Consider the following 57,671-nt stretch of genomic DNA (forward strand, 5'->3'; position numbering starts at 1 on the left):
TAATCTCAGTTGCACTCGACTTAATAAATCCTCAACATTTAAGAAACTGGTTTGCCAGTTGCTGCTACTGTACCTCATAACAGCCGTAAATGCTGTATGCACGCCTTTGGAGAATATTGGATACAGTACACTGGCAAGGTAGGCTACGGTGCAATGATGGACATGGGTGGTGATACATTTCCCGAATTCTTAGAAAATTTGGATGAGCTTCATACTCGTCTTAGTATCAATTTTCCAAAATATGATCCGCCTTCGTTTGAGTGTACTGAAACAGAAGAAAATTCTTTAGAATTACACTACCGTTCTAGTCGTCATGGGCTAACTGCAATGGTTGTCGGTTTGCTCAAAGGTTTGGGGACAAGGTTCAACACAGAAGTTAATATTGTCCAAACTCAAAATCGGGAAGAGGGAGCGGAGCATGATGCTTTTTTGATTGAGTATAAACTTAACTGACTATGTTATGATTTCTCCTCAGTTCAGTCTTCCACCACAGTTGTTCGCAAAAGCCTTTCCATTTCATATTGTGTTCAATCGTGAAAGGAAGATTGTACAAGTGGGAGAGGTTTTGCAACGTATTCATCCAGACCCTTTAATAGGCAGTTTAATTGAGCAAAACTTTCAGATTATACGTCCAAAGATTCAGGTTGATTTTATAGCGATCGCCAAACGGCTTAGCTCTTTATTTATGTTTGAATCTTTGCATAATAAGATGATTCTTAAAGGGCAAATGATGTATGTTCCTGAGCGGGAAATTATGGTTTTTCTCTGCTCTGTTTGGGGAAATAATACAGATACTCTAGCTAACTCTAATTTGAAGCTGAAAGACTTTGCAATTCATGACCAGACTGTTGACTTATTTTTTTTGCTACAAGCTAAAGACATAGCTTTGGAGGATATTCAGAAATTAACAGATGAACTTACCCAGCGACAAGCACAGCTAGAAAACGCGCTACAAATTCAAGAATATTTGGCTAAGACTGCCGAAACACAAGCACAAAAGCTAAAAAATACTCTCAAGGAGTTGCAACAGACACAATCGCAACTAATTCAAACTGAAAAAATGTCTAGTCTGGGTCAATTAGTTGCTGGTGTTGCCCACGAAATTAATAACCCAGTAAACTTTATTTATGGCAACCTCAAATATATTAATGAATACACTCAGTATTTACTAAGTTTAATCCAGATATACCAGCAGTTTTATCCTCAACCTCACCCGCAAATTGAAGCTTTACTTAAAAAAAACGACCTAGACTTTATCATAGAAGACCTACCAAAAACCTTATCTTCTTTAGAAGTCGGCGCTAAACGTATTCGTGAGATTGTCCTCAATTTACGGAACTTCTCGCGGCTTGACCAAGCTGGGATGAAACCTGCTGATATTCATGAAGGTATCGATAATACACTATTGATTTTGCAACATCGTCTAGAAGATAAATCTGGTTTTCAGCCAATTAAAATTATCAAAGAATATGGCGATTTACCTCTTGTAGAATGTTATGCAGGACAAATAAATCAGGTGTTTATGAATATTTTAAGTAATGCGATTGATGCTATGCACTACCAGGAAAAAGTCTATGCAAAACAAGGAATTGCAAAGCAATATAGTAGCATTACCATCCAAACTCACTTAGAAAATCAACAGCACGTAATTATCATTATTAAAGATAATGGTTCAGGGATGACAGAAAACGTTAAGCAAAAAATATTTGACCCTTTTTTCACAACTAAACCTGTAGGACAAGGCACTGGTTTAGGATTATCAATCAGCTATCAAATCGTTGTAGATAAGCATCACGGGAAAATAGAGTGTATTTCGGAAGTTGGAAAAGGAACAGAATTCTGGATTGAAATTCCAGTTAGGCAAAAAGCTGCTTAGTCAACTCCAGCTTTGAACAAGAAGTTATAGGATAGAGATCCAGTATCAATTCTTGATTTCCTATGTCTGCTACGCCTCTTGTATCTCAGGTTGACTCACACAACCCAGAAAAATCAGAACTAATTCCTCTACTAGGTGCTTCGGTTGTGGAGTTAAGCGCTTGGGTACAGCAGCAGGGACAACCTGCTTACAGAGGAAAGCAACTGCATGAATGGATCTATCAGAAGGGGGCGCGATCGCTATCTGATATTTCTGTCTTCCCCAAACAATGGCGTGCAGAAGTTGCAGAAATCCCTATTGGGCGCTCAACCATACACCACCGTGCTGTTGCACCCGATGGCACAATAAAATATCTTCTAGAACTCGCAGATAGTCAAATTATTGAAACTGTTGGTATTCCCACCTTTGGAGAAGGGGGAAAAGGCCCAAAATCCCGGCTGACAGTTTGCGTCTCTACTCAAGTGGGTTGTCCAATGGCGTGTGATTTCTGCGCTACTGGTAAAGGAGGCTACAAGCGCAATTTGGCAGTACATGAAATTGTAGATCAGGTGTTGACTGTACAAGAAGATTTTCAGCAACGGGTTAGCAACGTGGTGTTTATGGGACTGGGTGAACCGTTGTTGAATACTGAGAATGTACTAGCAGCCCTGAAATCTCTAAATCAAGATGTCGGTATAGGAGCGCGATCGCTTACTGTCTCAACAGTTGGTATTCGCGATCGCATTCGTCAGTTTGCTCAACACCATTTGCAAGTCACTCTTGCTGTTAGTCTCCACGCACCTAACCAAGCGCTGCGAGAAAAACTCATCCCCAGCGCCCGCGCCTATCCTTTAGAAGATTTGCTGACTGAGTGCCGCGAATATGTGGAAATTACTGGACGCCGGGTTACTTTTGAATATATTCTTCTCGCTGGTGTCAACGATTTGCCAGAACATGCATTACAACTGGCAAAATGTTTGAGAGGATTCCAAAGTCATGTGAATTTGATTCCCTACAATCCTATTGAAGAAGTAGATTACAAACGTCCTAACCGCGATCACATTCAAGCTTTTGTCAACATTCTTAAGCAACAACAAATTGCTGTTAGCGTTCGCTACTCTCGTGGTTTAGAAGCTGATGCTGCTTGTGGACAACTGAGAGCCAGTAAGAATTAACTGTGTAAGCGAAAGTTATAGAAAACAGTGACTAGGATTTGAGCGATCGCTCAAACTAATCTATAACAATTAAGGAGAAAACTGCATTATGAATGGCTCATTTATATCTAAGTCAGGGCTACTATTGATCATTCTTACAACAGTTTTGCCAATTAATTCTCCTGCCTATGGACAAATAATTGAGACGAATCCTCAAAGGCAAACCTCATTTCAAGAAAGAGTCAGACAACAACAAGAAGAACGAGATCAGCAAATGCAAGAGCAAGTTCAGAAAACATGGCTACAGTTATATATTCAAGAACCACAACAACAGCAAGAGCAACTAAGATTACAACAACAAGAATTTGGCCAACAACGCCAACAAATGAGGCAACAGCAACAATTTAGACAGCAACAGCAACAAATGAGACAACAGCAGCAAGAATTTAGCCGACAGCAACAATTGAGATTACAACAGCAGGAAGTGAGACGGCAACAAGAATTTAGACGACAGCAAGAATTTAGCCGACAGCAACAATTGAGACTACAGCAACAATTTAGACGACAGCAAGAAAATCTGTGAAGTATTCAGAGTTCCTGATGAGGAGCGATCTCTGTAAAACTTTATCTGGCTTGTTGAAGGACTTACACGGCTCTACGGTATCTTTTCAATATCAAATTTCGTTATGAATGTTGTCGATGATACAGTAGACCTGAATAATTTTATTGCTTTTTCTCCCCTCTGCCCAATTAGGTATGAGGGGATTTTATATTGCGATCGCTGTATCTCTTCTAAAGAGTAACTTGAGTTAAATACTTGCCAATATATCGTCTATCTGTAGATAGATATTACTATTTGAAAAAGCAGCGTCAATTATCTATATAATTCAAATTTATATATATATTCAGGAATATTTTAGGGATGCGTCGACATGATGATTTATACCCTCAAATATGATTGAGTGTTGATCCTACGCCTTTTTGAGATTTTTTATTTGAATTCGCCAACAGTTTCTACAATACAGATTCACCCCAATTCCTGGAAAAAGTCTTGCTCTATGAGGCAAATAATTGTATTGTTAAAGGTGGTTTTCTCAAAAGCGCTAACCAAACAAAATTTTATGGTTTTAGCCTTGCATCATATTATGTTGCTAAAAATGCTTAATTGAGAATAATCCAAACGTTAATAAAGTGGGGTTAATGCTTATTTTTTTTAGTTATAATAAACCAGAAGTATTGGGTAAGCTTATACTTTTGCTTTATCAATAACCCCAATCAAGTTTTATCTATAGTCAATGATTGCTTAACAGAATCTTGAGGCAACAAGATAGCTTTTGGCTGAAGACCTAAAGCTAACTTATTGTCATAAATCAAACTGTTTGTATATAAGGTAAGTAAACTTCAACTACTAACATCTGTATTAAAATATTACATATTTATTTAAGTGAGGAGGGTGATGAATATTTATATTTACTTACCGCAATTTCCAGCATTTGGAGACAAAATCACCGATGGAATGACAAAGGCTATACACGGTTTGTCTTCAGGGCTTGCATCTCATGGGGTTCAAGTTACAATATTGTGCGAAGGTAAAGAAGACAATTTTTTTAAGTCAAATACTGGTTACGCAATTAAGTGTTTTGCTCAAAAAAATAAGTCGCACAAATTTGAAGTTCCATCCGGTTTAAAGCAGTATATCTCTCAAGAAACAAAAGATTCTATTGTAATTATTAATGGAATATTTTATTTTAAAAGTTATCTATTATCACGTTTGTGTAAAAAAAATGCTATTCCATATATAATTGCACCCCACGATCCTTATCATCCATCTATTTTTAGTAAAAATGCTCATCTTAAATGGTCTTATTGGTATCTCATAGAAAAACGTCTATTGCAACAAGCAAATGCTATCCAAGTTTTAGATATTCGCCATGCTAAATGGTTGGAACGTTTAAATATTCATACCCCAGCTATAGAGGCCCCCAATGGCTTCTCACCCGATGATGTACACTCTGAATCTTTGCTAAGTTGGACAGAGATAGGAATTCCTAAACTTTTATTTTTGGGACGGATAGATTCCCATAATAAAGGTTTGGATATTTTAATTGATGGATTTAAGGAAGTACTAGAAACGATAGATGCTAGACTTTTTATTCAAGGCCCTGATTGGGGAGATAAAAATAAATTACAAAAGAGGGCTGCTCAACTTTCTATATTAGAAAAAGTTTCTTTTATTGAGCCTAACTATAATCAATCTTCTTCATCAATAATTGCTGAATACGATATTTTCTGTCTAGCCTCACGTTTTGAAGGATTTAGCTTAGCTGCTCTAGAAGCAATGCTAGCAGGTCGAGTATTGTTAGTTTCAGAAGTTGCTGGCATTGCACACTATGTTCAAGCAAGTGGTTGTGGGGTTGTGGTCAAGCCAGATGTATTATCAATCAAAGAAGGATTAGTAAAATTATTGAAATCTCGTGCAGATTGGAAAGAAATGGGATTGCGTGGACGGCGTTATGCACTTGAGCATCTGCAATGGAATCAAATAGCACGCAATGCTTTAGAAGATTATAAAACGCTTATTAAATAAAATTTAAATGTTACTAAAGTTAGAAAAAATAAAATTCACCTAATGAACAACTTTTTAATTGCCCTCTTAGTAGCTTTACTCCCATCTAAACTAAAAATATTAGTTTTAAAACTAATGGGTCATGAAATTGGTAAAAATGTTTATATTGGTTTGTCAATCTTAAACATTAAAAAAATTACTCTAAAAGATAATGTAAAAATCCAAAGCTTTAACTATTTTAAAAACCTCTCCCATCTAACTATGATGGAAAAATCTGCTATTTCTGGATGGGGGAATTGGTTTACTGCATCCAAACTAAACTATCAAGATAATGAAGACTTTGGATGTCTGACAATTGGTGAATGTAGCAGTATAACAGGTAGACATTATTTTGATGTTCCAGGACAAATAATTATAGGTAAAGCTACTTTAATAGGTGGTTATAATTCAACATTTTATACACATACCATCACCGCAGATATTGATGTTACTAATATTAATAAGTCAATTATTATTGGTGATAGGTGTTATATCGGTAGTCATTGTATGTTCTTACCAGGTACAGCCATAGGCTCATTTACATTTGTTGGCGCTGGTTCTGTTGTTACAAAGAACTTTATGGATAAGAATTATATTTTATTAGCAGGAAATCCAGCTATGGTTAAAAAAGTCTATCCTAAAGAATCCAAATTTTTTCTAGATTACTTTAGTAAATATGGATTTAAGCTAGCTGATTATGCTTATGAAGATACAAAAAAAGCTGAGATTGAAACTAGAATATAAAACCATCTGGAGTTTAATCGCCAGTTTACCTTAAGTCTACGATTTCAGCAGTAGATAATAATTCAAAATGTAAATAATCAAAAAATAGCTAACACAGGTGTGCTTGCAATCCTTAATGGACTGTAGAAAGCTATAGTTTTCAAGTTGTGCAATGTACTAGATGAGAATGCAAAATGAATGAGCCAGTAATACATTCTACGCCTACTGTATCAGTAATGATGCTTGCTTATAATGTGAAAAAATATATTAATGATGCTATTGAGAGCGTACTAAATCAGACTTTTTCTGATTGGGAACTCATCATTATAGATGACGGTAGTACTGATGGAACTACCGAATTAATCGCTCAGTATGCAGCAAAAGATTCACGAATTAAAGTCTATTATCAAGAACATGGAGGTCGGGGTAAAGCACGTAATAAGTGCTTAGAATATTCTCGCGGTAAGTATATTGCTGTATGCGATAGTGATGATATTTCTTATCCTGAACGTTTTGAGAAGCAAGTTAATTTTTTAGATAACAATTTAGATATTGGCGCTGTCGGTTCTCAATCATGCTCTTTTTGTGAAGAAGCAATTTTTGATCCAGCTAAAATTATCTTTTGGCCTACCAATCCAAATAAAGTGTACCAAGGCTTTAAACAAGGCAAAATGAAAATAGCAAATTGTGCTGCAATGATCAGGACATCTCTATTTAAAGAATACGGTGGTTATTGTGAGGAATTACATCGAGCGCAAGACTATGAATTTTTCAGCAGAATAACTCAAAAAGGTATTGGTCTGACAAATTTACCAGAGGTGCTAGTTTTTTACAGACAATCCAACTTTATTCAGAATTTTCAGTACTTTAAAGAAAATGCAATATATACCGATTATGCTAATTATCGGTTATCTGGAGGTACTAAAAGTTTTAATGAATTTAACCGTAGAGTAATTAGTAAACTACGTCAAAACTATCTGATATTGAATTATTGGCGATTTTTGATAATTATGAAGGTTAAAAAGCTTAAGCTTTACCGTAACCTTTACGCAAATATGAGTTGAAACTAGCTCGATACTCAATATTAAGCTTGGTGAATTTCTCCTAGTAGTACTTCTTGGGATGCACCAGTGGCAGTAGGTAAGTTACCAGGAATGTCTAAATTTCGCCAGTAAGCTAAAACAGCGAAGGCGATCGCTTCTTTAAAATCTGCATTCAAACCAACTTCATCTGTAGTCAAAACTGGTATTGATGGCAACAATAACTGTAATCTTTGTTTTAAATAAAGATTGCGACTACCACCACCACATAATAATACTCGCTGTGGCATTTGTGGTAAAAAAGTTTGGTAACTGTGAGCAATTGAAGCAGCTGTAAGTTCCGTAAGAGTTGCCAGCATGTCGGCGGGACTGAGTTGATATGCTTCGGCATCTTGTAAACATTGATGCAGGTAAGCTACGCCGAATAACTCGCGCCCAGTAGATTTGGGCGGCGGGAGATGAAAGTAATCTTGGCTAAGCCATTGCTCTACCAATGGATAGCAAGGAGTGCCACTAGCTGCCCAATCGCCGTTTTCATCGTAAGTTTTAACACCAGCGCTTAAATGCTCCACAGCCAAATCTAAAAGACTATTTCCTGGGCCGGTATCCCAAGCGCGAATTTTTTCCAGCCAGTCGCCATTTTGTCGAGGAGGAATATACGCAACATTCCCAATACCGCCAATGTTTTGAATACAACGCCCCTCCTCAAGATGGCTGAGCAAAAAGGCATCTATTCTCGGTACAAGAGGCGCACCGTGACCACCAATGGCGATATCAGCAGCACGAAAATTACTTACAGTAGTAATTCTCGTCAAATGAGCAATCAATTCACCACGCCCTAATTGCAAGCTGTAACCCAAAGGAGTGCTGAGTAAAGAGTGAGAAGTTAAAATTTCTCCCCCTCTTCCCCCCGGTGGGCGATGATAAACAGTTTGACCGTGAGAACCGATTAGAGTAGCTGGCTGATGATCAATTTGGATATTTTGGGCGGCTTGAGCAAAGGTAAAGGCGATCGCATCATCTATTTCTGCTAATTCTGCCATTGAAATGGCTTCCCCAGCACAAACTGCTAAGATTTTGGCTCTAAGTTCGGCGGGGTAAGGATATGTAGTTCCAGCTACCAACTCAATTTTTAAATCAAAATCTGTACCGGAAATATCTACTAAAGCAGCATCTATGCCATCTACAGATGTGCCACTAATTAAACCGATAACGCGAGTTGGAACAGCAGCTTGTAGAGTCGGTTGCATGGATATACATTCTGATATTGATTGTCAGAGATAGTTTAATTTATGCCGCTAGCAATGTCAAAAAACAAGCAATAATTTTCCCTAATATCGGCTAATTATATAGCGGTTCTCGTTTGCATTAAGTACATTTTTAAACCTCACCCCTAGCCCCTCTCCTTAGCAAGGAGAGGGGAGTGTTTGCGTTAGCAAATACGGGGTGAGGTTCAGACTGTATTGCACTGACGCGAGAACTGCTATAGATGAGAGTTCATCGCTTTGATGAGGATATTTTTTCGCTGGCGATGATATGCAAATCTATATTTTTGAGCAAACGTACCAATTTTTGAGTTAAAGACCCTTTGAGTAACATTTGCCAGCGAGAACGCTGACTTTCTCCAATCACAATCTGGGTGATCCGATATTTCTCTGCAACTTCGGCGATCGCATTAGCTACATTATTGCTGGCAACACGAATAAAAGTACCTTCAAATTCTTGACACAGCTTCTCACAAGTGTGAATGTGTAGGCTTTCTTCTTTGGTGAGAAAGCGCTCTGGATCAGCAACGAATAAAGTATAAAGTGGAGCATTCATGTAGTTAGCTAGCCTTGCACCCCGGCGTAATAGTTGCACTGAGTTGGGATAGGTAGATACGCACACCAAAACTCGCTCGTGAATATTACAAAATTGTCCGTTGGGGGTGGTGGCGATCGCATCTTCTTCTACGTTGTCTGCAACTTCCCGTAAAGCCAACTCTCGTAAAGCAATCAGGTTCCGGCGTTGGAAAAAGTTATCCAGGGATTGTTGGATTTTTTGCGGTGCGTAAATCTTGCCTTCTAGTAACCGTTCTTGCAGCGTTTCAGGTGTAACATCAATTACTACTACTTCATCCGCTTCATCCAATATGCGGTCTGGAACTCGCTCACGTACTACTACACCAGTAATTCTTGCTACTAAATCATTGAGACTTTCTAGATGCTGAATATTCATTGTGGAGTAGACATCAATGCCTGCTGCCAAAATTACTTCTACATCTTGGTAGCGTTTTTCTCGTAGAGAACCAGGGACATTGGTATGAGCGAGTTCATCGATTAAGGCTAATTGGGGCGATCGCTCTATAATTGCATCTGTATCCATATCCATCAGCGTCAACTCACCGCGAGGAAATTGCTTGCGGGGTAAAATCTCTAGTCCTTCTGCCTTTTCTGCTGTCTCTTTGCGTCCGTGGGTTTCCAAAAGCCCAATCACGACATCAACTCCTTCCTGTTTGAGTGCGTGTCCTTCTTCTAGCATCCGAAAGGTTTTGCCTACTCCAGGAGCCATACCGATAAATATTTTGTGTTTGCCTCGCCGTGATCGCGCCGGATAAAGAGAATAACTTGTTGAAGATGCAGTGCTAGCAGAACTAGTATTAATATGATTTGACATCTGACTTTTGCTAATTATATGCAATGAAAGTATTGCTAACTATATTAAATTGCCCTGAATAAGGTTATAGGTGGGCTGTAATTTTGTGTACTATAATTTCCTGATAAAATGCCGAGAGAAGCTGAATTTTTTTAATAGATAAATTGGAAACCTTGTCAGTGGCTCTTTTCGTTAAACTTGCTGAGGTCTTATGAGTTTGATTCTGCCCAAACGCACCCTATCCCGTCGTCATTTACTGCAAATATCTGGACTTTCTGGGTTAGGCTTGTTTCTAGGTGGATGTGGGACAAATTTGTTCTCAGATAATGTGAGACAAATATCTGAGCCACTAAACCAAAGTCTGGAAGCGCTCCTACAAACTCAAAAGCCCATACCTGAATTTTCTCTCAGTGCTATTGAGCCAGATAAGTTACTGGTTAATACGTTTGACTTCACCCCACAAATTGACCCAGCGCAGTTTTACCTAACGATTGATGGTGAGGTAAATAATTCGATGCGATTGAGTATGGCAGACATTCAAAAACTTCCCTTGACTTCGATGGTAATTCGCCATGTCTGTGTTGAAGGTTGGGCTGCGATCGTTCAATGGGGAGGTGTGCGATTACGAGACTTAGTGGCACTAGTACAGCCTAAATCAAGCGTCCGCTATGTCTACTTCAAATCTGCCGATGGCTACTACGAAAGCTGGGATATTGCCTCTGCCGTGCATCCTCAAACTCTCATGGCTTATCAGAAAAATGGGCAACCATTATCAGTTGATAATGGTGCGCCCATACGCCTAGCATCCCCCATTAAACTGGGCTACAAGCAAAGTAAGTGGGTAACTCAGATTACACTAACCAGCAATTTACTGCCTACTAAAGGTTACTGGGAGGATCAGGGGTATGAATGGTTTGCAGGACTGTAGAGACGTTGCAATGCAACGTCTATTTCTATTCACATTTTATTGATTCTGTTTACTATTAATTTCTTGCAGGTCAAGCGCATAATTCAAGCGGAGAACATTGACTCCCGGCTCGCCAAAAATCCATAAAAATCTACCATCAGTATACTTATTAATTAAACGTAGGATCTCGTTTTCTTCTACTTCCCGCGCACGAGCAACTCGCGGCAACTGCTCTTGTGCTGCTCTTAATGAAATATGAGGGTCTAAGCCAGATCCAGAAGTATAAATTAAATCAGCGATCGGTTGAATATTTTCTTCTCGTAATTGATTAGCCTGCTTTACAACTCGATCCAGTAGTTCTGGATTACTAGCAGCGAGGTTACTAGCGCCAGAGATACCAGTTGGCCTGGCTCTTTTTCCTTGGCTATATCTAACAGTACTGGGACGAGGATGGAAATATCGTTCGGATGTGAACACCTGACCAATCAAAACTGAACCAATTGGTTCATTTTTTAAATTCGGCATGATACTGCCGTTTGCTTGAAATGGAAAGAAAACTTGACCCACTACAAGGATTACGAGAGGATAGATGATTGCAGTCAGCAACCAAAGTACCAAAGTTATGCAAATTGCTCTAATAGTTTCCCTAATAATAGACATAAAAAGTTTCCACTTGTTCTTAGAATTTTATATTTAATTTTTAATTATTTTAGAAGCGTTCTGGTTGAAAAACGACGACAAACAAGTAAATTATGAGTGCCAGCGCCACAAACCCCAAGATGCCAATTGCCCAGGCGGAACGTTGTTCTAGGGTGTTATTAGCAGCATAAACAACTGGGGGAACTACCACATTCAAACACAGCAAGATAAAAACAGCGAGTGGCAAATGTTGTTTACGTCTTTGCGACCTAACCAAGGAAATCGTCTGCATCACATTTATTAGTAAAAACTCGCCTAATAAATTAACTTGTCTCATAACTCTCTTTGTTCTTTGCATTCTTGCTATCTTGGCAGTTAATTTATGAGAAAAATCTGAGCAGCGAAAGCCACTACTCAGAAGTTCGGCTAATTTTGAATTGCTTAAGCCAACCCCATAACTGTGATTAGCATATCTATTAACTTTATGGCAATGAACGGTGCAATCACTCCACCTAAACCATAAATCAAGATATTGCGTTGTAAGAGTTGATTAGCTGTTAGGGGTCTAAACTGCACACCTTTCAAAGCCAAGGGAATCAAAGCTGGAATAATCAAAGCATTATAAATCAGTGCCGATAGTACGGCAGACTTAACACGGGTCAAATTCATAATATTTAGGCTTTGCAGGTTAGCAGCGGCAAACACCACTGGAATAATTGCAAAGTATTTAGCAATATCATTGGCGATGGAAAATGTAGTCAATGCTCCGCGAGTAATCAGCAATTGTTTGCCAATGCTAACAATATCGATCAGCTTTGTGGGATCAGAGTCCAAATCCACCATATTGGCGGCTTCTTTTGCTGCTTGAGTTCCCGTATTCATAGCTACGCCGACATTAGCTTGGGCTAACGCTGGAGCATCGTTAGTCCCGTCCCCTGTCATGGCAACTAGTTTACCTGCTGTTTGTTCTCTTTGAATGACGCTGATTTTGTCTTCTGGTGTCGCTTCGGCAATGAAGTCATCTACCCCAGCTTCCTTGGCAATGACAGAAGCAGTAATCCGGTTGTCTCCAGTCAGCATGATGGTACGCACTCCCATCCGTCGCAGTTGCTCGAAGCGATCGCGGATACCAGGTTTCACAATATCTTTAAGATAAATCACTCCGTAGATTTCGTTATTTAGGCATACTGCTAGGGGTGTACCTCCCAGTTGGGAAACTCGTTCGTAAGTGGCATCCAGTTCCGGGGTGTCGCGTCCATTGTGGGAACGTACAAACCCTTTAATGGCTCCTACTGCTCCTTTGCGTGCTTCATGTCCACCTGGTAAGTTAGTGCCACTCATGCGTGTTTTGGCAGAAAAATTAACTCCTTCTGCTTGGTTGGGGTCGAAATCAAACTTAGCACCTAACTTTTCTGCCAATCGAACAATAGATTTCCCTTCTGGTGTATCGTCAAACACACTAGCTGCCCAAGCTACATTCGCAATTTCTTCCATTGAGTGACCGTTGATCGGGATAAATTCCTCAGCCAAACGGTTGCCAAGAGTAATCGTACCTGTCTTATCGAGAACTAGAGTGTTGACATCGCCACAGGCTTCGACTGCTCGTCCAGAAGTGGCAATAACGTTAAATTGGGCAACTCTATCCATACCAGCAATCCCAATAGAACTTAGTAATCCGCCAATAGTTGTAGGAATCAGCGCAACCAACAAGGCAATTAAAATTGGTACACTGACTGGACTGTTGACGTAATAAGCAAATGCGGGCAAGGTTACTATAACAAACAGAAACACTAAACTGAGAACTGCCAATAACACTGTTAGAGCGATTTCATTGGGTGTTTTGCTGCGTTCTGCTCCCTCCACCAAGGCAATCATCCGGTCGATAAACCCTTTGCCTGGGTCAGCTGTGATGCGGATAATTAATTCATCAGAGATAATCCGCGTCCCGCCAGTCACCGAACTAGCCACATCTGAGCCTGATTCTTTGAGAACTGGTGCAGATTCCCCGGTAACTGCCGATTCATCCACTGAGGCGACGCCCATAATTACCTCGCCATCAGCGGGAATGATATCACCAGCAACGATGTAAATGGTATCGCCTTGTTTGAGGCTGGTAGATGCGACTTCACTAATTAAGCCATCGGGGGCGAGTTTTTTAGCGATGCTTTCTAACTGCGTTGAGCGCAAAGTATCGGCTTGGGCTTTACCTCGCCCTTCAGCCACGGCTTCCGCAAAATTGGCAAACCAAACGGTGAAGAATAAAATCCCCGTTAACAAGCCGTTGAAAAGTTGCGGGTTCTTCTGCGAATCTGGGCCAAAGAGGTTGGGGTCAATGGTTACTGCTAGGGTGATAATTGTCCCAACCCAAACCAAAAACATCACTGGATTTTTGATTGCATACTTGGGATTAAGCTTGATAAAAGCATCCCTAATTGCTCTGAGATAAAGCCCTTTAGTATTTATCTTCGCCTTTTTGCGTGCTTGGCGGCGATCGCCAGGCCGGGAACTTGGGCGTCTAGCTTTAGAGGTAGTTGCCACCGTATTTATATAGTGAGGAGTGGAGGAGGGGGCAGGGGAGGCAGGGGAGGCAGGGGAGGCAGGGGGAGAAAATTCTACCTTCCCTTGTCTGTTTCATTACCTCTGTTTTTAATTGCCGGATGCTAACTTAAAACCCTCGGCTATGGGGCCTAAAGCCAGAACTGGAAAGAAAGTCAGCACTCCCAAAATCAGAGTTACTCCAGCCGTGACACCAGTAAATACCAGAGAATCGGTTTTCAGAGTACCTGGGGTTTCTGGTACTGCTTGTTTACGAGACATACTGTCAGCTAACAGCAGGATGGCAATAATCGGAATGTAGCGCCCTCCTAACAAGCCAACTAGAGTACTCAAGTTCCACCATAGAGTGTTATCCTTCAATCCCTCTAAGCCAGAGCCATTATTTGCCGCCGCTGAAGCATACTCATAAACTACTTGAGAAATGCCATGATAACCAGCGTTGCTAATTCCAGATAGGAAAATCGGATAAGCTAAGGCGATCGCACTGGGAATTAAAACTACAATTGGGTGAATCAGCAACACTACACTTGCAAGAACAATTTCCCGCTTTTCTATTTTCCGCCCTAAAAACTCTGGGGTGCGCCCCACCATTAGCCCAGTTAAAAACACGGTAAGAATTAAATAAATGAATAGGTAAGCCGTCCCAGTCCCTTGACCACCCCAGATAACCTGGATAAACAGGTTGAATAGAGTTGAAAATAGTCCTTGGGGCATCAAAGAATCGTGCATCCCGTTGACAGCACCACACATGGTGGCGGTTGTCATAACCGCCCACAATGCTGTTTGTGCCCAGCCAAAGCGGACTTCTTTGCCCTCCAAATTGGGCTGTTCTAATCCGAAGGTGGCATTAACGAGGGGATTACCTTGTAGTTCTCCTACAGCTGTCACCCCAATCAAAATTACAAAAATCACAAACACCATCCAGAAAAGCAACCAAGCTTGTTTGATGTTATTGGCAAACAAACCGTAGGTGTAAATCAAGGCAGCTGGAATCGAAATCATGGCAATGGTTTCTATTAAGTTAGAAGCGCCATTCGGATTTTCAAAGGGGTGAGCAGAGTTAACACCAAAAAAGCCACCGCCATTCTCGCCAAACATTTTGATCATCTCAAATGATGCCACTGGGCCTCTAGCAAGATACTGTGTCCCCCCATCTAAGGTTTTCACAACCAGAGTTCCAGCTAATGTTTGCGGTACACCTACTATAAGCAAGGCGATCGCCCCGATAATTGAAATTGGCAGCAATATCCGCGTGATTGCACGGGTAATATCTACGTAAAAGTTTCCTAGTCCTTTACCTGTCAACCCGCGAATAAAGGCAATTCCTACCGCTAACCCGGTAGCTGCTGAGGTGAACATCAAAAAACCTAAAGCCGCTACCTGGCTAAAATAGCTTAAGGTTGTCTCCCCAGAGTAGTGTTGCTGGTCGGTATTCGTCAGAAATGAAATGGTGGTGTGTAACAAAATGTACCAGATGGGCGCACCGAAACCATTGGGATTCCAGGGTAAGATTCTTTGAAAATATATCAGTAAATAAACTGATATACTCATAATTAGGTTAGTGTATAATACTGCGCGGATATACTGCCAACCCGTCATATCATCTTTCCTGCGTACACCCGCTACGACGTAGAGGCTGCGCTCTATCGGGTTCATCAACAGATCAAGCAGTGTTCTTTCTCCTAAGAAGACACGCGCCATGTATCTTCCTAATACTGGAGTGATTGCTATAACGATACATAACGTTAAGCCAATTTGTAAGAAACCTTGTCCCATGTATTTCGTTCTCAATTAAACTTAAGTGTTAACAAGCCAATTCTTAGAAATAACAGAATATCAAGATATTTTTTAAAATTTTTGTGAAGAATATTTAAATTTTAATCTTATTCATTTATTTGCCCAGTTATTATTATTTGTTTATACAATACATTCTTGATGTTTGCTACTTTCAAAGATAGAAATTTTAGAAAAAATTCTAATGCGCCTGATAATTATTTTTGTATAAAGTTACACTATTTTTTATACTTGCCTATAGCCGAAACTCAGGTTGGTAAAGAATTCTATTTATTTAATATTTTGTTTAAAAAGAATTTTGCGAGTTCAGATTTTTTGAGAAAATATTTAAATATTTTTATACTAAATTATCAGAAAAGTTAATGATACATGAGATATAGTTTAACGAGAAAAATATATATTGAAATAACTATATTTTAAGTCTTAAACAATATATATAAAGACATAAATGTGATGTGTACAGATAAATCAGAATTATGTCTGAATTAGATAGTTGTATGGATTGCCTGATTCTAATTTTTTAGAAAAAATGATGATATTAAGTCGATTATTGACTATTAAAGAGGCTCTAAATGAGCGTGGGAAAATATATTGGCTGATAGCGATCGCTTTTACTATAGTGATAGTGCTGGAATATTTGACACCGCCTGGGTATGTATTTGATCTTGCTAGATATAGGTTTACCAGGAATTGGCGGGATTGAGACTTGTAGCCAAATCAAACAGCAGCACCCAACTTTACTGATTCTAGTTTTAACGTCTCGTTCTGAAAAACCTCTGATTTCACGGTTAATTGCCGCTGGGGCACAAGGTTACTGCCTCAAAGGCATTCCATCTGAATCTTTGATATTGGCAGTGCGATCTGTAGCGGGTGGGATCAAACGGCAACAACAGAAATTAGAGCAGCTTTTGAAGGCAATTCCCCGGTAATGTTGTCCGCAAAAACTGATGAATCTCTAGAAAATCCTTTAACGAAGCGAGAGCAAGAAATTTTAGCACTGGTGGCAGTTGGCAAGAGCAATCAAGAAATTGCAGAGATTCTCTACATTGCTCCTGGTACAGTGCGAGTTCATGTCCATGCTATTTTGCAGAAGTTAGAGGTACGCGATCGCACCAAGCCGCAGTTTTAGCTATCCAAAAAGGATTGGTCGCACCAGAATTGTTAATCAATTAGTAGGTAGAGACACAAAATTTCGCGTTTTAAGTATAAATACAGTTATCTGCCAGAGTCGTCTTGTATAAAGTATTATAAGCTCAAAAGCTGTAGCTAAAATATAGCTTTAGTTTTTATAGAGTGTATTTGGTCATATAACGATTAAAAATATTGTAGTTTTCTCCCAATCAAGAAGGAGTTTTTTGCCAATTGATTTAGATATGGAAGCGAATTTTGAGTCATTCGCTTCCTCTTTATTGCTATGTGATAAACGCTATTAAGCTTAATGCTTAGAATCAACAAGTATTTTATTCAATCGATTTTATTAAAGGACAAGAATTATGATGCAAAAATCAGAAAATAATCACCCTGGAAATAATAATTCTGCCGTAAACGTACTAAAAGCAAACACAAATATTGTTTTTATAGACACAGCAGTTATCGATTACCAAAGTTTGATAGCTGGTATCATACCGAGCAGTGAAGTTGTTATCCTTGACAATACTCAAGATGCGATAACACAAATTACTGAGTTTTTAGCGGCACGTAAATCCAAGTCAGTTCAATCAGTTCACATTGTCTCCCACGGCAGTGAGGGAAGTTTGCAACTAGGCTCAACCAACGTCAACCTCACTAATCTGGATACTTACACAAATCAGTTACAAAAGTGGCGAAGTGCTTTAACTGATGATGCTGACATCCTACTTTATGGCTGTGATGTGGCAAGTGGTGAAGGCACAAAATTTGTACAGCAAATTAGCCAAATCACTGAGGCTGATGTTGCCGCTTCCACTGACAAAACAGGAAGTGCAGCTTTAGAGGGCGACTGGAATTTGGAGTTTAGCAGCGGTGAAATTGAAGCTTCCCTAGCATTTGAATCTCAAGTAATAGATGCTTACAACTATATTCTGCCTGCACCAGGAGGAGTTAGTTTTACTGGCAGCTACTCTCAAAACTTTGACTCATTAGCTAATTCAGGAACGCCTGTATGGGCTGATGATTCAACTATTGCGGGTTGGTATTCAACAAGAACAACTTACAACACTAATAATGGAAATTCAAACACAGGTGCATTGTACAGTTTTGGTTCAAATTCTTCGACTGAGCGGGCGCTTGGTTCAGTAGCTTCTGGTACTACAGGAACTATTTACTACGGGTTACGCTTTACAAACAACACAGGTTCACCGCTTACTACATTAAGAGTAAGCTACATAGGTGAACAGTGGCGTAATGGTGGTAACGCAACGCAGCAAAAGCTGAGCTTCAGCTATCAAACTGGGACAAGTTTGACAAGCTTGACTACAGGAGCATGGACACCTGCGACATCGCTAGATTTCACCGGGCCAATTGCAACTACAACCGCAGATGCCCAGAATGGAAATGCAGCAGAAAATCAAGTTGTAATATCATTCATAATTAATCTTGCCACGCCAATAAATGATGGTGAAGAGATTATATTACGCTGGGAAGACCCCAATGACACAGGTAACGATCATGGTTTAGCGATTGATAATGTTACAGTCATATCAAACAACATCTTTTTAGTAACCAACACAAATAATAGCGGTGCTGGCTCGTTAAGGGAAGCCATTATCAATGCCAATAACGCTTTAGGGGTTGATACAATCCTCTTTGATACAACTGGGATCTTTGGTGATGCTACCCCTGACATGATTACCCTCACTTCTGGGCAATTGAATGTTACTGAAGAAGTCATCATTCAAGGAACTGGGACGAATAAACTCACTATTAGTGGTAACAATGCTTCCCGTGTCTTTAATGCCAGCGCATCCCTCACAATTAATGATTTGAAGATTACAAGAGGTAATGCAGGTAGTAACTACGGCGGTGGCATCTATAGCAACAGCAGTGTCGCTCTCAGCAATACCATCATTTCCGGTAACTCGGCCAGTTTTGGCGGCGGCATTCTCACTTTTAGCAGTGTCAGCGTCAGCAATAGCACTTTTTCTGGCAACACCGCAACTCAGTCCGGTGGCGGTATTTACAGCGTCAGCAGTTCCACAGTAAGCAATAGCACCTTTTCTGGCAACTCAGCCACAAACAACGGCGGGGGCATATTGAGCCAAATCAATGCCACAATAGGCAATAGCACCTTTTCCGGCAACTCTGCGAATTATGGCGGTGGCATCTTCAGCGACAGCGGTGCAACAATAGTAAGCAATAGCACCTTTTCCGGCAACTCTGCAAACACTAGCGCTGGTGGTATCTATAGCAACAGCACTGTCACTGCCAGTAATAGCATCATTTCCGGTAACTCGGCTACATACGGAGGTGGTATTCTTGCTGTCAGCAGTACCACAGTGAACAATAGTACTGTTTCCACTAACTCGGCTACGTTCGGCGGCGGTATCTATGGTATTGCCAGTGTCAACACAAGCAATAGCACCATTTCCGGTAACACCACAACTCAGGATGGTGGCGGCATTTACAGCCCTAGCGGCATTATTTTAAACAGTACGATCACTAATAATACTGCTGACAGCGATAACAACACTACAGGTAACGGTGGCGGCATTTTCAACTCTGGTAGCGGCACTTTCAGCATCAGCAATAGCATCATTGCTGGCAACTTTGATAAAGGTAATGAAGCCTCTGATGTGTTTGGTCAAAACTTTACTGGTAATGCTTACAACCTGATTGGCAATACCAATGGTATATCGTCTAGCACTCTAGGCACAGGCACAGATATTATCAACTCCAACCCAGGACTCAAACCACTGGGAAATTACGGTGGTTCCACCCAAACTCACGCCCTAAATTTTAACAGCCCTGCCTTTAATGCTGGTGACCCCAATTACAATGGCAGCTTAACTATTGACCAGCGTGGCACAGGTTACAGTCGTATTCAAGATAGCAGAATTGATATTGGGGCATTTGAAAATGATTCGATTTATTACGTAATTTCTACTAACACCCCAACTTTATCTGAAGGTAATAGCGGCAGTCAAAGTGTTACATTTACCGTCAGCCGTAGCGGCAAGACTGGTGTGGCAAGTACCATAGATTATGCTTTTAGCGGCACGGCAATTTTTGAAAGTGACTACAACAGAATTCTAGTTAAAAGTGGAGAAGTTAACCAAATTGGTGAGTTTATAGATGGTAAATTATCCGGGACTTTAAAGTTTGCAGTTGGAGAAAAAACAAAGAAAATTATAGTTGATGTTTTAGGTGATAACGCATTTGAACCTGATGAAAATATTACTGTCACCTTGAGTAACCCCAACCTCACAGCTGCGCCGGAAAATTCTACAATTATTACCAGTTCAGCTACGGTAGACATCATCAACGATGATAACCAACCCACCATCAGCATTTCGGATGTCTTCGTCACAGAAGACAACACAGGTAAAATAACTAACGCTAACTTTGCCGTTACTCTATCTAATCCTAGTTCTCAGCAAGTTATTGTTAATTACAACACGAGTGACGACAGTGCAAAAGTCTCTGACCTTGATTACAATTCTGGATTGGGGTTAGTCATTTTCGAGCCTGGTGAAACCAGTAAAGCTATTAGTTTGGGTGTTAGAGGCGATAACAAAGTTGAATCGAACGAAACATTTTCTGTCAATCTTTATGGTGCAACAAATGCCGCAATTACTGATAGTTTGGGAGTTGTAACTATCATCAATGATGATACCAGTCAAATTCCTACTATCAATATTTCAGATGTCTTACTTTCTGAAGGCAACGCAGGTCTACTAACTAATTTCTCTTTTGACGTGACTCTCTCCAATGCAAGTTCTCAGCAGATTACTGTGAATTACAGTAAGAATAATGGCACTACCGATTCTAATGACTTTTATTCTTATTCTCCTGGGATAGGAATAGTCATTTTTGAGCCTGGCGAAACTACCAAATCTATTAGCTTTGGAGTTAAAGGTGATAACACAGTTGAATCTAATGAGAAATTTTTTGTTGATCTCTTTGGTTCGACAAACGCTGCGATCGCAAAAAGCGAAGGAGTCGCCACCATCATAAATGATGACAATCAAGTCGGCTTTTTCTTTGGCTTTTAATCAATACTGAATGTATCCTAAATACCAGGAAATACTTTGCGCCTTAGTATTTTTGTGGGTAGTTTCCTACATAATATTTAATGGGTCTACATCTATTGTCAAGCTAACTGACGCAGGACAAAGCGATCGCACTTCTTCCCAATCTGGCAACTGTGGCAATTCATCAGGGGAAAATTTAATCAATATCTGCCAACGATAACGATTTGCTACCCGCAAAATACTAGCTGGTGCTGGCCCCAATATCTCGAATCCTTCTTCTGCACTCAAGGCTGTAGCGATTATTTGGGCTGCATTTTGTACTTGAATGGGATCGAGACTACTCAAGCGCAATAAAATTAACCTCCCGTAAGGGGGATAATTGAGTGCTTGGCGTTGTTCTAATTCAGTTTGAGAGAAAGACTGATAATCGTGCGATCGCACCGCTTCAATTACTTGATGCTCTGGAGTATAAGTTTGTACAATCACCCTCCCCGGATCTTCGCCTCTACCAGCACGTCCAGCTACCTGAGTCAGGGTTTGAAATGCCCGTTCACTGGCGCGATAGTCTGATAAATGCAACAATCCATCAGCGGCGACAACGCCCACAAGTGTTACCTGGGGCAGATCTAGACCCTTGGTGAGCATTTGCGTACCTACTAATAAATCTGCTTCGCCGTTGGCAAATTGGGTAAGTAGGGTACGGTGTGCGCCTTTGTTGCGGGTGGTATCGCTATCAAAACGAATTAAGCGCAACTGGGGAAACTGTCGCGCTAATTCCTGGGCTACTCGTTGAGTACCACTACCAAAGAATTTCAGGTAAGGGGAACTACAGTCGGGGCAAAATTTGGGGTGCGATCGCGTATAGTTACAGTAATGACACCGCAACAATTGCGGCGCTCCCTCTTCAGTGTGGTGATACGACAGCGACACATCACAGTGCGGACATTCCAGCACATACCCGCAACTGCGGCAAGATACAAAGGTACTGTGTCCCCGGCGATGAATAAATAAAATTCCTTGTTGCTGTCTCTCTTGTAGCTGCTCTAAAGCTTCTTGCAACGCTCTACTAAATATAGAACGATTTCCCTGCTGCAACTCTAGCCGCATATCTACTATTTCTACTGGCGGTAGAGGACGGGAGTATATTCTCTCAGGTAATGACAGGTAATAGGACGTATGAGTAGAATTTTGCTTCCCCTGCTCCTCCTGCCTCCTCACACTTACCCAACTTTCCAACGAAGGGGTGGCGGAACCCAATACCAAGGGACAATTTTCTAACTCTGCTCGCCACTGGGCGATGGTGCGGGCGTGGTAGGTGGGGATGGGGGAATCTTGCTTAAAGCTGCTGTCGTGTTCTTCATCTAAAATAATTAAACCCAAGTTGGGCAAAGGGGCGAAAACGGCACTGCGAGTCCCAATCACAACTTGGGGTTCTCCTGTGAGCATTTGTCGCCAAGTGTCGTAACGTTCTCCGTCTGAGAGGGCGCTGTGATAAACGCTAACTTTATTGCCAAATCGGGCGCGGAAACGATCAGTTAGTTGGGGTGTGAGTCCAATTTCTGGGACTAAGACGAGGGCGGATTTGCCTTGATTGAGTAAAGGTGCGATCGCTTGTAAATAAACTTCTGTTTTCCCTGAACCTGTGACTCCATGCAACAAAACTTGAGCAAATCCATCTATTGATTGTATTATTTCTAATGCATTAGCTTGGGCAGCAGTTAAGGATTTAGCGCGATCGCCTGCTAATGCTGGCCCTTGTTCTGTTCGCAATACTTCTCGTTCTTCAATGACGATGTAACCCTTTTGTACCAACGTCTTGAGGATAGAGGAACTAGCACTGCAAATTTGCAATAATTCACTTTGCCACAACTCACCACCACGTCGCCGCAACACTTCTACAATCTCTCTTTGGCGAGTAGTTAAGTCACTGTCCGTTGCGTCTATCAATATAATTGCTTTTTGCAGCTTTGGTCGAGTTAGTCGTGGGGGTTCTAAGTAGCTTTGTACTAAACCAAATCGGACTAACTCCCGAATTCCCCGGTAGGCAGATTTGACTTTCTGTTGTATGTAAGCAAAACTGTAGTCTCCTGCTGGTTGCGCTTGCAGAAGTTCCAAAATTTGTCGCGCAGTTGGAGTCAGGAAGGAGGAGACGAGTGGAGGAGTAAGAGTATTTTGGAATTTTGAATTGTTTATTTCTTTGTCTACCCCTCCTCTAACAAGGCGGATGCGACGCTGCGATCGCCCCAGTAACCCTGGTGGCAAAGCAACCCGGATCACTTGAATCAGGGGTGTATAGTAATATGCGGCGACTCGATTGAGTAATTCCCAATAAGCACTTGGGAAAAACCCGACGCTGACTATATCTTCTACTTCTCGGATTTTTTCGGGGGGTAAATCGATATTTGGTTGTGCTAGGAAACGAATGGCGATCGCTCCTACTTGTTGTGCCCCAAATGGCACACTTAAAATATCACCTAGTTTGATTTCTAACTGGGCTGGCGATCGGTAAGTAAATAGTCCCGTGCTTCCTGGACAGTCTACTAGTACTTCAATCCACCTGTTTAAATTTGTCTGTGACTGATAGGATTCCCCAGGCTCAGCTACCACCAAAGGAGATAAGTTTACCTCATTAATATACATAGTTTCTGACTTTATAGACAGATATTTCCCTTACCTAGCTGGTCAAAATTAACCTGGCTCACTTAACTTTAAGTCTTCGCTTTCATAGACATAAACTGTATTTCGTAATACTTTTATCACCCATAATACTTGATAAGTTTCTTCTTATGTAATCTACTAGACAAATTCATCTCAACTATACGTGCAATAAATATTTTGTACCTACTAACAAATAAAATCACCTCGGCTATTTCCGCAACGGTTCTCTATCTACTAAATAGGGTATAGCCCTTTTCCGCCTATCGATAGATATTCAACCCTTGCTGTATATGAGATGCTCTTATACAAACAAGATGATCCGGAAATTAAGCTGCTACATTTGTAATTTGTTTCATTTGGGTAACTCTAATCAGAGATGCATAACCCCAGTATCAAGTTTTCAATTTATTCAATCAACCTCATCACCTCATCACCTAAGCAATAAAAAAATTAGAAAAATTTAAGACATTGGAATTAGTACCTAGAGTTTTTATATTTGTTAAGGTTGATAAAGTTTCGAGGAAGTTTGACATATTTGGTAATTAAGAAAAAAATGAGGAATACAGATCATGTATGTTGTTGGAAGCCTGAAAATAAAATTTTGTTGGTACAAAATTCAGTATTAGTTATGGGTTCGGTTTATTCGTAACCCCTAACAGGTAAGTAAATACTGATTTTTAGTCCTAAGGAAAAATTAGCAAAAGCTTGTATTTTGCTAGATGAAAGGGTGCATTTGTCCATTAAGGAATCTACCAAGTCTCGAGCGAGCATCTGTCACTAAATTATGCACCAAAAAAAGCAACAATCCTCAAGGAAACTATGAATATTGCTGAATTGGGAAAAATGGAAATTCTGGAGAATGCTACTGATAATGAAGAACCATCACTCGATAGTTTAGATCTAGTGGCAGATGAAGATCCTCCAATTGTAGAAAATGTCGAATCAGAAGAACGCGATGGGGATGAGATGGCAGCGGCTCGCCCTTCGGGATACAATAAAACCGAGCATGATGATGCTGTAGGCGCGTTTTTTAAAGAAATGGCGCGTTATCCGCTTCTAAAACCTGATGAAGAGGTAGAATTAGCACGGCGAGTTAGGTTTTTAGAAGAAGTTAGGGAAATACAAGCTTCGTTGCATTTAGAACTAGGACAACAACCTAGCAAAGAGCAAGTAGCTTCCCAGCTAGATATGACAGAAAAACAACTAGAAAGTCGCTTGTATCAAGGTCGAGTTGCGAAACGCAAAATGATTCGCTCTAACCTGAGATTGGTAGTTTCCATTGCCAAGCGATATCTCAATCGAGGAGTGCCTTTTCTGGATTTAATTCAGGAAGGAGCAATGGGTTTAAATCGCGCTACAGAGAAGTTTGACCCAGATAAAGGCTACAAGTTTTCTACGTACGCCTATTGGTGGATTAGACAGGCAATTACACGTGCTATAGCTAACGATGCGCGGACTATTCGTTTGCCTATCCATATTGTTGAAAAACTGAACAAGCTCAAAAAAGCGCAACGGGAACTCAAGCAAAAACTCTGTCGCAATCCTTCTGAAGCTGAGATGGCCGAAGCTTTGGAAATTAGTGTGCAACAACTACGCCAACTACAACAACTACGGCGTCAAGCACTTTCACTCAACCACCGCGTCGGTAAAGAAGAAGACACGGAATTGATGGATTTGCTAGAAGACGAAGACAACCTGTCTCCAGAAGCAAAAATGAATGAAAACATGATGCGTCAGGAGATTTGGGAAGTATTGGGTGACGTGCTAACTCCACGGGAGAAAGATGTGATTTCTCTACGCTACGGTCTGACAACCAGCGAACCCTGTACTCTAGAAGAAGTTGGAAATATGTTCAATCTTTCCCGTGAGCGAGTGCGACAAATTCAAAGCAAAGCCATGCGGAAATTACGGCGTCCCCACATAGCCAAACGTTTAAAAGGTTGGTTGATTTAAATTGTCACTTTATATGTTAAATCCTTTGGCTTGAGATAGAGAGAGATTTAACGCCTGACCTAATTAGCTCTACAAATAAATTTAGGGGCTTATATCTGTATATTTCTTCATCCTGACTGTAGCAAGCCGTAAAAACTGGGTGTTTTGTACCTTTTTCTTGATCCTTTCTTTAGTCATTAGATATTAGTCACAAAACTTTGCACAGTTGACTATAGACTATGGACTAGAGACTATGGATTATGGACTAATGACATCAGGTAGCGATTTAATTTTGCGTTTTGCTGAACCCGCTGATTGCAATGTACTGTTTGAATTAATTCAAGGGCTTGCAGAGTACGAAAAATTATCTCATGCTGTTACTGGCAATGCTCTAGCACTCAAGGAGCATCTTTTTAGTACGCCAAAGTATGTAGAGGCAATTCTAGCAGAATATGCAGGTCAAGCTGCTGGTTTTGCCTTATTTTTTCACAATTATTCAACATTTCTGACAAAGCCAGGAATTTATTTGGAAGATTTATTTGTCTTACCAGAATATCGAAGACAAGGTATTGGGAAAGCTCTGCTTATAAAAGTAGCCCAGATAGCTGTAGAGCGGGATTGTGGGCGATTAGAGTGGAGTGTGTTGGATTGGAACGAATCGGCCCAAGCATTCTATCGAAGCATGGGAGCATCTATTTTAGATGATTGGCGAATTTGTCGCGTCACAGAACAGGCGCTTACTAAGTTAGCAATTAAAGCATAAAGGCTGAAATGAAAACCAGCAAAATTTTATTCTTTATTCTTGATGATTTATTAATCATTAAAACTAAGTTTGACAGCTTGTCTTTTGACGAAGATAACTGCTCAAATAAGAATTATGGAGGGTATTACACCAAATAAGCCGTTATTGCAGAGAGAACACAGAATGAAAAAAATTCTTTCAATAATACTGTTAGGCATAACAATCTTCACCCTTGCCTTCAGTAGTCCAGCTTTGGCAGCAGACAGCGCTAATGGAGCTAAACTTTTTAGTGCTAATTGTGCTTCTTGTCATGCGGGTGGCAAGAATCTAGTTCAAGCTCAGAAAACTCTGAAGAAGGACGCTTTGGAAAAGTATGGCATGTACTCAGCTGAAGCGATTATCGCCCAAGTAACAAAAGGTAAAAATGCTATGCCAGCTTTCCAAGGTCGTTTAAAACCTAATCAGATTGAAGATGTAGCCGCCTACGTGCTTGAAAAAGCAGACAAGGATTGGAAGTAAACCAACTAACGTTTAACTCAAACAACTAAAAATTTGCGGGGCTTTGTGTCCCGCGAATTTTATTGCTGCCGAAATTGTCAAATATGATGCAATACGGTTCAGATAAGATAATTTGCACGCCGATACCTCTGTAGAGACGTTGCAGTGCAACGTCTCTACAATGCGACGTCTCTACACACATGAAATCTGTACTGAATTGTATTGAAATATAATTCTTATGACTGATTTACGGCGATTATTTTTCAGTGTGATTATTGCTTTTTTTCTGATTTTTTCGACTCCAACCGCGCATTCATTACCTCTTGTCATCACTCAAATTACAGCAGGTGATTTATTTGAGTTGGGTGTAGATAAGATGCGGCGCGGTGATTACCCAGAAGCAATAGAGAGTTTCAACCAGGTGATTGAACTTCAAAAAGATTTTGCTGTAGCTTACAGCGATCGCTGTCTTGCTTACCTTCAATTACAAGATTATCATCAGGCGATCGCAGATTGTACTCAAGCAATAAATTTTGCACCCAATAACTTTGAGGCTTATCTAAATCGGGGACTGGCACACTACAGACAAAGGGATTATTCAGCGGCTATTGCCGATTATAATCGAGCGATCGCACTTAAACCTGATGATTTCCGAGCCTACTATAACAGAGGTGTAGCCTTAGCTGGAAAGGGAAATTACTCAGAGGCGATTGTTGATTACAACAGAGCATTAACTCAAATTCCTCAGATAACCAGTTTATTGCTTGCGGATATTTACAATGACCGAGGTTTGGCGCACTTGGTGTTGCAAAACCAACAAGCAGCTATGCTCGACTTTAATCTAGCAATTCGTCTCAATGCTAGTGATGATAGAGCTTACTTTAACCGGGGTTGTGCTTGCGGTAGAAATGGGGATGACTTTGGTGCAGTAGATAATTTTTCTGAAGTCATTAGACTTAACCCCAGCAATGCTCTAGCTTATGTCAATCGGGGAATTGCTCGCTATCGCTTAGGATATCATCAAGGAGCGATCGCTGACCTGAAAAAGGCATCTGAGTATTTTGAGCACCAAGGCAAGAGGGTCGCCTACGAAAAAACTTTAGATTTACTAAAGAATCTGCGACAAGAAATACAATTAGCAACTGAAATTGCTCTTTTCTGACATTTTGTGTTATCTGTACCGCTGGTAAGAAGTAATAGGTTCTAAAAATTATTAGAACCTATTTTTAGGAATGATTGATTTTTTGCTTCTCCATTATGAATTAGCAATTGCCAAATAATTAGATAACTATGAAATTGACAGCTAAATTTGAAAAGTCAACTTCAAAAAGCTTGTTGTTCGATGTATTAGGCAAGCCATCATCAGATGCTAGCTTAATTACACCATCAAATATTGTAGATAACAGTAGAGTAGCAGAACTATCAAGACTACTACCTAATACAGCATCCATTTTAACTGACGTTAGATCATGCAAAAAATTGTTTGCATCAATAGGATGCAAGTCGGAAATTACTATTTTAGCCATTGTCTTAATTTCTAGGTCAGGTTATGAACAGTTGTACAACTTTAAGTTAGACACAATTGCCAATCAACGAACTCACACAATTATGTGAGTTACTTCATCAGTAAGGAGCGAATTTAACTCTTAAATTCTACATTATCAGTCAGAATCAAGCAGATTATTATGTGAAGTTATCATATACAAATCAGTTTTTTTTGGACATAACAAGATTTCCGACTTCTCAAAGAAATTGGGAATCTGCGAGGTATAGTAGATGCTTTGTAGAAATATGACAGCATGTCTTTTGACACGGTTTTACTATTACAGCAACAATACTACCTGGTGACTGTTTTGACTGGGTGTGAGATAACAACGTGAATAAGTATTTTTTTTTGCTGCAAGTTACTTTAGCGATACTGATAACATTGCCTACTTTCGCTGCTGAGACTTCAGATATTCCTAGTTTGAGTGAAACTGAGCTACCCGCCACTAAAGCAGAGTTATTAACTCAACAACAAGTCACACCAGAAAATCAGCCAATCGAACAACCAGAAACAGAGCCAACTCCCAATGATGATGCAGACATTTCTATAGAAGCGATTGGCGAAAAAGACAATCTACCTGAGTCTACTCCAACTTACATAATTGAGAAAGAAGAAATTCAAAAGCAGGGCGCTACAAGCTTAGCTGATATTTTGAAAAGAATGCCTGGTTTCGCCATCAATGATGTCGGACAGGGTGCAGATATTCACACAGGTACATACTACCGGGGAGCCTCAATTAATCAGTCTGTATTTCTGATTAATGGTAGACCAATTAACAATAATGTCAATACTTATCATGGTGGAACTGACTTAAATAGCATTCCTGTAGAGGCTATTGAACGAGTGGAATTATATAGCGGTACAGCCTCCGCTTTATATGGTTCATCAGCCTTTGGAGGAGTTGTTAATATCATTACTAAAGAAGGCTATGAACAACCTAAATTAACTGGTAGTGTAGAATTTGGCTCATTGAGTTTAAATAATCAACAAGTTAGTTATGGTGGTTCATCTGGTGCTGTCAAGTATAACTTTAGTTTTGAAAGATTCTTTTCAGATAACCGTTACCGTGTTCCTGTAGGTGCAGCAAATCGCGATGCTCAAGGGTTTTTATCGAATGCAGATACAGCCACAAGTACTTACTTTGGTAGCATTGCTCTAGATTTAGATCAGAAAAACTCTTTGAATTTAGATATTACTAAACTCAGCAGTCGTCGCGGCTTAATTTATTTTGGATTTCCTTTACAAAGAGATCGATTAGACCACGATGGCTTGAATGTTGGCTTATCTTGGAAAACGCGACTGGGTAATGGAGACGACTCTAATCTTACAACTTCAATTGGTTATAACCAAGATTATTTTAGCACCTATGGCCCTACAGGGGCATTTTATCGTACAGGGATTTTAGATACACAACAACTCTCAGCTAGGGTAGATCATGAGTGGAAACTTACTCCCAATAATAAATTGCGCTGGGGCTTAGATTTAAAAAATACTGACTTAAACGGTGATGTTTTAAGTACAAATCCTGCTCGAATTGCTAATAACGAAACTGAAAATAGGAGTTTGTTGAATACAGCCTTGTTTGCTGTCAATACTTGGAATATTAGTGAGAATTTTTTGGTAGACTTGGGACTAAGACAAAGCTTTGATGGTCAGTTTGGGAATTATTTTAATCCTAGTGTTGGGTTGCGTTATGCTGTTACTCCAAAAGTTGCTGTGCGTGGAAGTTGGGCTGGAGGACAGCGAAATCCTGGGTTAGATCAGTTATACGTTTATGATACAGTTCATGGTTGGGAACCAAACCCTGACTTAGAACCGGAAAATGGTTCTTCTTGGACTGCGGGGATAGATGTTAATTTTTCTGATAATTTGATCGGACAGTTTACTTATTTTGGTAGTAGTATAGGCGATCGCCTGGGAGTTATAGCAGGAAGATGGGAGAATATTGGACTAGTCGATACTAATGGTTTAGAGGCAGCGTTGCAATTTAAAATTGCTTCTAACTGGTCAACTTTCCTCAACTACACTTATACAGATGCTCAAATAAAATCAGGATTGGAGAAAGGTTTACAGTTAGGTTTGATTCCTTACTCTGTACTCCAAACTGGTGTTGGTTATCAAAATGCAGGATGGCAAGCTAACTTATATGTTACTTACAACAGTGGCGCTCGCAGAGCCTTTTTTACAAACCCTGGTGACAGGAGTACAGATTTTGCGCCATCCTTTCTAAATTTAGATTTCAGCGGTCGTATACCTATAACTAGCACTTTGGGACTGACAGTTTACTTAGAAAATTTACTAGGTGAGCAATACGAGCGAGTAAATCGTATCTATAGTCCTGGATTTACTTTCCGTGTAGGTTTAAGTTCAAATTTGTAAGTAGCAGCTAGGAATCCAAACAAATGACCAATGACAAATGACCAATGACAAATGACCAATCAATTACAATGGCTAATATGAGAGCCAGAATTGAAAATCAAGTGCTTTTTCTCCACCACGAAGACTTGCCAGAGTTTAAGAAGGGCGGTTCTGTGGTCAGGAATTCTTATTTCTGGGCGCTACGTTCAATTGCTGGTCGAGCTTCGCGTTATCGTGATTGGGAATATGAATCGGAAGTTTGGCTAGCGCTTGCACGAATGCTTTTGTCGTTTACTGAGTCTGGATATTTGGGTTACAAGGAAACCGTGTTAGAGTTTCCCCTATCTCAAGGAGAAATTCCTGAGGCGTTGCGATATGTGGCGACTTGGGAATAGACTATGGCAGTTCTAAATTGTGTGAAGTACGCCAAAAAAACTCAAGACTTAGGCAAAAATTGCCAAAAAGCTTAATTTACCGTTCGCGTAGCGTGCCGGAGGCATATCGCCTTCTCAGGAGAAGCTTCCGCTAAGGCCTTGGTTTTGCAGATAAGAATTCGTAGAGTGTGCGTAAGTTCTATATTTATACTGCAATGCCATCTAAACGCAACCTCTTGCAATGTTAATGCATTGACCTGCAATGTTATTACATCGACCTGCAATGTTATTGCATCGACCTGCAATGTTATTGCATCGACCTGCAATGTTATTGCATCGACCTGCAATGTTAATGCATTGACCTGCAATGTTATTGCATCGACCTGCAATGTTATTGCATCGACCTGCAATGTTAATGCATCAACCTGCAATGTTATTGCATCGACCTGCAATGTTATTGCATCGACCTGCAATGTTATTGCATCGACCTGCAAAAATTAACCTACCCTTTCTTTGACCTTGCCTAATCTAAAAACATTACTCTAGTTCTAAGCTCGACTTTATGCATTTTTGATTCAATTAAGCAGGGTAAAATAAGATATTTTGTATTTCATGCAAATAAGAACTGCTATAGTAGCTCCAGTACTTTGTTATTTAACCTCTTCATACCAGATACCTACTGTCTCAAAAGTAACATAAGCAAGTTTGAGAAAATTCACAACTCGCTGTTTACCAAGAACCCCAAATTCTTTATACTCCCGTGCTTGAGCAAAGGTCAGGCGGTTTTGGTCAATTATATTTCTTTCTTTGTATGCCAGCTTCGGAAAATCTACAACCTGAATCTTATATTTATTCACTAAATTTTGAATGGTAGTGTCAGACTCAACATGCTCCCAATCGTCGCACAGCCCTAAATTTCTGACCAAAACATGAGGGATGTTGTCGCCGTAGGTATTCACTGACTGTACAAACAGATTCAGACTGTCATATCCTCCTGTAGACACAAACCACTTGCAAAACCTCACGCCCTCAGAATTCCCCAGTTCAATTAAGTGATTTCTCTCAATCCAGCCTTTTACAGCTCTATGAGATTGAGCTGCTAAATTCACAATTACTGGCTTAGACATTGCTATTTCAAAGATTCTATCTGCTTTATCAGCCAGCCGTTCATCTTCAGTAAACACAGCATACTGACATATATCCTTATAGACACCAGCGACATCAGGATTAGACCTATCAGTCTCCACAGGTACAAATGGTATTCTTTTATCCACACAATACTGAATCATTGTTCTGGTTAGCAGAGACTTCCCTACCCCACCCTTCTCACCATCCACCAAATGAATCGTCGGCATAACAACTACCCTTAATACTGATTGAAGTCATCTAAAATATCTGCATTGAGCTTAGAAGTGTTTGAAGTTTGACACTTAGTAGCTTTGGTAACTTTCTGAGATGTTTTTGATCTGTTTATGACTGCTTTGAACGCGATTGTCTATATTTTGTGTACATCTTGTAGTTGAGCTATTGGAATCTCAATCACAAATTCTGTGCCTTGTTCAGGTGTCGAGTTACAATATAGCCTCCCAGCATGTTTGTTTACTACAATCTGGTAACTAATCGATAGTCCAAGTCCTTTACCTTTACCTACAGGTTTAGTGGTAAAAAAAGGATCGAATAGCCTAGAAAGAATCTTATCAGGAATACCAGAACCATTGTCGATAATGTGAATTTCTACCCATGACTCAGCAATAACCACAGTATAAATGCGGATAAAGCTGGGGTTGCTGTTGATTGTATCAGGTGTGGGCTGCAAGTAGCGATCGCCTATAGCATCGATCGCATTGGTAAGGATATTCATAAAAACTTGATTGAGTTGACCAGGGTAACACTTCACTGGTGGCAGCAAACCATATTCTTTAATTACAGAAATTTCCGGCTGCTCATGTGTTGCCCTCAAGCGGTGCTGCAAAATCATCAACGTACTATCAATACCTTCATGGATATCAACTTCCTTGACTTCTGCCTCATCTAGACGCGAAAAGGTGCGAAGGGACTGCACGATTTCCTGAATCCTCTGCATTCCTATCTTCATAGATTTGAGCAGTTGAATGAAATCTTGACTCAAGAAATCCAAATCCGTTGCTTCGATTTCAGCTTGGATTGATTGAGGAGGATTAGGATAGTTTTGCTGATAAAGTTCTACCAGTTTCAGTAAGTCCTGGGTATATTTTTGAGTGTGAACAAGGTTCCCATACACAAAGCTAACTGGATTGTTAATTTCATGGGCAATACCAGCTACCATTTGACCTAATGAGGACATTTTTTCTGTTTGAACCAGTTGTACTTGAGTTTTTTGCAGTTCTTGCAGAGTTTGTTGCAACTGCATATTTCTCTTTCTTAATTCCTGTGTTCGCTTATAAACTGTGGTTTCCAATTCCTGATTGGTTTTTTCTAAGGCAGCTTGAGCAATTTTCCTTGCTTTTAAGTAGCCTTGTAGCAAGTGCAGCACTGCAAGCCATGCGGGGATGAGCATAACTAAGCTCACAACAGAGGCGAAAGTTGACCACAAAAGCTGTTTACGATAATCAGCAACCTTCTGTTGAAGCTGTAGTGAGATAGAGCGATTTCTGCTGGTAACACCCGCAGCATATTTTTGTTTCTCTGTTTTATACTCACGACTAGACAACAGTGCTTGTGCTGCTTCCTTTTCACCACTTCTGACTAAATCAAAAGATTGATACTCCATTGCCACCAAGCGCTGATTGGCAGCATCAGTATTTTTCGCATCTTCAGTTGTATAAGCCTGGGGAGCTAATTTAATAGATTCCTTGATGGCTGCATCTAACTGTGGTTCAAAAAGACGATACCGTTGCTCCCAGGTGGAATTACTTATAGCGGCATTCATCCGTGCTGACATAGTTAATACTTCATCAAAATAAGTAATTTTATCACTCAGGTTTTGCAGCCGCAATTCATTCTTGATGATGCTGTTGAAGTTTCGGGAAGCTTGCCAAGCAATCCAAGCTTGGGGAACAAATAAAAACAGAGTCAAAAGTACTGTTGCAGCGACAACTTTAGATGGCCCAAATGCCAGTATGTGAAGAAAGCTCCTTAACCAATAGTTGATGCCAGTTTCATCGAGGTTTAATTTTGCCTTCATCTTACGTACAACACTGCCTTGCTCTGCAAAAATACATAATCTTGAGTCAAGGGTAATCAGGCTATTCTTGCAAATCAAAGGTTGAAAACACTTAATGTTCTGATTTCTACTTCAAATTAACTATAAATAGGTAGTTCATAAATTACTTTTGATTAATTCTCTAAAGCTGTAGTTACGAAATTGGTTCAAACACCATTTGGGGAATCAATATTTCGCCTTGTAATTGCCCAATCCCCAAAAAGCGAGCCTCTTGCTCATAAACTCGCACTATCCCAGAAAGCTCATGAGTTATGGGGATTTGCTGTCCCTGACACCATTTTTGAGCAGATATTGCTGATAAAGTCACAAATGGCAAATGTTGCAACGCTGTATCAGGAACAGTAGGTTGAAATGTTCCAGCTTGTAGTTGTGCTTCTAAGTCAGTCAAGCTAAGACTGTCTGCTAAATTGAAGCCACTGCTTTGGGTACGTGTCAAAGCGGCGAGGGTTCCACCTGTTGTTAAAACTCCACCTAAATCACGAGCGATCGCTCTAATATATGTACCAGAACCACAAGCGATCGCTACATCCAATTCGGGAAAATCTCCTTCCCGCCAGTCCAAAATTTCTATGTGAAAAACTTCAACTGTCCGCGCTGGAACTTCTACTGTTTCACCTCTGCGTGCCAAATCATAAAGACGTTTTCCGTCTACCTGAATTGCACTGTAACTTGGTGGAATTTGCTCAATCTTACCTTCAAATTGTGAAAGTGCAGTCTTTATGTCTGCGAAACTCAATCCAGCACAAGGTTGAGAAGTGATGATTTCGCCTTGTAAATCATCGGTTGTGGTACGCACTCCCAACCTAATAGTGGCTTTGTAAGCTTTATTTTCTGATAAATACTGTAATAATCTTGTGGCTTTACCAAGTGCGATCGGTAACACGCCGGTAGCTGCTGGGTCTAATGTTCCTGCATGTCCTACACGTTTGAGGCGTAGCAGTTTCCGCACCCGCGCTACACAGTCGTGAGAAGTCCAGTCAAATGGTTTGTTTAAATTGAGAAAACCTTGCACTGTAAAATTTTATAGTTTGCAGATTCAGCTATATTCTCATATTGGCGTTGCTGATTGAGACTATGAATTTGTGTCACGCACAGAGAAAAAGAGTTTGAGAAACTGAATTTTGGATTTTCATACTTTGATTCAACAACGCCCTAATTGCAATTATGAATTAGTAATTATTAATTATTTTGACGTTTTTGGTGCTGTGCTTGGTTAAACTGCTTTTGTTGTAATGTTAACAGGTCGGAATCAATTGCGGGTCGCATATCCCACTGCCATTCTGCTAGTAAGAGTAAACTAATGCTCATTATTAGCCCGGTTGCGAGAAACTGCATAACACCACAATAGGGTAAAACCAATATACCTAGCAGATGAACCAATCCCATGAGAAAAAATGTGCGCGATCGCATTCCCAATCCTGTATAGATATAGCCAATGGCACTTAATCCCAGCCACAGCGGACACAGGTTCATCAAAACCTCCCCCCAGCCAAGAAAAATGCTCAAATCAGTCAGCATCAAACCCGTTAACATCAAAATCACCCAGCCATATACAATCCAGCGCAGCTGCTCCACGCTCACCCAAAACCACGTTAAGCAAACCATGCCGACTGTACCAACTAGAGTTAGCACTGACCACAAAATCGCTTGCGAACTCCAGCTGATGGGGAGAAATTGAGCTGTTACGAAAATGCCAGATGAAATCAGACCCCAAAGAATAAATGCTTGATCAATGCGGGTATAAAATCCTGAAAAAAGGCTAAGATTTCCTACTTGGTAGTTAAGACGTACTAGCCCCTGAAGATCCTGAAAATCAAGCTCATGCTGTTTTTCCCGCAGGAGTGGCTCAGAGTTATTGAAAAAAGTCATTTAAAGTCTATTGCTACAAGTAGTAAGGAATGAATTATTTTTCTATCTTAAGATAGATGACTTCATTAATAATAACAGACAATAGAAAATTTTAATCAATTAAAGCGTTGTCGGATAACTTTGACGTTGCACTAGAAGTTTAGGAACTGCGGATAAAATACCCAACCCCAAAATCATTATCCTGAGATTTTGCAACACCTAAGAATCAGTAGTAAGTCGCTTCGGTAAGCTGACTGTAACTTTAGTTCCTTGCCCTACTTCACTAAACAAAGCAATTTCACCACCATGTAACTCTACACAAGCTTTAGCGATCGCTAACCCTAAGCCTGTCCCAGGAATTGTATCGACGTTACTTGCACGGCTGAAGGATTGAAACAAGTTTTCTTGATCTGCGAGCGGTATCCCAATTCCCTGATCTTTGATGTGAAACATCACCTCTGATTCTTTGCCAATGAGGTGGAATTCTACAGTACCCCCAACTGGGGAGTACTTAATTGCATTGGACATTAAGTTAACAAAGATTTGCTGTAAAAGTCCGCGATCGCCCCAGAAGCCTTTGTTATTTCCAGTAATTTGAAAAATCACTTTGTGACGCTCACCTACTGTCTCTTGCTCTTGTTCTATGAGTTCAGAGAAAAATTGTAGTAAATCGAGCGGCATGGGCTTAAACTTTGTCTTGTCCATCTCAAATTGATTAACTAAAAGCATGTTATCCACGAGTTTGGACATATATCTTGCTTTTTGCTCAATAATTTGCTGGAACCGCTGTTGTTTAGACTCATCGAGCCGCTCGCCATGTTTTACTAAAGTTGATGCAGCAGCCAGAATTGAAGTTAACGGCGTTCGACACTCGTGGGAAACTGTCGCCACAATTTGGGATCTAAATGCGTTGAGTTGCTGTTCTTTGGCAAGAGCCGCTTGAGTTTGAGCAAGTAATTCAGCCTGTTGGATAGCGATGGCTAGTTGCACCGACACTTCATAAAGCATCTCCGCATCATCAGTTTGCCACTGCGGCTCTCCTAAGTCGTGTTGGGCAATTAATAAGCCCCAAAGCTTGGGGATTGGATTCCCGTTATTGCTCAGATTAATGGGAACTACCAAATTCGCTTTAGTATTAAATTGCTCTCTCAGGGTACGGCAATTGCTCAAGCCTAGCTCGTAGACATAAGGAATCGGTAACTGGGGATTAGAGATTGGTAAAACTCTTCCCCAGTCCTCCGTCCGCGTAGCGTCCCGTAGGGAAGTTCCGTTCGCCGGACGCCGATGCTCGAACTTCTCTGCTTGTCCCCAATCCTCAGCTGTATCGTGATCGCCCAGTGCTACAGTCCGCCATGATTTAACAGAGGAGGCAACTATCTTACCGCCTGCATCTGGGTTAAATTTATATACCATCACGCGATCGCACTTCAGAAGTTGCTGAACTTCGACTACAGCCGTATTTAAAATTTGCTCCAAGTTAAGAGACTGGCGAATTCGTAGAGCAGTCGTAGCAATTAGGCGCTGTCGTTCCTGAGTTTTGCTTAGCTGAGCTTGCAAGCACGATTGCTTGATCGCGTTGCGGACTGCTAATTGCAGTACATCCTGTTTCAGCTGTTGCTTGACCAAATAATCTAAAGCACCCCGTTTCATTGCCTGCACAGCAAGTTCTTCATCACCACGCCCTGTCAACATAATTACAGGTACAGAATTCTCAAATATCTCCTGCTTGAGCTTGTCGAAGAGTTCTAACCCACTCATATCAGGTAGGCAAAAATCGAGCAGAATGATATCACAGCGAGTTTGCTTCCATAAGGCAAGTCCATCCTCTGCACAGTCTGCCTCCAAAATCTGGTAGGAATGGTGCGGATCTTTTGAAAGATATCGACGATAGATTTTTCGATCCGCTGCACAATCATCGATGATCAGTAGCGTCCGTGTGTCCAACATAAAAGTATGAGGATCAGGGGGCAATATAAATCCTTTAATCCAGATTGTGTTTATTGCATAATTCTAAAAATAATATAAAATAAGTCTAAATAAAATCTAAAATCTTTAGTTATCCTAAAGAAATAAACTGGTCTCCCTCAACAACCACGTCAAATTTGGGCAGTAGGAAAGAAAGAGAGCTAAATCTACCACAGACAAACAGACACAGCAATTTAGAGACTAAAATGTCTCCCTGTGCTTACAGTTGCCTCTTCTTTTTTCCTTATGTTCCTACTGCCTCATCAACAGAAAATCAGCAAATTTAGTGTTGCATATTTGCGGGGGTGATTTATCTCACGCAGAGGCGCAGAGGCGCAGAGGGGATAAGGAGTTTTAAATTTCAATACATCAATTTCATCCCTTGTTTGTGCAACGCCGCAAATTCAATCCAACATTGGTGGAGTATTAGCTTTAAGCCAATAATCCACAAATGCTTGAATCGTCTTTTTGAGTTCCTGAGCATCCATCGGCTTTACCAGATAACCATTTGCGCCCTTTTGGTAGCACAATTCAATATCTTTGGGGTTAGACGATGTGGTAAAAACAACGATGGGAATTTCTTTGAAACTCCTATCTTGCTTCAACCGCTCTAGGATGTCACGACCATCAATACCTGGTAAATTCAGGTCAAGCAAGATCACAGAAGGTCGCAGTACTGGTTGAGGTTGGCTTAGAGCTTCACCCTTGCCGTAAGCATCGCTCTCCTCTTGATAGTCTCGATAGAGGAACTCTAAAACCTCATCCCCATTAGTACAGCGATGTATGGGGTTCTGGACAGCCATCCGCCGCATCAGCCGTTGCAGCATCCGAAAATCTTCATTGCTGTCCTCAACAACGAGCAGCGGTTCATGAAGTTTTTTTATCATTCGCGGTCTTAAAAGAACTTAACAAAAATATATATTTGGTGAATATCTTAAACTATTCGAGCGTAAAATAGAAGACCGAACCAACACCCACAGAAGACTCAACCCAGGCCTGACCGTCATGAAGTTCGACAATCTTCTTAAGAATAGCTAGCCCCGCACCTGCTCCTCCCCCATACTTTTCCTGAGAATGAAGCCGTTTGAAGAGTCGGAAAATGGTTTCTAAATGATGCTCTGGAATACCAATACCGTTATCCCGTACATAAAAGACGGGGAATTGGTTATGGGGCTTTATTTTAACTTCATCTCCCCTGTCCCCCTGCCCCTCTACTCCCCCATCCAGGTAGCCAATCTCCACCCATTGGTCTGGCTTATCGTTGTATTTAAACGCATTGCCAATTAGGTTACTAAAGACCTCATTAACAAGAACTTTGTCACACTGAATTATTGGTAAAGGTCGAGGGATACGAATATCAACAAGCTCACAGTCTTGACGACTAGCACGAAAGACATCAATTACCTGGTCGAGTAATTCGTTAAGGTCAGTGGGCTGCTTTCGTAGTTGTGCTTGTCCTAACTGGGATAGCCGCAGCAGAGCATTAATCAGAGTTTCCATCCGTACAGATAGATTTAACACTGTCTGCAAACATTCAATTCCGTAATCATCCAGTACTTGAACGTAGTCTTCTAGCAGCACCGTTGAGAAGTTATAGATACCCCGCAGAGGTTCCTTGAGGTCGTGAGAAGCAGCATAAGCAAAAGAAGCAAGTTCTCGATTGCTGCGCTCCAACTCCTGGTTAATTTTGGCTAACTCATCTGCTTTAGAGAGTACAATGCCAACGATCGCATTTTTGAGAGCGATCGCACTATCAAGTTCGCACGGTATCCAAGGTAGAGAAGTTAATCGTACCGTTTGTTGCCATTGTTCAAAGGATTTTCGTGGAGAAAGGGTAATATTACCATCTACCTCAATCATGGCTGCGTTTGGATTCCCTGCCCAGTGTACCGTTTGGATAACTTCGGGGCGAAACCAGAGAATACAATAGCGGCGAACTTTAGAAATCCGCAGTAGTAGCAGCCCACTGGCAGTATTTTTAAAGGCAGTAGCTTCTGGGTAAAGCTTCGGCAGAGAATCGGTAGCAAACAAGTTGTCACTTTGGTTATCTGCCCACTCAATTAAGGCATGAACCTGAGCAATATCTGGTGTTATCCCCACAAGTGTGATTTCATTATCCAGACAAACCGCTGCTCCAGAAGCGCTGACTAGATCCAGCAACCGGATTTCAGGTTTAATCAAGGCATCTATAAAATTGTCTGCTTGAGAAATGGATTCTAGAAACTCAGACTGTAGCGACTTGAGCTTTACCTTATAATCCCATTCCGAATGACTAATTTTGTGTGCTAACTCCGAAGAAACAATCTGTCCCAACAACTCGCACATCTTCTGCACTTCGTAAGGAATATACTTTGGAGTTTGATGATGGCAAGAAATTAATCCCCAAAGTTGCTGCTCTTGAATGAGTGAGAGTACCATCAGAGCTGCCACTCCCATATTTTGATGATATTCAGCACAACATGAATCAAAACTTCGTAGCACAGAGTAGCTTAAATCAAGATGCTGATGTGTTGTGGGGTTTTCAGCGGGAACTAGCTTAACAGGTTGAGTGGTCACATCGGGAATGAATCGCAGAAAGGAGCGCGTGTATAATTCCCTAGCCGGTGAAGGAATATCTGTTGCAGGATAGTGGAGTCCTAAATAAGGTGATAAATCTTCTCGTTTAACTTCGGCAATGACAGAACCCGCTCCCTGCGAGTCGAATTGATAAATCATCACCCGATCAAAACCTGTGATTTTTTGAACTTCTTGCGCTGCCAGATGCAAAAATTCTATCAGGTTGGATGTGCTTTGCATTTTGGCGATCGCCTCACTTGCTAAAGCGTAAAAGCTCAAGAAACTCAACTCCGATTTCGAGTCAGTTGGTTCTAACTCTAAAATCACAGCTTCTTCTGTATGATGAGCAATGGCATCAAAGTATCGTTGATTATTCAAAGTTGTAATTGATACTTTAAAAGCAACGGCACTGCCAATTTTTTTCTCCAAGCACTGCTTAACTGCTTCAATGTGCTGAGTATCAAGCAAGCAGTTCAAAGGTTGACCGAGTAAATCCTTTACCTCTTTACCCAAATATTCTTGGGTGTTGTTACTAACTTGCAGTATCTCTAATTCGGTACTGAGTGCTAGTAGGACGCCATGAGGTTGAATAGAGCCAGGTAGATGAATAGGTTTGCGATCGTGGTTGGTCAGAGAAGTAGCTTGGGCAGTAATATCTTCAAACTGGCTCATGCTTATAAATCAATTGCTAGCAACTGATGGGAAGCTGATTTTTACAATAACGCAATTAAATGTCACATTTCTTTAAAGTATATACCGAGCAGTATGAATCGGATACCAGATCAATTGTGCTTGTTCCCATAACCGCCTCAGAATGAATTCTGATTAAAGTCTCTAAAGAAGACTGAGTAAAGCTTTTAGTCCACGCTTGCGTGGACTTTAGCCATTAGCCAAGAAATAAATTTTTTGGCAAGAGATGGGGATGTAAATAAATTGCACAGACTTGATTATGCAGTTTAAGAAATAAATTGGGTGATGTGTGCTGTCTACTTAAATTCCATAATCACGTTTGTGTATGGTCAAATAAAAATTGTTACACGTAGCAGGGCAACGCCGACATCTAACATCCAAAAGCCAAAGTGAAGTATAGAATTAGAGGCTTTTTTCTGAATTTGAAAAAGTAGAATTTTGTGGCGATCGCTACTAAGCACTTGTGCTAATTCGGTTGAACTGAGGGACTGAATGAGACTTAAACCAAGAGACTTACTAGAAATACTTTGAGTGTAAGCGGCGTTGAGGTAGGGGATGTATTTTGATTTTCCTGCGACATAAGTTTGGAAGAAAGGCACACTCAAAACATTCATATAATGACGCGCTTGGGAAGCATCACCAATCATATCCGCAGGTAATGCTACTTGCTGATTTGCAGGGTTTCCATTGCCAATGGTAGAAAAGTGAGTACCACCCACAAGCATCACGAGATACTTTTGTGAATTAGCAAACCAGGAGAAAGGTAGAATTTGTTCGTATAAAGCTGGTGCTACAGTATCATCACTACTACCGACGATCATCACTGGAGTTTTAATTTGGCTTAAACCAGCTTTGCCGAAAATAGAGCTAGTAATTGGATTAACTGCGATCGCAGCTTTAACTCTCTCATCCCGCAGATTATACTCTTTGCCGGTCTTAGTGATGCTCAATTCCAAAGCCCGACACTGAAGCAGTAAAGACATATTCCAGCTATCTTGAAGTGCCTCTGGTTGACAATCTTGTTCTAGCTGCTCAAAGTTTATCTTAGCGCCTGCTAAGGCTAAAGCTGTGTAACCGCCAAGAGATTGACCAAATACGCCAACTTGTTGCAGATTTAACCGACCTTTAAACCGTGAATCAGAGCGGTTACTCTTTTCTAGTTTATCCAGTATATATTTCACATCTAAAGGTCGGTCTTTAAATTCACCTGGTTCTGCTACTTCACTGGCGCTTCCATTCAGTAAAGAACGCAATTGTTTCGCATCACTACCCGGATGATTGGGAACGACGACAGCAAATCCGTAGGAAGCTAGGTGAGTGGCTAAATATTGAAAGTTGCTGCTGTCTAAACCCAAACCGTGAGAAATCACAATTACGGGTGTAGAAGTTTTGATATTAGGAACGTAAACATCAGTTAATAAAAGCCGATTGCGTGTCAAGTCAAAAAACTTTAGTATATATTTCTGTGACTTAAACTGTCCCTGACTTCGTAAATCTGGTAATTGCGATAAATTTGGTTGAGGGATGGTAGCAGCTTCTATCTTTGACTTTTGAGAAACAGTTGCGATCGCTCGGTTGGTTTCATTAACAAGTTTCTCAAGTTCCCCAGCTATTTCTAAACTCTGCAATAAATCCAAGTGAATGCTGCTGGTGGGATATTTACGCAACACATTCAGAAGAGTTAAGCCTCCTGATTCGGCTGAAGCTAATATCAGCGCTGCTCGTAAAGCATAAAAACTGGGTTTTGATTGACGAGATTTGGTTTTAATTACTTGCGTCAACCGACGCAGTAAAAATTCTCCTTGAGGTGTGTAGAGAAATTGCGAAACTACTACTGGACTAACTTTTACAGGGCTGAGTAAAATTCGCCGCAATTCCTGAATTTTTTGAAGTGGCAAATACTGCTGATAAGCTGCCAAATCGTCATCAATTACACCTGTTTTAGCGTAGTTCTCTAAAGCATTGACTGAAATGGAAAGCTCTAGAGCTGAATAAGATCCATAAATCCGCTCTGCTGCCATCACAGAATTACTTTCAAACATTGGCAGCAACATTGAAAGAACCAGTAACAGAGAATTTTTTCTCAGAGTACTGGCCCAATTACCAAACAAACTATTCATCGCTCAACTGTTTCGGTGGTATTGTTTTGCGAGGCGTTGGTGGTAGTTATTCTGACACCCTGCTTAGTTTATTTAATATTATTCGCCTCAGAAGTAAGGATTTGTTTTGAGTTTTTTCTCTCGTAGCTACAATGTCAAAACTTCAATGCAACATGGAAACACAGATAACCAAAGTCTCCACCTGGCAAGGGATTAACTTCAATAGCTTGCTTTTACTGTGAAATCATAACAAATAAAAAAATACCCTGCCTCAGTATTTATAATGTAGCTTTGAATAGAGAAACTATTCACTGAGTAAAAACTAGTAATTTTTCTAAAATAATTACAATCGTTCAGCTTTTCCCAAAGCGATCGCCATTGAGCCTACTACTACTAAAACCGCTCCAAATATTCCGATCAATGTTAAGTGCTCTGGCAGAATTAAAGAAGGTGTAATTACTGATACAATTTCAATTGATATTAAAGTAACAATGGGAGCTAAAGCTAATACTGCACTCACCCGTGAAGCTTGCCAATGTTCTAATGATTCTGCGAAAGCACCGTAAGCTATTAGAGTATTTAGAGCACAGAAAAGCAGCATTCCTAAATGCAAAGTATCAAGTATAAAAATTGATTTTATGCTGGCGAGAGGAGTGAATAATAAAGCACATCCTCCATAAATAATTAGCATGATGCTCGCAGAAGATAAAGATTGTAATAACTGCTTTTGTGCTAATGCATAAATGGCCCATGCTACTGCTCCTAGAGCAATCAAAATACTACCTAAGATATATGTGCTATGTGCTGTAATTAAATTCGTCAGTTGTTCTCGAAAAAATAAGAGATAACCCAAAGTCAGTATACTTACACCAAGCCATTGATACAGCCGATAACGTTCTTTAAAAATTACTAAGCCTCCCAAACCTAATAAAAGGGTGGATAGCTGAATGAGAACTTCAGCATTAGCAGGGGATGTAAGTGCTAAACCTTGCATAAAAAAGAGATAATTACTTGCTAAGAAGATTGTTGCGATCGCCAACAACTTCCAAGAATTAGAACGCAATTGTTCTAGCTTGGGTAATTGACCGCGTATTCCTAAGTACACAGCAAGTAACGCAAACGATACCAAAAAGCGAAACCAGATGATGGTATAGACATCAAGCACTTGCAGCGTTACCGTCAAGGCGATCGGTAGAATTCCCCACAAGAAGACCGTCAACAGCGATAACGCTAGCCCTAAACGCCAGCGACCAGAACTTTGATGTAGTGACATTCAAATATCGTAACCAAAGTAGGGCTGGTCATGCCCACGTTAGTACCTTCATAAAAAACCACGCCCCTAGTGAGCGTGGTTTTTGAGTATGAGGAAAGTAAGCAGATGCCATATCACCCAAGCAGCGCTAAGCCGCATTCACAAGGGGATGAGGCTTAGCACTGCTTTCTATTAAAGTCAATATTTGAGGCTAGAACACCGATTCAGTATTCAAGATAGGGGCGAGAAAAACCGATTATTTCGTAGAGACGTTGCAATGCTGTAGTAGAGACGTTGCAATGCAACGTCTCTACGGTCAACGATAATTGGTCGTTTTACCGAAAAGAAATCGGGTTTTTGCGATTACTGAATCGATGCTCTAGCTAATACCTAAACCGTTATCTCTATTTGAGTTTTTTTTATCCTTTTTTTTCTGGGAATCTTTTTTTGGTTTTTTGACTTCTTTATTTCCCTTTTTTTCCTTCGACATCATTACTCTCCAATATGGTGATGAATAAAATGGCTACAACGCCAGTAAAGTGTTTCCTAAATGATATTTATACAGCAGATTTCAGGTAAATGAATTACATAAATAAAACCCGAAACCTTGTAGAGACGTTACATGTAACGTCTCATGTGATTCATGAAAATGCCAACTGCTGTAAGTTCAGAAAGCGCTGACTGGAAAAGGCTTCAACCTCTATCATTGCTAGCTACCGTTCTAAATTTCGGACTCAGGAGTAAAGCTGCAAGACCAAGCATTGCGTTTATTTAAAATTAAATGTATGGCTTCTGCTTTATCCAACATTGCGACAGAATTCCAACCATACTTTGTCAAATATAGTTGAAACTCTCAATTACTCAACGAAGATCACTACCCTATTGGATACCAGCAATTAGGTAATCGAAGTAAGCGCCAACTTCGTTAGCGTCTTCTTCAGAAATCATTGAGGTGGCGCTACTTTTCATTGCACGGATACTTTCAACAACGGCTTCAATCGGAGTGCCAAGAGATTTGTACATTTCACGAGCACCACTGACTCCAATCTCTTGAAGTGGTGTCGATTCGCCAGCCACGACACTGTAGGTGATCAAACGTAGATAGTAATCCATATCTCGCAAGCAAGTTGCACTCATTTCCTGACCGAAGGCATTGCCACCAGGAGAGATAATATCTGGGCGTTTTTGGAATAGTTGGTTTCCAGCTTGCTTAATAATAAGCTCCCGATTTTCCGTTAAAACCTTAACAAGGCGCAGACGGCGCTCACCACTCTTGACAAAAGTTTTAATCGGTTCTAGCTCTCCAGGGCTGAGATAGCGAGCTCCAGCGTCCGCATTGGCAATTGATTTTAAGATAAGGCTCATTAGAAACTCCTTGAAAAAATTGAATTAAGTTTGCTTTATTGGGATTCCAGGGTTTTGCTTAACTAGTAAGTTTTTCTCAATCTAATAGTTAAAAGTTTCAGTTATTGTTGAGCACGACTTGGAAGTTTAAAGAATTAGGTAAGTTTGATGATTCTGGCGATCGCTAAAAGCATATCTTGCCAATTCACTTTCCAAATCGTGTTTGATATATCTGAATGCCCGGAATCAAAATTAAACTTTTCTAATCACCGTGTCCGGCTTTTAGTTAGTAGTCAATCTGCTTATACAGGGTTATTGAAGTAGGTTGCCCAAAGAGTTCCAGTTACCCCAAGAGCAATTAAGAAGTAGGTAAAAAATCTGCCTAATTCAGTTTCTTGTCCCAGTAACTTGTCTTCTCGACCAGCAGTGAAAAACAATGACCAGGCTTGATTAACGTTGATTGTCTCAAAGTTGTTAAAATTAGGTCGAAAAACAACTGCTCCAAGCAAGTTTTTGTTAGGATAATCGAAATCGGTTTTCATAGGTTCTCTCAATTGTTTTATTCGTTAATAACTGATAATTGGTTGATATTTGAGCTTTTGATAAAGGGATGTATGCAAAAGAATCTGCATCTCAACGGACAATTAGATAATTGTCATCTATTCACTCAAGTAGTTGGCAGAATTTCAGAGCGTAATGTTCAGAGTTTAGGTAGTCGTTGTGTATTCTGCCATCAGGCATCTTTGTGCCTCTGAGATTAGCCCCGTTTATTTTTGCTCCTCTCAGGCTTACCCAATTTAGATTGGCACTACCTAAATCTGAGTCGCTCAAGTCTGAGTTTTTCAAATTTGCTCCAGTAAAATCTGCTTCTCTCAAATTTGCTTTAATTAGGCTTATCCCTTTCAAGTTTGCCTGCCTAAAATTCCTTTCCCCGGCTGCATATCGCCTTAAAACTTCATTGGCATCCATATTGGTTGCCTCGCAACGTGTAGCGTTGTCGCTGTCTTTAATATTTTCATTATAGCAGGTATATTTTAATAAATAATTATAAAAATAAAGCCTATTATTTTGATATAATAAGACACGAATAATTTATTTACTGTCAGGTATAGATAAATAAAATTTATTGGATAAATATTTAAATACTTGTTGTACAAAGTAAACAACTTATACGCTATTCAAACGCTTGCTCAAACATAGTTTTTAAGAGCAGAATGCCATAATTACAATTGAGATTAAATAGAAAATCTAACCACAAAGGGATAAAATTTCCCACAGAGTTTTAGTGACAATTACTTCAAATTAGCTCTATATAAGAGATAAAAATGGAATCCGACAAAATTCAAAACCAAGAGGAACTAGACTACAAAGCATTGTTAACTAATGCAAAGCTTGCTTTAAAAGTTGAATACCAGAAGTCAGCCGCTCTAATGTCACAACTACAAATCATAAAGACTCAGTTAGAGCAAGTTCAGGCTGAAAACAAAATTTTGAGGGAGAATATCTCTGAAGATATAGTTAAGCACTTTGAAGCACGCACCCAAGCAGCGGAAGCGCGATCGCTAAAAACAGAAGTCCGCCAAAAGTTTCTTGAAGCCAATGGTTGCAAGGATGACGAGAGCTTTGATACCCTATGGGAAAGCATTAAGCATCAAATTCAGATCAAAGACGGTGAAGTGAGAATCGTTGCTCAAAATGGTACGCCTAAGTTCACCTTCAAGGGCAACATGATGACTTTGAGAGATTTTATTCAATCCCTCAAAGAAAACCCAATGTCTGGAAAATTTTTCTTGAACTAGTAACACTTCTCTACAAGACGCTGCGCGAACGCGTAATTCGTAATGGCCTACGCCCCGCTGCGCTAACGTAATTAACGTTGCGTAAGGGTTTTAGACATTTCAAATGGGTGACTTATTTACGTCGATCTATACTAGTACGTTACGATGGAGTATCAAACGTCTACTGCTTGAAGTTGTTCTTTGGCTACAGAAACCTCAGATAGCACAGGGGCTTTTAGTGGGTCGTAGCCTAACTGTTGAGTAATCCGTTCCCTGGCTAAAGCGCGATACTCCCAAAAATGTTCTCCAGCGGCGCATAGACCTAAATACATGTTGAGAACTTGAGGCTTTTGACGCAGAATTATCCATAGTTGTCGCCAGAATTGACCCCGAATTTCCGGTCTTCGCAAGCCCTGATGCCAGATTAACTGAGTAACTAGCCGCAACCCCTTACCTGGAGAAAATTGCATTGTTTGCTTTCGCTCAGAGGGCGAGTTAATACTAAGACAGTGCTGAAAACACCGTCTGAGATAGTTCTTGGGTTCATACAACGTCCAGAAGCCTTCTACATACTCTCTAGCGATTTCATCGATGGAGCGGGTGGGAATAAAATTCATTAAGGTATTCTGGTCTCCTACCTCAGTACCGCCGATGCCCTCTACTAAATGTAAACGCTGCTCTCTTTCAAGACGGTTCCACAGAGCAGTATTGGGCAAAGCTTGGAGGATGCCTAACATCGGCTGAGGAATACTGGTTTGTTCAACAAAAGCTTGAATCCGTTCTCCTGCACCTGGGCGTTCTCCATCAAAACCGAGGATAAACCCTGCATAAATTACCATACCTGCCTCATTAATCTTGTGACAGGCTTCAATTAGCGGATTGCGAGTGTTTTGGAGTTTTTGTGTTACTTGCAGACTGTCTTGGTCTGGGGTTTCAATGCCGAGAAAGACAGCATAAAAGCCTGCTTCATTCATCAAATGTAGTAGTTCATCGTCTTCTGCCAAATTTACAGAAGCTTCAGTGATGAAGCTAAACGGGTAGTCGTGCTGCTTCATCCAAGGAATCAATTCTCGAAGGAAACGTTTGACGTTACGCTGATTGCCAATAAAGTTATCGTCAACAATAAAGAGTGACCCTCGCCAGCCTAAATCATAAAGAGTTTGTAACTCAGCGATGATTTGGTGAGGCTCTTTAGTGCGTGGTTTACGACCATAAAGAACAATGATGTCGCAAAATTCGCAGTTAAAAGGGCAACCGCGAGAAAACTGGACAGCCATCATCAAGTAGGCATCTCGTTGCAGCAGGTCAAAACGCGGCATCGGGCTTTGGGTGACATCAGGTTTTTCAATGGAGCGAAAGATGCCTTGCTCTTTGCCTTGGTTTAACGCTTCTAGAAACTGCGGAACCGTTAACTCTCCCTCATCCAAAACTAGATAATGCGCTCCAGAGTCAAGAGCATCTTGGGGGATTGAGGTGGGGTAAGGGCCCCCGACTGCTACTTTTTTGCCTAACCGCACTGCTTTTTTAATCAGAGCGTGAAAGTCTGGCTTCTGCACCAGCATTGCAGAGAGGATTACCAGGTCACACCACTCCCAATCGGCTTCTGTTTCCGGGTTGACATTGCGATCGCAAAATCTAATTTCCCAATCTTTAGGCAGGAGAGCTGCAACTGTAATGATTCCCAGCGGAGGCAAGACAGCTTTCAGTCCAGCGATTTCCATAAAGCGATCGTAAGACCAAAAAGACTGGGGAAACTGAGGATAGAGCAATAGTGCTTTCATGAAATCCTTTGTCCAAATTTGGTTTACTTTGTAGGACTTATGCATCGTACATAAGTACTATCTTTAATTTGAATATTTCAACTATGTATAGCGCTCAACACTGCAAATATGTGAGCAAATTAGGGTTGTGTGAAGCGCCTGAAATGATTAAATTTCATTATTTGCATCATAGTTGATTTGTACAGTGTGTAAATCCTACTTTAGTATGAGTCAATACATGAAATTAAGTAAACTTAAGTAAACTTGAATTTGCTTAATAAGTTTGTATATTTAAATCTATGTAATAGTTTACTCAATTGGTATTTCCTGGTAACAGTGGCTACAACGCCAGTAAAGTTCTTTTGAGCGGACATGACGGAGTAAAGTATCTGAACAGCAAGGGCAAATATGTCTGCTCATCATGGATTTATTGATTGCTGTAGATATACTTTCTTGGCAGCAACAAGCGATTATTCTAGTCGGCAATGGCATTAGAATCGTGAATAAATTTTCCATTTTAAATCCGTGAAATCTAAATAATATCTGACACTCTTTCATCCTGATAAATCGTCAGGATATCTGGCTGACATTGCTTTACCAACGCAACAATATCTCTGGCTTCTTCCTGATATAGGTCTTCAATGTAGCCACTTCTAGCAAGCTGTGCTTCTTTTTGACTATCAAAAGGGCCAAAATAATAAGTGCAACGAGGAACTGTGGTACTTATTTCTACCCACCAAAATAATTGTGATTGATTGTATGGAGATAAATTCATGGGAGATATTTGTAATTCTTTAATATTCAGTTATATCTTTAACCTAGCTTTATGTAATCTGTAAACAAGGGTTAGTATGATATACTGCTGTTAGAATTCGTGTTTGAGTAAACGTTTGATAGTGTCTAAGTTGTATAGGTTTTACTAAAAAAATAAAATTATTATAATAACTAATTGTGTTGCCAAAACTGGATGTTACTGAAAAATACCTTTAATGAATCCAGGTTGTGTTGCAATATAACTCTGGCAGTAGAAAACTTTTTGAGTAGAGGTATTAAATCAATTTATAATCAATTCCCTCAGATGATAGATGTGGACAAAAATTCTGCTTTATGCCAGTTAATTAAAATTTAGCAACGGGTAAGATATTTATTTTTTGAAGTCCAGAACGAAGATATTTTGCTAGAGAAGCCCTTTCGATAATATAACTCGTTGCATAATTTTGAGGTATCAGCTTTAATGCTTGTGCAATTAAATTATCTAAGTCTTCTGCTTGTTCACATGATGTACCTCGACCAAACCATATAATGGCTATTAATTCTGCTTTTTCTTCTTCAGAAAATTCGTCAATATATTTACGTAATACATTTAATGAGGTTCTCCCTGTCATTTTGAAATCTTCTAAATAATTAGACAATTTGTCTACAAATGTTTCTGATATATTTACTCTCCTAATTTCCATTGAGCAATAGACTAATTCGGCAAGATCAATGACTTTGTGTACTTTGTTAATTGACAAAAAATTCATATTTATCTTCAGTTATGCTTGAGCAAATATAGATGTAACAATAGAGACATCTGTTAAGTGTGGCTCGGAGATAGCGATAATTAGTACAAAACTTGTTTGGAAATGTTTCACTTTCTGTGCCGCTGATAATTTGTGAGCTGGTAAGTATTTATAGAGAAGCCTTTAATCTGTACTTTTGTACTTTTACACCATGACAGATGAGTGTTTGAATTCAAGTTTTGGCAAAAGTTTGAAATGTATAAAATTAGCTCTAATGTTTAATTATGTTACAAAAGTTTACGCTTTGGGTTGATTTAATTTTGATAAAACAAGAGTATATTTCTTAAATTTTGTATAACTTCAACCGTTCATCAGGTTGTTAGCACAGAAAAAGCTTTAAGATCACAGTATTAATAAAAGTTAAAGTTATTGATTTTAGGAGCAAGGTTTTGTCCTATGGTCAAGCGATCGCTCCAAGCATCATCTATCGGGATTCAACAGGCTAAAAAAGCGTTTGCACGCAAGGGTTGGACGCAAGAAAATCTGGCAGCCGAAGTTAACTTAAAGACTCGCCAACCCATTTGGCGGTTTTTCAGTGGTCGTCCGATTGAGCGTCATACCTTTATGGAAATTTGTTCTGTATTAGAACTGAATTGGCGGGAGATTGCTGCTGATCCTCCAGCAGAATTCTCTGTACCCGGAGAAATAGCCGAGGCTTCTGTCTTAGATATAGATGCATTAGTGGAACAAGTGCGATCGCAACGCCAAGATAAAATTCAAGACCAGTGCGGCATTTTGCAGTTATTGGACATCAGTCATCCCGTAGGGATCGATGATATATATATTGATGTGAATATTTTGGAGGAAATTGCCAGTCAACAGTGGTTAGAGATTTCTGACCTGCAAAACATTGGTCGGGAAGAATTTGACCGCTTTGGTTTAGGTGAGATTGACCAGAAACAAATACCGGGTATCGATGCAGTCGAAAAGTACTCCAAGCTCAGAGTACTAGGCAAACCAGGGGTAGGTAAAACCACCTTTTTGCAACATCTTGCCATTCAGTGTAATCGTGGAGCATTTGCGGCACATCAGCTTCCTGTATTCATCACACTAAGGAATTTTGCGGAAGAGTCTAGAGTCAGTGGCGAATTCAACCTATTAAATTACATCCATCAGGAATTTCTTACGTCTAAAATTTCAGACCCATCAGTAATTGAAACCTTGCTTCAAGCAGGCAGAGTGTTACTGTTGCTTGATGGGATGGATGAAGTTATTAACCAAGATAGCAATGCTGTATTAAAAGAAATTCGCAGGTTTTCAGACAAATATCACAAAAATCAGTTTGTGGCTAGTTGTAGAACAGCAGCTCAAAAGCTCAGGCTCCGAGGCTTTACCGATGTTGAAATTGCCCCGTTTACCTCAGAACAAATCATCGCCTTTGCTCAAAAATGGTTTGTGGCATTTACTAAAACCAACACCCAAGATGGTCAGGCGCAGTCTGTTGAGTTTATTCAGAAGTTGGACTTAGCTGAAAATTGGCAATTTCGCCAACTCGTCGTCATACCCCTGTTTCTGCATCTTGCCTGCTGGGTGTTCCACAGACAAGAAAAATTTCCGACTAAGCGGACTGACTTTTATAAGCAAGGACTAGACCTTCTATTAGGCAAATGGGATGAAGCCAGAGGCATAGAACGAGATGACGTTTACCGAGGATTTTTATTACCACAAAAGCTGAAGTTTTTGAGCCAGATTGCAGCAACGACCTTTGAGGAGGGTCAGTACTTTTTTGAGCAACGCGTCATTGAGCAATACAATTGGTGACTATATTCGTAATCTGACAGATTTGCCAATGGATGCAGAGGAAGTGCAAATAGAAAGCGAAGCGGTGCTGAAGGCGATTGAGGCGCAACATGGACTACTAGCAGAACGAGCGCGGGGAATTTTCTCCTTCTCCTATCTGGCGTTTCAAGAATACTTCACGGCGAGAAAAATTGTTGCCAGCCATAACCTACAGGCATTAGAGCAAGCGCTAGCAGGACTAGTCAGTCACATCACTGACGCACACTGGCGCGAAATCTTCTTGTTGACAGCTACCATGCTGCGGAGTGCAGACGGGCTGGTACAGTTGATGAAGCAACAGATTGATGCATTGGTTGCCCAAGACCCTTATTTACAAGAGTTTTTGACCTGGGCTAGCCAAAAATCTCGCACTATTCCAACCCAACCAAAAGATGCAACAGTTCGATCATTTTACCTGGCCTTGAGTCGAACTCCTCACGTAGCTCCTCACTTTGCCCTAGCCAGCAGCCTCGACCAAGGGATGTTTCTGGATGCGGCATTAGATGACCTGCTACTGGAGTGTGCAATTGATGGGAGCCAGGACTTTGCCCACATTCACTCCTGTGGAGATGCTCTATCGCATATTCTGGGCATTGTTCTGGATGTTGGACTCTATAAATCCCTGCAACAACTCTCTAACCAATTTCCAAATTCTCGTCAAAATCAAGAACGGTTTGAATTATGGTGGCAAACAAACTATTCAACCTGGTCTGAACAATTAAAAACAACGATCACTAATTATCGTAATATTAACCATCAATGGCAGTTTAGCGCTGAACAACAACAAGTGCTGCAACGCTACTACGATGCCAATCAGCTACTACTTGATTGTCTAAACAGCAATTGTGAGGTGACTGCTACTATCAGGCAAGAAATTGAAGCAACCTTACTGTTGCCTCAGAAGGAACTTGAGGATAGGGAATGGCAATAGAACTTTTAGTTAATTTCTCAAATAGGGTTGTGTTGAAAAATAGTTTTGGCTACATTTTGTGTCGTAGTTAATCAACTCATTCAAGAAATCAAACAACACTCTGTCAAAGTACAGGAGCCAGACTTTTTGTTTGACCAAGGAATCTATAAAGCAGCATCTCAGAGAGAAGTGTTAGTAAGTATTTTTATTACTTTTTTCTTAACCTAATCAGTTGTCTAGCCGCCTTGAGACTACGGATTTTTCAGTCCCACTTTGCACTTAAAATCCTATCGCAGTTCTTGTAATGAATTTAATCAATAACTCTCCTTTCAAAGTTGGGATACTCAAAGATGTGCAAGTACTCGTTGTAGACAACGACCTCGATAGTGGAGTGCTCTATAGTATCTTTCTTAAATATTTTGATGCAAATGTGGTTACGTGCGGCTCTGTAAACGAAGCTTTAGAAATCCTTGGTTGGTTTGTGCCCAACATCGTGATTTGTGAAATTAGATTCTTAGGTGAAAGTATTTACACATTGATTAATAGATTGAATGCTATTCAAGCAGATAATAAAAATCAGATCCCAATTATTGTTACTTCAACATGTGCCACAGGTAGCCTCAGCCAAATTCCAGATGTGCAGTTTGAGGGATATTTGCTTAAACCAATCAACCTTGACAAAATGGTTCTCATGATCAGCAATTTAGTGCAAGCTGGTAGAAGTATTTCATCAGCTTATGGACAAGGTTTTGTCCAGGAAGTAACAGCAAAGTCTTACTAATAAATACTAATTCTATAGATGTTTATAGTGATTTAAAAAACTGTCAAAATCTACTAAATATTACAGGGGTTTATGGTGATCAAACTTTCGATTTTATCGCGCGACATAGCTAAGCTACGTATTTTGAGTAGAGATATGTTTTCTCAGCAGTTTCCGTTCTGCTCACCAGGTAAAAGGGTCACTGACCAAATAATTACTAATTCGTAATGGGCTACGCCCCGCTGCGCTAACGTAATTCGTAATTAAAAGGGTACAAGCCCTCTAGAAGTGCAACTACGAATTACGTAGCTTGCTTCTCGCACCTTGGCGAGTATTATCAATTACGAATTATTGTTACCCCACCAGTCACATCTAGCAGCCAAGAGATATTAATAACCAAATGAATGAGGTTTAGACCATGAAAGATGATGAGTTTGATTTACTGTGTCTTAACTTGCCGAATTTAGAAATACGAGTTGAGGAGCGCACGGCTGAGCTTTCTCATCTCAACACGCTTTTGCAACAAGAAATTTGCGGCGATCGCCACCAGGTAGAAGTGGCGCTGCGGGAGAGTGAAGAACGGTTTCGTTCCTTAAAGACATCATCGCTCATCGGCTTGTGGCAAACTGACTCTCAGGGACGTTGCCTGTATACTAACGCACAGTGGCCAGATATTTTCGGTCTGACTCTAGAACAAAGCCTTGGCCATGGCTGGATAGGGGCGATCCATCCTTGGGATCGACAGATAGTATCTGCTAATTGGGAGGCGTGTATTCATGAAAATCGGGAGTTTTCGCAGGAATTCCGTCTCTTAACCCCGCAACGAGAGGTGCACTGGGTGCAAGCACAAGCAGCGGCAGTATATTCTGCTACAGGCGAAATCCTCGGCTATGTTGGCACAGTTGAAGATATCAGCGATCGCAAACACACAGAGATTTCACTGCAAAAGCAAATCGAGCAAAAGCGACTAGTGATCAAAACTATCCAGCGCATCCGCCAGAGTCTAAACCTGAACGAGATTCTGAATAACACTGTTGTTGTCAACCAGGGTGCAACAGCCCAGCGATCGCACCCTGGGGAAATCGATTTGCTCCAGCAACTAGCAACCCAAGTGAGTATTGCTATACAAGAATCAGAAGTGTGTGAGCAGGTACAAGCCGAACTTATGAAGTTCAAGAGAGCAAAACAGAGAATCCGCAAACAAGCAGCTCTACTTAATATCACCACCGATGCAATTATCGTTTGCACTCTACAGCAGCGAATCTTATTCTGGAATCAAGGTGCGGAGCGATTATATGGCTTTTCAGCAGTAGAAGCGATCGGTCAGAATGTTAACGAGCTTTTTGACCAAGAAATTCTGCCACAACTGGAAGAGGCTGAAAAGACCATTGTTGAGCGTGGCTCGTGGCAGGGTGAATTATCTAAACAGACAAAATCTGGTAAAGAAGTCATCGTCGCCAGTCGCTTAACACTAATGCGTGATGAAGCAGAGCAACCCAAATCCATCCTTATCGTTGACACCGATATCACCGAGAAGAAACAATTAGAAGCTCAATTTCTCCGTACCCAACACTTTGAGAGTATCAGCACGTTAGCTTCGGGCATTGCTCATAACCTCAACAACATCCTGACGCCCATTTTGTCCTCATCCGAAATGTTGGCGCTCAGACTCCCCAATCTCGATGCACAGAATCAGCAACTACTTGATATTCTCGAACAAAATTCTAAACGCGCGGCGGATTTGGTCAAGCAAATTCTGATGTTTGCACACGTATCTGAAGTCAAGGGCGTTACTTTGCAAATAGAATATCTGCTTTTGGAAATTGAGCAAATTGTTAACAGTACATTTCCAAAATCTATCAAAATCAGTAAAAATTTACCTAAGCAAAACCTCTGGACAATTAAGGCAGATCCCAATCAAATGCATCAGGTGTTAATGAATCTATGCGTCAACGCTCGTGATGCGATGCCCAAAGGCGGAACTCTATATATCTCTGCGGAAAATTTATTTGTTGATGAAAACTTTGCCAAGCTGAATCTGGATGCTCAAGTGGGTTCATACATAGCCATAACTATCTCAGATACAGGCTTTGGCATTCCTCCACTAATTTTAGAGCAAATTTTTGAACCATTTTTCACGACTAAGGAAGTAGGCAAAGGCACAGGGCTAGGTCTGTCAACGGTGCTTAGTACTGTCAAAAACCACGGTGGTTTTATTAACGTGGAGAGCGAGGTAGGTAAAGGTAGTAAATTTCAGGTGTATTTACCTGCTGTTAAAGAAAAGACAAGGCAACAAACAGAGAAATTGAAACTGCTCAACGGCAACGGTGAACTGATTCTAGTTGTAGATGATGAAGCCGCAATCTTGGAGATTAGCAAAACTTTGCTAGAAGACTACAATTATAAAATTCTAACGGCTAGTAATGGTATTGAGGCGATCGCATTGTACGCTCAGCACAAAAATCAAGTAAGTCTAGTGTTGATGGATATAATGATGCCAGCAATGGATGGACTAACCGCCATCTGCATCTTGCAACAGATGAACCCACAGGTCAAGATTATTGGTGTTAGCGGTGTTGGTCTAAATAGCCAACTTGTCGAAGTTACTAGCGCTGGCATCAATGTACTTGTGAAGAAGCCCTACACTCTCCATGAATTATTGCACGCTATTTACAACGTCTTGAGCGAGCCATAAGCTGTTAATACTAGTCACAGCCTTGCTTAAAAGAAATTAATCATCCAAGGAGAGACACCTGCAAATATTTGCGTAGCTGCTAAGAGTGCTGTTTCTGTAGCATCAAGCTTTCCTGCTAGCTGCAAATGGTAAGGGGTGAACAAACTTGTGTACACGGGTGCTAATCCTCTGATGTCTAGCTGTAACTCGCCTTTACCACCTTTTGTAACTTCACCACGTCCATTAGCGACAGAAAGGATAAATTTACCGTTGTTGTCAGCTAATAAGTCATCTTTAACTTCCAAATGC

The 57,671-nt window shown here is 40.4% G+C and carries 45 protein-coding genes and 1 pseudogene (1 of these 46 running past the window's edge); 21 read left to right on the forward strand and 25 right to left on the reverse strand.

Annotated elements, in window-relative coordinates; genetic code table 11:
• Nucleotides 1-51: 51 nt before the first annotated feature.
• The 7 genes from HCR01_RS27435 (at nucleotide 52) to HCR01_RS27465 (ending at nucleotide 7,401) form a co-directional block, all read left to right on the forward strand.
• On the forward strand, nucleotides 52-453 hold the full coding sequence (locus HCR01_RS27435; RefSeq protein WP_193199204.1) for a heme NO-binding domain-containing protein: 402 nt from the start codon (nucleotides 52-54) through the stop codon (nucleotides 451-453).
• A gap of 7 nt (nucleotides 454-460) precedes the next feature.
• The gene (locus HCR01_RS27440) at nucleotides 461-1,876 is read left to right on the forward strand and encodes an ATP-binding protein (RefSeq protein WP_193199205.1); all 1,416 of its coding nucleotides are present in this window, start codon (nucleotides 461-463) and stop codon (nucleotides 1,874-1,876) included.
• A gap of 62 nt (nucleotides 1,877-1,938) precedes the next feature.
• Nucleotides 1,939-3,030: a 23S rRNA (adenine(2503)-C(2))-methyltransferase RlmN gene (rlmN, locus tag HCR01_RS27445; RefSeq protein ID WP_193199206.1), complete on the forward strand. Its 1,092-nt coding sequence runs from the start codon at nucleotides 1,939-1,941 to the stop codon at nucleotides 3,028-3,030.
• A gap of 88 nt (nucleotides 3,031-3,118) precedes the next feature.
• Entirely contained in the window at nucleotides 3,119-3,592 is a 474-nt protein-coding gene (locus tag HCR01_RS27450) for a hypothetical protein (protein ID WP_193199207.1), read from the forward strand.
• An 873-nt stretch (nucleotides 3,593-4,465) separates the two neighbouring features.
• Entirely contained in the window at nucleotides 4,466-5,596 is a 1,131-nt protein-coding gene (locus HCR01_RS27455) for a glycosyltransferase (protein ID WP_193199208.1), read from the forward strand.
• A 42-nt stretch (nucleotides 5,597-5,638) separates the two neighbouring features.
• Nucleotides 5,639-6,358 (forward strand): acyltransferase, encoded by a 720-nt coding sequence (locus HCR01_RS27460; RefSeq protein WP_193199209.1) that lies wholly within the window; start codon nucleotides 5,639-5,641, stop codon nucleotides 6,356-6,358.
• A 173-nt stretch (nucleotides 6,359-6,531) separates the two neighbouring features.
• Complete coding sequence (locus HCR01_RS27465; protein WP_193199210.1) at nucleotides 6,532-7,401, forward strand: glycosyltransferase family 2 protein; 870 nt, start codon at nucleotides 6,532-6,534, stop codon at nucleotides 7,399-7,401.
• Nucleotides 7,402-7,421: 20 nt separating this feature from the next.
• Here the strand turns inward: HCR01_RS27465 and HCR01_RS27470 are convergent, their stop codons facing one another.
• A complete protein-coding gene (locus HCR01_RS27470; RefSeq protein WP_193199211.1) occupies nucleotides 7,422-8,627 on the reverse strand; it encodes an anhydro-N-acetylmuramic acid kinase in 1,206 nt (401 codons plus the stop codon).
• A gap of 247 nt (nucleotides 8,628-8,874) precedes the next feature.
• Nucleotides 8,875-10,032 carry a universal stress protein gene (locus HCR01_RS27475; RefSeq protein WP_226889669.1) on the reverse strand — a complete coding sequence of 386 codons (1,158 nt, stop codon included), beginning with the start codon at nucleotides 10,030-10,032 and terminating at the stop codon, nucleotides 8,875-8,877.
• 190 nt (nucleotides 10,033-10,222) lie between these two features.
• Between HCR01_RS27475 and HCR01_RS27480 the strand changes: the two genes are divergently transcribed.
• A complete protein-coding gene (locus HCR01_RS27480; RefSeq protein ID WP_162397000.1) occupies nucleotides 10,223-10,939 on the forward strand; it encodes a molybdopterin-dependent oxidoreductase in 717 nt (238 codons plus the stop codon).
• Between the two features lie 36 nt (nucleotides 10,940-10,975).
• Here the strand turns inward: HCR01_RS27480 and kdpC are convergent, their stop codons facing one another.
• The 4 genes from kdpC to kdpA form a co-directional block, all read right to left on the reverse strand.
• Nucleotides 10,976-11,578, reverse strand: coding sequence for a K(+)-transporting ATPase subunit C (gene kdpC, locus HCR01_RS27485; RefSeq protein WP_193199212.1), 603 nt, complete (start codon nucleotides 11,576-11,578; stop codon nucleotides 10,976-10,978).
• A 49-nt stretch (nucleotides 11,579-11,627) separates the two neighbouring features.
• Nucleotides 11,628-11,894, reverse strand: coding sequence for a potassium-transporting ATPase subunit F (locus tag HCR01_RS27490; RefSeq protein WP_193199213.1), 267 nt, complete (start codon nucleotides 11,892-11,894; stop codon nucleotides 11,628-11,630).
• A 104-nt stretch (nucleotides 11,895-11,998) separates the two neighbouring features.
• Entirely contained in the window at nucleotides 11,999-14,104 is a 2,106-nt protein-coding gene (gene kdpB, locus HCR01_RS27495) for a potassium-transporting ATPase subunit KdpB (RefSeq protein ID WP_193199249.1), read from the reverse strand.
• A gap of 99 nt (nucleotides 14,105-14,203) precedes the next feature.
• Complete coding sequence (gene kdpA, locus HCR01_RS27500; RefSeq protein WP_193199214.1) at nucleotides 14,204-15,889, reverse strand: potassium-transporting ATPase subunit KdpA; 1,686 nt, start codon at nucleotides 15,887-15,889, stop codon at nucleotides 14,204-14,206.
• Between the two features lie 677 nt (nucleotides 15,890-16,566).
• Here kdpA and HCR01_RS27505 point away from each other — a divergent pair.
• Both HCR01_RS27505 and HCR01_RS27510 read left to right on the forward strand, forming a co-directional pair.
• Nucleotides 16,567-17,080 (forward strand): annotated as a pseudogene (locus HCR01_RS27505) (LuxR C-terminal-related transcriptional regulator); the annotation flags it as partial.
• Nucleotides 17,081-17,400: 320 nt separating this feature from the next.
• The gene (locus HCR01_RS27510) at nucleotides 17,401-21,096 is read left to right on the forward strand and encodes a DUF4347 domain-containing protein (RefSeq protein ID WP_193199215.1); all 3,696 of its coding nucleotides are present in this window, start codon (nucleotides 17,401-17,403) and stop codon (nucleotides 21,094-21,096) included.
• A 66-nt stretch (nucleotides 21,097-21,162) separates the two neighbouring features.
• On the opposite strand, the gene priA is transcribed toward HCR01_RS27510, so the two are convergent.
• Nucleotides 21,163-23,715, reverse strand: coding sequence for a primosomal protein N' (gene priA / locus HCR01_RS27515; protein WP_193199216.1), 2,553 nt, complete (start codon nucleotides 23,713-23,715; stop codon nucleotides 21,163-21,165).
• Nucleotides 23,716-24,552: 837 nt separating this feature from the next.
• Between priA and HCR01_RS27520 the strand changes: the two genes are divergently transcribed.
• From HCR01_RS27520 to HCR01_RS27535, 4 genes are all read left to right on the forward strand, one after another.
• Nucleotides 24,553-25,686, forward strand: a complete 1,134-nt coding sequence (locus tag HCR01_RS27520) for an RpoD/SigA family RNA polymerase sigma factor (protein ID WP_193199217.1) — start codon at nucleotides 24,553-24,555, stop codon at nucleotides 25,684-25,686.
• Between the two features lie 247 nt (nucleotides 25,687-25,933).
• The gene (locus tag HCR01_RS27525; protein ID WP_193199250.1) at nucleotides 25,934-26,428 is read left to right on the forward strand and encodes a GNAT family N-acetyltransferase; all 495 of its coding nucleotides are present in this window, start codon (nucleotides 25,934-25,936) and stop codon (nucleotides 26,426-26,428) included.
• 162 nt (nucleotides 26,429-26,590) lie between these two features.
• Nucleotides 26,591-26,926 carry a cytochrome c6 PetJ gene (petJ, locus tag HCR01_RS27530; protein ID WP_193199218.1) on the forward strand — a complete coding sequence of 112 codons (336 nt, stop codon included), beginning with the start codon at nucleotides 26,591-26,593 and terminating at the stop codon, nucleotides 26,924-26,926.
• Nucleotides 26,927-27,143: 217 nt separating this feature from the next.
• The gene (locus HCR01_RS27535; protein WP_193199219.1) at nucleotides 27,144-28,067 is read left to right on the forward strand and encodes a tetratricopeptide repeat protein; all 924 of its coding nucleotides are present in this window, start codon (nucleotides 27,144-27,146) and stop codon (nucleotides 28,065-28,067) included.
• Nucleotides 28,068-28,185: 118 nt separating this feature from the next.
• Here HCR01_RS27535 and HCR01_RS27540 read toward each other — a convergent pair whose 3' ends face one another.
• Nucleotides 28,186-28,431: a hypothetical protein gene (locus HCR01_RS27540; RefSeq protein ID WP_193199220.1), complete on the reverse strand. Its 246-nt coding sequence runs from the start codon at nucleotides 28,429-28,431 to the stop codon at nucleotides 28,186-28,188.
• A gap of 350 nt (nucleotides 28,432-28,781) precedes the next feature.
• Here HCR01_RS27540 and HCR01_RS27545 point away from each other — a divergent pair, with 350 nt between their 5' ends.
• Complete coding sequence (locus HCR01_RS27545) at nucleotides 28,782-30,830, forward strand: TonB-dependent receptor plug domain-containing protein (protein WP_193199221.1); 2,049 nt, start codon at nucleotides 28,782-28,784, stop codon at nucleotides 30,828-30,830.
• Nucleotides 30,831-30,907: 77 nt separating this feature from the next.
• Nucleotides 30,908-31,204, forward strand: coding sequence for a hypothetical protein (locus tag HCR01_RS27550; RefSeq protein WP_193199251.1), 297 nt, complete (start codon nucleotides 30,908-30,910; stop codon nucleotides 31,202-31,204).
• A gap of 71 nt (nucleotides 31,205-31,275) precedes the next feature.
• On the opposite strand, the gene HCR01_RS39090 is transcribed toward HCR01_RS27550, so the two are convergent.
• From HCR01_RS39090 to HCR01_RS27615, 13 genes are all read right to left on the reverse strand, one after another.
• Nucleotides 31,276-31,677: a hypothetical protein gene (locus HCR01_RS39090; protein WP_226889670.1), complete on the reverse strand. Its 402-nt coding sequence runs from the start codon at nucleotides 31,675-31,677 to the stop codon at nucleotides 31,276-31,278.
• Nucleotides 31,678-31,833: 156 nt separating this feature from the next.
• A complete protein-coding gene (locus tag HCR01_RS27560) occupies nucleotides 31,834-32,538 on the reverse strand; it encodes a mobilization protein (RefSeq protein WP_193199222.1) in 705 nt (234 codons plus the stop codon).
• A 140-nt stretch (nucleotides 32,539-32,678) separates the two neighbouring features.
• The gene (locus HCR01_RS27565; RefSeq protein ID WP_193199223.1) at nucleotides 32,679-34,346 is read right to left on the reverse strand and encodes a sensor histidine kinase; all 1,668 of its coding nucleotides are present in this window, start codon (nucleotides 34,344-34,346) and stop codon (nucleotides 32,679-32,681) included.
• A gap of 172 nt (nucleotides 34,347-34,518) precedes the next feature.
• Nucleotides 34,519-35,397, reverse strand: coding sequence for a tRNA pseudouridine(55) synthase TruB (gene truB, locus HCR01_RS27570; protein ID WP_193199224.1), 879 nt, complete (start codon nucleotides 35,395-35,397; stop codon nucleotides 34,519-34,521).
• 167 nt (nucleotides 35,398-35,564) lie between these two features.
• Nucleotides 35,565-36,254 carry a hypothetical protein gene (locus HCR01_RS27575; protein WP_193199225.1) on the reverse strand — a complete coding sequence of 230 codons (690 nt, stop codon included), beginning with the start codon at nucleotides 36,252-36,254 and terminating at the stop codon, nucleotides 35,565-35,567.
• Nucleotides 36,255-36,452: 198 nt separating this feature from the next.
• Entirely contained in the window at nucleotides 36,453-38,180 is a 1,728-nt protein-coding gene (locus HCR01_RS27580; protein ID WP_193199226.1) for an ATP-binding protein, read from the reverse strand.
• Between the two features lie 422 nt (nucleotides 38,181-38,602).
• Entirely contained in the window at nucleotides 38,603-39,085 is a 483-nt protein-coding gene (locus HCR01_RS27585) for a response regulator (protein WP_193199227.1), read from the reverse strand.
• A 52-nt stretch (nucleotides 39,086-39,137) separates the two neighbouring features.
• Nucleotides 39,138-41,426 carry an ATP-binding protein gene (locus HCR01_RS27590; RefSeq protein WP_193199228.1) on the reverse strand — a complete coding sequence of 763 codons (2,289 nt, stop codon included), beginning with the start codon at nucleotides 41,424-41,426 and terminating at the stop codon, nucleotides 39,138-39,140.
• A gap of 347 nt (nucleotides 41,427-41,773) precedes the next feature.
• Nucleotides 41,774-43,564, reverse strand: a complete 1,791-nt coding sequence (locus HCR01_RS27595) for an alpha/beta hydrolase (protein WP_193199229.1) — start codon at nucleotides 43,562-43,564, stop codon at nucleotides 41,774-41,776.
• 322 nt (nucleotides 43,565-43,886) lie between these two features.
• A complete protein-coding gene (locus HCR01_RS27600) occupies nucleotides 43,887-44,816 on the reverse strand; it encodes a DMT family transporter (RefSeq protein ID WP_193199230.1) in 930 nt (309 codons plus the stop codon).
• A gap of 858 nt (nucleotides 44,817-45,674) precedes the next feature.
• Nucleotides 45,675-46,160 carry an allophycocyanin gene (locus HCR01_RS27605; protein ID WP_162399999.1) on the reverse strand — a complete coding sequence of 162 codons (486 nt, stop codon included), beginning with the start codon at nucleotides 46,158-46,160 and terminating at the stop codon, nucleotides 45,675-45,677.
• A gap of 281 nt (nucleotides 46,161-46,441) precedes the next feature.
• Entirely contained in the window at nucleotides 46,442-46,681 is a 240-nt protein-coding gene (locus tag HCR01_RS27610; protein WP_193199231.1) for a hypothetical protein, read from the reverse strand.
• A 121-nt stretch (nucleotides 46,682-46,802) separates the two neighbouring features.
• Nucleotides 46,803-47,108 carry a pentapeptide repeat-containing protein gene (locus HCR01_RS27615; protein WP_193199232.1) on the reverse strand — a complete coding sequence of 102 codons (306 nt, stop codon included), beginning with the start codon at nucleotides 47,106-47,108 and terminating at the stop codon, nucleotides 46,803-46,805.
• Between the two features lie 356 nt (nucleotides 47,109-47,464).
• Here HCR01_RS27615 and HCR01_RS27620 point away from each other — a divergent pair, with 356 nt between their 5' ends.
• The gene (locus tag HCR01_RS27620; protein ID WP_193199233.1) at nucleotides 47,465-47,938 is read left to right on the forward strand and encodes a hypothetical protein; all 474 of its coding nucleotides are present in this window, start codon (nucleotides 47,465-47,467) and stop codon (nucleotides 47,936-47,938) included.
• Between the two features lie 152 nt (nucleotides 47,939-48,090).
• Here the strand turns inward: HCR01_RS27620 and HCR01_RS27625 are convergent, their stop codons facing one another.
• The 3 genes from HCR01_RS27625 to HCR01_RS27635 all read right to left on the reverse strand — a co-directional run bounded on the left by HCR01_RS27625 (nucleotide 48,091) and on the right by HCR01_RS27635 (nucleotide 51,200).
• Entirely contained in the window at nucleotides 48,091-49,698 is a 1,608-nt protein-coding gene (locus tag HCR01_RS27625) for a B12-binding domain-containing radical SAM protein (RefSeq protein ID WP_193199234.1), read from the reverse strand.
• A 511-nt stretch (nucleotides 49,699-50,209) separates the two neighbouring features.
• Nucleotides 50,210-50,452: a DUF1816 domain-containing protein gene (locus HCR01_RS27630; protein ID WP_193199235.1), complete on the reverse strand. Its 243-nt coding sequence runs from the start codon at nucleotides 50,450-50,452 to the stop codon at nucleotides 50,210-50,212.
• Nucleotides 50,453-50,795: 343 nt separating this feature from the next.
• Entirely contained in the window at nucleotides 50,796-51,200 is a 405-nt protein-coding gene (locus HCR01_RS27635) for a DUF3775 domain-containing protein (RefSeq protein ID WP_193199236.1), read from the reverse strand.
• 435 nt (nucleotides 51,201-51,635) lie between these two features.
• On the opposite strand from HCR01_RS27635, the gene HCR01_RS39095 reads away from it, so the two are divergent.
• The 4 genes from HCR01_RS39095 to HCR01_RS27650 all read left to right on the forward strand — a co-directional run bounded on the left by HCR01_RS39095 (nucleotide 51,636) and on the right by HCR01_RS27650 (nucleotide 57,383).
• Nucleotides 51,636-53,000: an NACHT domain-containing protein gene (locus tag HCR01_RS39095; RefSeq protein ID WP_226889671.1), complete on the forward strand. Its 1,365-nt coding sequence runs from the start codon at nucleotides 51,636-51,638 to the stop codon at nucleotides 52,998-53,000.
• Entirely contained in the window at nucleotides 52,981-53,949 is a 969-nt protein-coding gene (locus HCR01_RS39100) for an NACHT domain-containing protein (protein WP_226889672.1), read from the forward strand. The genes HCR01_RS39095 and HCR01_RS39100 overlap by 20 nt, the downstream gene beginning before the upstream one ends.
• Before the next feature lie 283 nt (nucleotides 53,950-54,232).
• A complete protein-coding gene (locus tag HCR01_RS27645) occupies nucleotides 54,233-54,709 on the forward strand; it encodes a response regulator (RefSeq protein ID WP_193199237.1) in 477 nt (158 codons plus the stop codon).
• Between the two features lie 397 nt (nucleotides 54,710-55,106).
• Entirely contained in the window at nucleotides 55,107-57,383 is a 2,277-nt protein-coding gene (locus HCR01_RS27650; RefSeq protein WP_193199238.1) for a PAS domain-containing hybrid sensor histidine kinase/response regulator, read from the forward strand.
• A gap of 26 nt (nucleotides 57,384-57,409) precedes the next feature.
• Here the strand turns inward: HCR01_RS27650 and eis are convergent, their stop codons facing one another.
• A protein-coding gene (gene eis / locus HCR01_RS27655) for an enhanced intracellular survival protein Eis (RefSeq protein WP_193199239.1) crosses the window boundary here: on the reverse strand, nucleotides 57,410-57,671 show its 3' end. It continues 917 nt past the right edge of the window; only the last 262 of its 1,179 coding nucleotides appear in the window; the start codon falls outside the window, past its right edge — the gene reads right to left on this strand; it ends in the stop codon at nucleotides 57,410-57,412.

Origin of the sequence: Nostoc sp. MG11 (assembly GCF_014904695.1) — a bacterium.
Classification (GTDB): Bacteria; Cyanobacteriota; Cyanobacteriia; order Cyanobacteriales; family Nostocaceae; genus Komarekiella.

Excerpts from the sequence above, each read along its gene's own strand:
- HCR01_RS27450 (WP_193199207.1), top strand. The coding sequence starts at position 3,119 with ATGAATGGCTCATTTATATCTAAGTCAGGGCTACTATTGATCATTCTT.
- HCR01_RS27550 (WP_193199251.1), top strand. The coding sequence starts at position 30,908 with ATGAGAGCCAGAATTGAAAATCAAGTGCTTTTTCTCCACCACGAAGAC.
- priA (WP_193199216.1), bottom strand. The coding sequence starts at position 23,715 with ATGTATATTAATGAGGTAAACTTATCTCCTTTGGTGGTAGCTGAGCCT.
- HCR01_RS39095 (WP_226889671.1), top strand. The coding sequence starts at position 51,636 with ATGGTCAAGCGATCGCTCCAAGCATCATCTATCGGGATTCAACAGGCT.
- HCR01_RS27525 (WP_193199250.1), top strand. The coding sequence starts at position 25,934 with ATGACATCAGGTAGCGATTTAATTTTGCGTTTTGCTGAACCCGCTGAT.
- HCR01_RS27510 (WP_193199215.1), top strand. The coding sequence starts at position 17,401 with ATGATGCAAAAATCAGAAAATAATCACCCTGGAAATAATAATTCTGCC.
- petJ (WP_193199218.1), top strand. The coding sequence starts at position 26,591 with ATGAAAAAAATTCTTTCAATAATACTGTTAGGCATAACAATCTTCACC.
- HCR01_RS27635 (WP_193199236.1), bottom strand. The coding sequence starts at position 51,200 with ATGAATTTTTTGTCAATTAACAAAGTACACAAAGTCATTGATCTTGCC.
- HCR01_RS27615 (WP_193199232.1), bottom strand. The coding sequence starts at position 47,108 with ATGGATGCCAATGAAGTTTTAAGGCGATATGCAGCCGGGGAAAGGAAT.
- HCR01_RS27595 (WP_193199229.1), bottom strand. The coding sequence starts at position 43,564 with ATGAATAGTTTGTTTGGTAATTGGGCCAGTACTCTGAGAAAAAATTCT.
- HCR01_RS27630 (WP_193199235.1), bottom strand. The coding sequence starts at position 50,452 with ATGAATTTATCTCCATACAATCAATCACAATTATTTTGGTGGGTAGAA.
- HCR01_RS27460 (WP_193199209.1), top strand. The coding sequence starts at position 5,639 with ATGAACAACTTTTTAATTGCCCTCTTAGTAGCTTTACTCCCATCTAAA.
- HCR01_RS27645 (WP_193199237.1), top strand. The coding sequence starts at position 54,233 with ATGAATTTAATCAATAACTCTCCTTTCAAAGTTGGGATACTCAAAGAT.
- HCR01_RS27565 (WP_193199223.1), bottom strand. The coding sequence starts at position 34,346 with ATGAAGGCAAAATTAAACCTCGATGAAACTGGCATCAACTATTGGTTA.
- kdpC (WP_193199212.1), bottom strand. The coding sequence starts at position 11,578 with ATGTCTATTATTAGGGAAACTATTAGAGCAATTTGCATAACTTTGGTA.
- HCR01_RS27520 (WP_193199217.1), top strand. The coding sequence starts at position 24,553 with ATGAATATTGCTGAATTGGGAAAAATGGAAATTCTGGAGAATGCTACT.
- HCR01_RS27465 (WP_193199210.1), top strand. The coding sequence starts at position 6,532 with ATGAATGAGCCAGTAATACATTCTACGCCTACTGTATCAGTAATGATG.
- kdpA (WP_193199214.1), bottom strand. The coding sequence starts at position 15,889 with ATGGGACAAGGTTTCTTACAAATTGGCTTAACGTTATGTATCGTTATA.
- HCR01_RS27620 (WP_193199233.1), top strand. The coding sequence starts at position 47,465 with ATGGAATCCGACAAAATTCAAAACCAAGAGGAACTAGACTACAAAGCA.
- HCR01_RS27590 (WP_193199228.1), bottom strand. The coding sequence starts at position 41,426 with ATGAGCCAGTTTGAAGATATTACTGCCCAAGCTACTTCTCTGACCAAC.
- HCR01_RS27470 (WP_193199211.1), bottom strand. The coding sequence starts at position 8,627 with ATGCAACCGACTCTACAAGCTGCTGTTCCAACTCGCGTTATCGGTTTA.
- HCR01_RS27625 (WP_193199234.1), bottom strand. The coding sequence starts at position 49,698 with ATGAAAGCACTATTGCTCTATCCTCAGTTTCCCCAGTCTTTTTGGTCT.
- HCR01_RS27455 (WP_193199208.1), top strand. The coding sequence starts at position 4,466 with ATGAATATTTATATTTACTTACCGCAATTTCCAGCATTTGGAGACAAA.
- HCR01_RS27610 (WP_193199231.1), bottom strand. The coding sequence starts at position 46,681 with ATGAAAACCGATTTCGATTATCCTAACAAAAACTTGCTTGGAGCAGTT.
- HCR01_RS27440 (WP_193199205.1), top strand. The coding sequence starts at position 461 with ATGATTTCTCCTCAGTTCAGTCTTCCACCACAGTTGTTCGCAAAAGCC.
- HCR01_RS27480 (WP_162397000.1), top strand. The coding sequence starts at position 10,223 with ATGAGTTTGATTCTGCCCAAACGCACCCTATCCCGTCGTCATTTACTG.
- HCR01_RS27600 (WP_193199230.1), bottom strand. The coding sequence starts at position 44,816 with ATGTCACTACATCAAAGTTCTGGTCGCTGGCGTTTAGGGCTAGCGTTA.
- HCR01_RS27475 (WP_226889669.1), bottom strand. The coding sequence starts at position 10,032 with ATGTCAAATCATATTAATACTAGTTCTGCTAGCACTGCATCTTCAACA.
- rlmN (WP_193199206.1), top strand. The coding sequence starts at position 1,939 with ATGTCTGCTACGCCTCTTGTATCTCAGGTTGACTCACACAACCCAGAA.
- HCR01_RS27540 (WP_193199220.1), bottom strand. The coding sequence starts at position 28,431 with ATGGCTAAAATAGTAATTTCCGACTTGCATCCTATTGATGCAAACAAT.
- HCR01_RS27650 (WP_193199238.1), top strand. The coding sequence starts at position 55,107 with ATGAAAGATGATGAGTTTGATTTACTGTGTCTTAACTTGCCGAATTTA.
- HCR01_RS27535 (WP_193199219.1), top strand. The coding sequence starts at position 27,144 with ATGACTGATTTACGGCGATTATTTTTCAGTGTGATTATTGCTTTTTTT.
- HCR01_RS27585 (WP_193199227.1), bottom strand. The coding sequence starts at position 39,085 with ATGATAAAAAAACTTCATGAACCGCTGCTCGTTGTTGAGGACAGCAAT.
- HCR01_RS27560 (WP_193199222.1), bottom strand. The coding sequence starts at position 32,538 with ATGCCGACGATTCATTTGGTGGATGGTGAGAAGGGTGGGGTAGGGAAG.
- HCR01_RS27490 (WP_193199213.1), bottom strand. The coding sequence starts at position 11,894 with ATGAGACAAGTTAATTTATTAGGCGAGTTTTTACTAATAAATGTGATG.
- HCR01_RS27580 (WP_193199226.1), bottom strand. The coding sequence starts at position 38,180 with ATGTTGGACACACGGACGCTACTGATCATCGATGATTGTGCAGCGGAT.
- HCR01_RS27575 (WP_193199225.1), bottom strand. The coding sequence starts at position 36,254 with ATGACTTTTTTCAATAACTCTGAGCCACTCCTGCGGGAAAAACAGCAT.
- HCR01_RS27605 (WP_162399999.1), bottom strand. The coding sequence starts at position 46,160 with ATGAGCCTTATCTTAAAATCAATTGCCAATGCGGACGCTGGAGCTCGC.